General features: G+C 70.7%; 48 protein-coding genes and 9 pseudogenes (1 of these 57 running past the window's edge). 23 read left to right on the top strand and 34 right to left on the bottom strand.

Features of this window, described 5'->3' with window-relative positions:
• Positions 1-735, top strand: partial view of an alpha/beta fold hydrolase gene (locus ACIGO6_RS33535; protein WP_399882955.1) — the 3' portion only. It extends 147 nt beyond the left edge of the window; 735 of the gene's 882 nt are visible here — the last part of the coding sequence; the start codon falls outside the window, past its left edge; its stop codon occupies positions 733-735.
• Between the two features lie 288 nt (positions 736-1,023).
• Positions 1,024-1,401 carry a hypothetical protein gene (locus ACIGO6_RS33530; protein WP_399882953.1) on the top strand — a complete coding sequence of 126 codons (378 nt, stop codon included), beginning with the start codon at positions 1,024-1,026 and terminating at the stop codon, positions 1,399-1,401.
• 460 nt (positions 1,402-1,861) lie between these two features.
• On the opposite strand, the gene ACIGO6_RS33525 is transcribed toward ACIGO6_RS33530, so the two are convergent.
• From ACIGO6_RS33525 to ACIGO6_RS33510, 4 genes are all read right to left on the bottom strand, one after another.
• Positions 1,862-2,887, bottom strand: a complete 1,026-nt coding sequence (locus tag ACIGO6_RS33525) for an SGNH/GDSL hydrolase family protein (protein ID WP_399882951.1) — start codon at positions 2,885-2,887, stop codon at positions 1,862-1,864.
• Between the two features lie 441 nt (positions 2,888-3,328).
• Positions 3,329-3,703, bottom strand: a complete 375-nt coding sequence (locus ACIGO6_RS33520) for a hypothetical protein (protein WP_399882949.1) — start codon at positions 3,701-3,703, stop codon at positions 3,329-3,331.
• 76 nt (positions 3,704-3,779) lie between these two features.
• Positions 3,780-4,055, bottom strand: a complete 276-nt coding sequence (locus ACIGO6_RS33515) for a hypothetical protein (protein ID WP_399882947.1) — start codon at positions 4,053-4,055, stop codon at positions 3,780-3,782.
• Positions 4,056-4,284: 229 nt separating this feature from the next.
• Positions 4,285-4,650 carry a DoxX family protein gene (locus ACIGO6_RS33510; RefSeq protein WP_399882945.1) on the bottom strand — a complete coding sequence of 122 codons (366 nt, stop codon included), beginning with the start codon at positions 4,648-4,650 and terminating at the stop codon, positions 4,285-4,287.
• Between the two features lie 60 nt (positions 4,651-4,710).
• On the opposite strand from ACIGO6_RS33510, the gene ACIGO6_RS33505 reads away from it, so the two are divergent.
• Complete coding sequence (locus tag ACIGO6_RS33505; protein WP_399882943.1) at positions 4,711-5,592, top strand: LysR family transcriptional regulator; 882 nt, start codon at positions 4,711-4,713, stop codon at positions 5,590-5,592.
• A gap of 529 nt (positions 5,593-6,121) precedes the next feature.
• Here ACIGO6_RS33505 and ACIGO6_RS33500 read toward each other — a convergent pair.
• The 4 genes and pseudogenes from ACIGO6_RS33500 to ACIGO6_RS33485 all read right to left on the bottom strand — a co-directional run bounded on the left by ACIGO6_RS33500 (position 6,122) and on the right by ACIGO6_RS33485 (position 11,345).
• Entirely contained in the window at positions 6,122-7,231 is a 1,110-nt protein-coding gene (locus ACIGO6_RS33500) for an acyl-CoA dehydrogenase (protein WP_399882941.1), read from the bottom strand.
• A 222-nt stretch (positions 7,232-7,453) separates the two neighbouring features.
• Entirely contained in the window at positions 7,454-9,034 is a 1,581-nt protein-coding gene (locus ACIGO6_RS33495) for a hypothetical protein (protein WP_399882939.1), read from the bottom strand.
• A 354-nt stretch (positions 9,035-9,388) separates the two neighbouring features.
• Positions 9,389-10,131 (bottom strand): annotated as a pseudogene (locus ACIGO6_RS33490) (transposase).
• Positions 10,132-10,145: 14 nt separating this feature from the next.
• Positions 10,146-11,345 (bottom strand): MFS transporter, encoded by a 1,200-nt coding sequence (locus ACIGO6_RS33485; protein WP_399882937.1) that lies wholly within the window; start codon positions 11,343-11,345, stop codon positions 10,146-10,148.
• 54 nt (positions 11,346-11,399) lie between these two features.
• Here ACIGO6_RS33485 and ACIGO6_RS33480 point away from each other — a divergent pair, with 54 nt between their 5' ends.
• Positions 11,400-12,143: an AraC family transcriptional regulator gene (locus ACIGO6_RS33480; RefSeq protein WP_399882935.1), complete on the top strand. Its 744-nt coding sequence runs from the start codon at positions 11,400-11,402 to the stop codon at positions 12,141-12,143.
• 183 nt (positions 12,144-12,326) lie between these two features.
• Here the strand turns inward: ACIGO6_RS33480 and ACIGO6_RS33475 are convergent, their stop codons facing one another.
• Both ACIGO6_RS33475 and ACIGO6_RS33470 read right to left on the bottom strand, forming a co-directional pair.
• Positions 12,327-12,488, bottom strand: coding sequence for a hypothetical protein (locus tag ACIGO6_RS33475; RefSeq protein WP_399882933.1), 162 nt, complete (start codon positions 12,486-12,488; stop codon positions 12,327-12,329).
• 334 nt (positions 12,489-12,822) lie between these two features.
• On the bottom strand, positions 12,823-13,512 hold the full coding sequence (locus ACIGO6_RS33470; RefSeq protein WP_399882931.1) for a transcriptional regulator: 690 nt from the start codon (positions 13,510-13,512) through the stop codon (positions 12,823-12,825).
• Between the two features lie 155 nt (positions 13,513-13,667).
• Between ACIGO6_RS33470 and ACIGO6_RS33465 the strand changes: the two are divergent.
• Positions 13,668-13,814: pseudogene (locus tag ACIGO6_RS33465) on the top strand (transposase); the annotation flags it as partial.
• Between the two features lie 75 nt (positions 13,815-13,889).
• On the opposite strand, the gene ACIGO6_RS33460 reads toward ACIGO6_RS33465, so the two are convergent.
• The 3 genes from ACIGO6_RS33460 to ACIGO6_RS33450 form a co-directional block, all read right to left on the bottom strand.
• Positions 13,890-15,410 carry an APC family permease gene (locus ACIGO6_RS33460; RefSeq protein ID WP_399882929.1) on the bottom strand — a complete coding sequence of 507 codons (1,521 nt, stop codon included), beginning with the start codon at positions 15,408-15,410 and terminating at the stop codon, positions 13,890-13,892.
• A 128-nt stretch (positions 15,411-15,538) separates the two neighbouring features.
• Entirely contained in the window at positions 15,539-16,891 is a 1,353-nt protein-coding gene (locus ACIGO6_RS33455) for an aspartate aminotransferase family protein (RefSeq protein ID WP_399882927.1), read from the bottom strand.
• An 81-nt stretch (positions 16,892-16,972) separates the two neighbouring features.
• The gene (locus ACIGO6_RS33450) at positions 16,973-18,445 is read right to left on the bottom strand and encodes an aldehyde dehydrogenase (RefSeq protein WP_399882925.1); all 1,473 of its coding nucleotides are present in this window, start codon (positions 18,443-18,445) and stop codon (positions 16,973-16,975) included.
• Between the two features lie 244 nt (positions 18,446-18,689).
• On the opposite strand from ACIGO6_RS33450, the gene ACIGO6_RS33445 reads away from it, so the two are divergent.
• Positions 18,690-19,307: a TetR/AcrR family transcriptional regulator gene (locus ACIGO6_RS33445; RefSeq protein WP_399882923.1), complete on the top strand. Its 618-nt coding sequence runs from the start codon at positions 18,690-18,692 to the stop codon at positions 19,305-19,307.
• Positions 19,308-19,355: 48 nt separating this feature from the next.
• Here the strand turns inward: ACIGO6_RS33445 and ACIGO6_RS33440 are convergent, their stop codons facing one another.
• From ACIGO6_RS33440 to ACIGO6_RS33385, 12 genes and pseudogenes are all read right to left on the bottom strand, one after another.
• Positions 19,356-20,282 carry a LysR family transcriptional regulator gene (locus ACIGO6_RS33440; protein ID WP_399882921.1) on the bottom strand — a complete coding sequence of 309 codons (927 nt, stop codon included), beginning with the start codon at positions 20,280-20,282 and terminating at the stop codon, positions 19,356-19,358.
• Positions 20,283-20,337: 55 nt separating this feature from the next.
• Positions 20,338-21,699, bottom strand: coding sequence for an MFS transporter (locus ACIGO6_RS33435; protein WP_399882919.1), 1,362 nt, complete (start codon positions 21,697-21,699; stop codon positions 20,338-20,340).
• A gap of 64 nt (positions 21,700-21,763) precedes the next feature.
• The gene (locus ACIGO6_RS33430) at positions 21,764-23,206 is read right to left on the bottom strand and encodes an aspartate ammonia-lyase (protein WP_399882917.1); all 1,443 of its coding nucleotides are present in this window, start codon (positions 23,204-23,206) and stop codon (positions 21,764-21,766) included.
• 256 nt (positions 23,207-23,462) lie between these two features.
• Positions 23,463-24,608, bottom strand: a complete 1,146-nt coding sequence (locus ACIGO6_RS33425; protein WP_399882916.1) for a M20 family metallopeptidase — start codon at positions 24,606-24,608, stop codon at positions 23,463-23,465.
• The gene (locus ACIGO6_RS33420) at positions 24,608-25,282 is read right to left on the bottom strand and encodes a DUF1028 domain-containing protein (protein ID WP_399882914.1); all 675 of its coding nucleotides are present in this window, start codon (positions 25,280-25,282) and stop codon (positions 24,608-24,610) included. The genes ACIGO6_RS33425 and ACIGO6_RS33420 overlap by 1 nt, the downstream gene beginning before the upstream one ends.
• Complete coding sequence (locus ACIGO6_RS33415; protein WP_399882912.1) at positions 25,279-25,749, bottom strand: RidA family protein; 471 nt, start codon at positions 25,747-25,749, stop codon at positions 25,279-25,281. The genes ACIGO6_RS33420 and ACIGO6_RS33415 overlap by 4 nt, the downstream gene beginning before the upstream one ends.
• A 10-nt stretch (positions 25,750-25,759) precedes the next feature.
• Positions 25,760-27,046, bottom strand: a complete 1,287-nt coding sequence (locus tag ACIGO6_RS33410) for a flavin-containing monooxygenase (RefSeq protein WP_399882910.1) — start codon at positions 27,044-27,046, stop codon at positions 25,760-25,762.
• A gap of 634 nt (positions 27,047-27,680) precedes the next feature.
• Entirely contained in the window at positions 27,681-27,962 is a 282-nt protein-coding gene (locus tag ACIGO6_RS33405) for a transposase (RefSeq protein WP_399882908.1), read from the bottom strand.
• 364 nt (positions 27,963-28,326) lie between these two features.
• Positions 28,327-28,830: an N-acetyltransferase gene (locus ACIGO6_RS33400; protein WP_399882906.1), complete on the bottom strand. Its 504-nt coding sequence runs from the start codon at positions 28,828-28,830 to the stop codon at positions 28,327-28,329.
• A gap of 457 nt (positions 28,831-29,287) precedes the next feature.
• Entirely contained in the window at positions 29,288-29,701 is a 414-nt protein-coding gene (locus ACIGO6_RS33395) for a hypothetical protein (protein ID WP_399882904.1), read from the bottom strand.
• A 171-nt stretch (positions 29,702-29,872) separates the two neighbouring features.
• Positions 29,873-30,079, bottom strand: coding sequence for a hypothetical protein (locus ACIGO6_RS33390; protein ID WP_399882902.1), 207 nt, complete (start codon positions 30,077-30,079; stop codon positions 29,873-29,875).
• 80 nt (positions 30,080-30,159) lie between these two features.
• Positions 30,160-30,402, bottom strand: a pseudogene (locus tag ACIGO6_RS33385) (transposase); the annotation flags it as partial.
• 269 nt (positions 30,403-30,671) lie between these two features.
• Here ACIGO6_RS33385 and ACIGO6_RS33380 point away from each other — a divergent pair.
• Both ACIGO6_RS33380 and ACIGO6_RS33375 read left to right on the top strand, forming a co-directional pair.
• Entirely contained in the window at positions 30,672-30,881 is a 210-nt protein-coding gene (locus ACIGO6_RS33380) for a transposase (RefSeq protein WP_399882900.1), read from the top strand.
• A 331-nt stretch (positions 30,882-31,212) separates the two neighbouring features.
• The gene (locus tag ACIGO6_RS33375; protein WP_399882898.1) at positions 31,213-34,224 is read left to right on the top strand and encodes a carbohydrate binding domain-containing protein; all 3,012 of its coding nucleotides are present in this window, start codon (positions 31,213-31,215) and stop codon (positions 34,222-34,224) included.
• A 465-nt stretch (positions 34,225-34,689) separates the two neighbouring features.
• Here ACIGO6_RS33375 and ACIGO6_RS33370 read toward each other — a convergent pair whose 3' ends face one another.
• Positions 34,690-35,229, bottom strand: a complete 540-nt coding sequence (locus tag ACIGO6_RS33370) for a GNAT family N-acetyltransferase (protein ID WP_399883148.1) — start codon at positions 35,227-35,229, stop codon at positions 34,690-34,692.
• Between the two features lie 480 nt (positions 35,230-35,709).
• Positions 35,710-36,198 carry a MerR family transcriptional regulator gene (locus ACIGO6_RS33365; RefSeq protein ID WP_399882896.1) on the bottom strand — a complete coding sequence of 163 codons (489 nt, stop codon included), beginning with the start codon at positions 36,196-36,198 and terminating at the stop codon, positions 35,710-35,712.
• Positions 36,199-36,357: 159 nt separating this feature from the next.
• On the opposite strand from ACIGO6_RS33365, the gene ACIGO6_RS33360 reads away from it, so the two are divergent.
• Positions 36,358-37,431 (top strand): alkene reductase, encoded by a 1,074-nt coding sequence (locus tag ACIGO6_RS33360; RefSeq protein ID WP_399882894.1) that lies wholly within the window; start codon positions 36,358-36,360, stop codon positions 37,429-37,431.
• A 250-nt stretch (positions 37,432-37,681) separates the two neighbouring features.
• A pseudogene (locus ACIGO6_RS33355) lies at positions 37,682-38,260 on the top strand (IS256 family transposase); the annotation flags it as partial.
• 15 nt (positions 38,261-38,275) lie between these two features.
• On the opposite strand, the gene ACIGO6_RS33350 reads toward ACIGO6_RS33355, so the two are convergent.
• Positions 38,276-39,115, bottom strand: coding sequence for a DUF899 family protein (locus ACIGO6_RS33350; protein ID WP_399882892.1), 840 nt, complete (start codon positions 39,113-39,115; stop codon positions 38,276-38,278).
• A gap of 277 nt (positions 39,116-39,392) precedes the next feature.
• On the opposite strand from ACIGO6_RS33350, the pseudogene ACIGO6_RS33345 reads away from it, so the two are divergent.
• Positions 39,393-39,510, top strand: a pseudogene (locus ACIGO6_RS33345) (winged helix-turn-helix transcriptional regulator); the annotation flags it as partial.
• 162 nt (positions 39,511-39,672) lie between these two features.
• On the opposite strand, the gene ACIGO6_RS33340 reads toward ACIGO6_RS33345, so the two are convergent.
• On the bottom strand, positions 39,673-39,951 hold the full coding sequence (locus tag ACIGO6_RS33340) for a hypothetical protein (protein ID WP_399882890.1): 279 nt from the start codon (positions 39,949-39,951) through the stop codon (positions 39,673-39,675).
• Positions 39,952-40,452: 501 nt separating this feature from the next.
• Between ACIGO6_RS33340 and ACIGO6_RS33335 the strand changes: the two genes are divergently transcribed.
• Together ACIGO6_RS33335 and ACIGO6_RS33330 are read left to right on the top strand one after the other, a co-directional pair.
• Positions 40,453-40,635, top strand: coding sequence for a hypothetical protein (locus tag ACIGO6_RS33335; protein WP_399882888.1), 183 nt, complete (start codon positions 40,453-40,455; stop codon positions 40,633-40,635).
• A gap of 23 nt (positions 40,636-40,658) precedes the next feature.
• Complete coding sequence (locus tag ACIGO6_RS33330) at positions 40,659-41,369, top strand: hypothetical protein (RefSeq protein ID WP_399882886.1); 711 nt, start codon at positions 40,659-40,661, stop codon at positions 41,367-41,369.
• A 69-nt stretch (positions 41,370-41,438) separates the two neighbouring features.
• On the opposite strand, the gene ACIGO6_RS33325 is transcribed toward ACIGO6_RS33330, so the two are convergent.
• On the bottom strand, positions 41,439-45,011 hold the full coding sequence (locus ACIGO6_RS33325; protein ID WP_399882884.1) for a WD40 repeat domain-containing serine/threonine protein kinase: 3,573 nt from the start codon (positions 45,009-45,011) through the stop codon (positions 41,439-41,441).
• A 341-nt stretch (positions 45,012-45,352) separates the two neighbouring features.
• On the opposite strand from ACIGO6_RS33325, the gene dnaK reads away from it, so the two are divergent.
• Entirely contained in the window at positions 45,353-47,200 is a 1,848-nt protein-coding gene (dnaK, locus tag ACIGO6_RS33320) for a molecular chaperone DnaK (protein WP_399882882.1), read from the top strand.
• The gene (gene grpE, locus ACIGO6_RS33315) at positions 47,197-47,817 is read left to right on the top strand and encodes a nucleotide exchange factor GrpE (RefSeq protein ID WP_399882880.1); all 621 of its coding nucleotides are present in this window, start codon (positions 47,197-47,199) and stop codon (positions 47,815-47,817) included. Before dnaK ends, grpE begins: the two co-directional genes overlap by 4 nt.
• 9 nt (positions 47,818-47,826) lie before the next feature.
• Here grpE and ACIGO6_RS33310 read toward each other — a convergent pair whose 3' ends face one another.
• Together ACIGO6_RS33310 and ACIGO6_RS33305 are read right to left on the bottom strand one after the other, a co-directional pair.
• Positions 47,827-47,997 (bottom strand): hypothetical protein, encoded by a 171-nt coding sequence (locus ACIGO6_RS33310; RefSeq protein ID WP_399882878.1) that lies wholly within the window; start codon positions 47,995-47,997, stop codon positions 47,827-47,829.
• A gap of 84 nt (positions 47,998-48,081) precedes the next feature.
• Positions 48,082-48,714, bottom strand: coding sequence for a type III effector protein (locus tag ACIGO6_RS33305; RefSeq protein WP_399882876.1), 633 nt, complete (start codon positions 48,712-48,714; stop codon positions 48,082-48,084).
• Positions 48,715-48,856: 142 nt separating this feature from the next.
• On the opposite strand from ACIGO6_RS33305, the pseudogene ACIGO6_RS33300 reads away from it, so the two are divergent.
• The 3 genes and pseudogenes from ACIGO6_RS33300 to ACIGO6_RS33290 form a co-directional block, all read left to right on the top strand.
• A pseudogene (locus ACIGO6_RS33300) lies at positions 48,857-48,934 on the top strand (Hsp20/alpha crystallin family protein); the annotation flags it as partial.
• 101 nt (positions 48,935-49,035) lie between these two features.
• A pseudogene (locus tag ACIGO6_RS33295) lies at positions 49,036-49,302 on the top strand (DUF2267 domain-containing protein); the annotation flags it as partial.
• 137 nt (positions 49,303-49,439) lie between these two features.
• The gene (locus tag ACIGO6_RS33290; RefSeq protein ID WP_399882874.1) at positions 49,440-50,009 is read left to right on the top strand and encodes a dienelactone hydrolase family protein; all 570 of its coding nucleotides are present in this window, start codon (positions 49,440-49,442) and stop codon (positions 50,007-50,009) included.
• A gap of 74 nt (positions 50,010-50,083) precedes the next feature.
• Here ACIGO6_RS33290 and ACIGO6_RS33285 read toward each other — a convergent pair whose 3' ends face one another.
• Positions 50,084-50,953 carry an alpha/beta fold hydrolase gene (locus ACIGO6_RS33285; RefSeq protein ID WP_399882872.1) on the bottom strand — a complete coding sequence of 290 codons (870 nt, stop codon included), beginning with the start codon at positions 50,951-50,953 and terminating at the stop codon, positions 50,084-50,086.
• A gap of 235 nt (positions 50,954-51,188) precedes the next feature.
• A pseudogene (locus tag ACIGO6_RS33280) lies at positions 51,189-51,833 on the bottom strand (alpha/beta hydrolase); the annotation flags it as partial.
• A gap of 278 nt (positions 51,834-52,111) precedes the next feature.
• Here ACIGO6_RS33280 and ACIGO6_RS33275 point away from each other — a divergent pair.
• From ACIGO6_RS33275 to ACIGO6_RS33255, 5 genes and pseudogenes are all read left to right on the top strand, one after another.
• Positions 52,112-52,534: pseudogene (locus ACIGO6_RS33275) on the top strand (sensor histidine kinase); the annotation flags it as partial.
• Positions 52,535-52,874: 340 nt separating this feature from the next.
• Positions 52,875-53,375, top strand: coding sequence for a cupin domain-containing protein (locus ACIGO6_RS33270; RefSeq protein WP_399882870.1), 501 nt, complete (start codon positions 52,875-52,877; stop codon positions 53,373-53,375).
• A gap of 532 nt (positions 53,376-53,907) precedes the next feature.
• Positions 53,908-54,690, top strand: coding sequence for an alpha/beta fold hydrolase (locus ACIGO6_RS33265; RefSeq protein ID WP_399882868.1), 783 nt, complete (start codon positions 53,908-53,910; stop codon positions 54,688-54,690).
• 385 nt (positions 54,691-55,075) lie between these two features.
• Positions 55,076-55,336, top strand: a complete 261-nt coding sequence (locus ACIGO6_RS33260; RefSeq protein ID WP_399882866.1) for a hypothetical protein — start codon at positions 55,076-55,078, stop codon at positions 55,334-55,336.
• 414 nt (positions 55,337-55,750) lie between these two features.
• Entirely contained in the window at positions 55,751-56,107 is a 357-nt protein-coding gene (locus ACIGO6_RS33255; RefSeq protein ID WP_399882864.1) for a hypothetical protein, read from the top strand.
• Positions 56,108-56,147 lie beyond the last annotated feature (40 nt).

Here is a 56,147-nt window from a genome sequence, read left to right as displayed (position 1 = left end):
GTACCGAAGCTGACGCCCCACCACACCGTCGTCGTGCCCGACCTGCGCGGTCTCGGCGACTCCGCCCGCCCCGCGGACGGCTACGACTCCGCGACGATGAGCGACGACATCGCCGAGCTGATGACCCGCCTCGGGCACGAGACCTACGCCGTGATCGGCGAGGACTGGGGAGCGGTGATCGGCTACCAGCTCGCCGCCCGCCACCGCGACCACGCCACCGCCCTGGTCTTCGCCGAGGCCCTCTTCCCCGGCTTCGGCTTCGAGGACCACACGGCCCTCACCCCCGAGAACGTCTCCAGCGGCATGCACCTGTGGCACCTGGGCTTCTACTTCCAGCCCGACGTCCCCGAGATGCTGATCGCCGGGCACGAACGCGAACTGATCACCTACATGATCAAGAACGAGCGCAGCCACCCCGACACCGCCACCTCCGACGCCATCGAGGAGTACGTGCGCTGCTACTCGATGCCCGGCGGCATCCGGGCGATGCTCGCCATCTACCGGGCGATGCTCACCGACGCCGAACAGAACCGGCAGGCCGCCCGGAAGAAGCTGGACATCCCGGTCCTGGCACTCGGCGGCTCCGCCTTCATCGGCGAGCGCAACGAGTCCCAGATGCGGCTCATGGCCCACGATGTCACCGGGCACGTCTTCGACGCGGGCCACGACCTCGCGGAGGAAGTACCCGACGAGATGGCCGAGACCGTCCTTCCGTTCCTGGCAGCGCATCTGTGACCAGGCTGCCACCGGATACGGCCGGCTGCTCTCGTCGACCGAGCAGCGCACACTCGTCCTGCTCACCGCCCGCCTGGGTGTCTCCTACCTCAGCACCGGCCTGGCCAAGAGCGACGCTGTGCTCATCGACCGGGGCCGCACCGCCCTCCAGCACATGGTCCGCGCCCCCCGCTGACACCACCGCCCCGGGCGCCGCACCACCGCCCGGAGCCCGCCGCCTTCCCGTCCCCACCACCACGTCCGGGGACGCGCGTGATATTTGCCCAAGGGACAGCCCCCCGTCAGCCCTTGCCTTCCTGTGCCAGGTCCGCCGCGCAGGACAGCGCCCCCTCGCACGGGTCCGGCCCGGAGCAAGCCGTCCGCCTGGACGACGGTATCGGCGGCATCCGCTCGCTCATGGCGGCCGCCTGCACCCAGGCCGGCGTCCCCGGCAAGGGGATCGACCGTGTCGTCGGGCACTACCTCGACGGCGAACTGCGGGGGAAGCCGTCGCACGGCCTGGCCAAGTGCGCCTTCGAGTCGCAGTTCTTCTCCCAGACCATCGGCACGCCCGGCACCAAGCGCGAGCGCGGCGCCATGGCGGTCGCGGACACGTCCGGTGCGAAGTCGGTCCGCTCAGCGCCGACTTCGCCCTCCGTCTCGTCACCCGCAAGGCGCGTCGCATGATGCCCGGTGAAGGTGCGGCCGCTTCCTCGTGATCAGCCCTCGTAGCACGGGGTTGCTGACCTGGCGGTTACGAGCTGCTTCAGGACTTGGCAGACCTCAGTTCGTCGGGGAGCTCAGGAGCGTTCCGTGTACCGTTGAACGATTCCTCGGATGGCAGGCCTATGCGGTCGTCGGAGATCCACCCCCGTATGTTGGTGCCCTCGATGCGGCCGTTACGCGGCGCGGTGCGGAGGATGGTCACACGGCCTGGGGGCGCGCGGTAACGTCGGCGAGCGCCTGCGGCCGCTGCTCTTCGGTAGTTGGGTGGCGCGGGGGCGGACGGCGGCAGTGACGGCGCGGACGTGGCTCGCGCCCTTGACCCTCCCGGCTGTGGGCGGGGTCCGCGAACGCCTGCGGCCGTCCCAGGGAACGGTCTCTGGGACGGCTGTGTGGCTGCGCCGCATGGAGTCCAGGCGGGCCGTCAGGGTTCTTGCAGTGCGGCGCGGATCGCGGTCTCGACCTGGGTGGCGGCGCCTGCGTGGCCTGCGGCGTTGGGGTGGACCATGGTGGCGTGCATGCCGTCGGGGCAGGGAAGGGACAACCCGTTGGGGAGGGGGATGTCGGTGGGCCAGAAGTCCTCGGCCTGGCCGCAGATGCCCTCGACCCACTTGGTGCCCGCCGGCTGGCAGGCGTCGTGGCCCGCGCTGGAGGTGTCGAGGTCGACGAAGCGGTCGCCGCGCTCGTCGGTGACGGACTCGATGATTTGGTTGAGGTTCGCGTGCACGCCCCACAGCCAGTCGATGTCGTCCTGGCTGATGGTGGCAAGGTCGCCTCGGGCGCAGTCTCCGGAGTTCTTGGGGAGAACGGAGGGGTAGCCGATCGTGATCACCTTGGTGTTGGGGGCGGCGGTGTGCACTGCCTCCAGCATCGCCTCGTACTCCGTGAGAACCCGGCTGTACCGCTCCCCGATCTCATACTCGTAGTGAGTCATGCAGGACCGGCCCAGCAGGCCGTCCACGACGCAGCGCGCGAGGATCTCAGCCAAGCCCAGGGTGTTCCCGCCGATGCCGATGGTGACCACGTCGGTGGTCTCGTCCAGCCCGGCCCGCTGGAGCTGGGGGGCTACCTCGGCCCAGCCGTCGGCCGGGGCGTCAACGGGGCTCAGTGGCTGCTGGCCGCTGTCGGTGATGTGCTCGATGGCCGCGCCGCCGCAGCTGACGTTGGTCAGCTCCACGCTGGGGCCGCCCGGGGTGGTGTTCAGCGCCCGCTGGACGAGGTCGGGGTAGGAGTTGGCGGTGCGGTCACAGCCGTCACGGTCCGACGAGCCCAGCGGCGGCTGCGGGTCGCCGACGAACAGCCCGGCGGTGTAGGAGTCCCCCAGCGCGGCCCACTCGTAGGGGTCTGCCGGCTGAGCCTGAGCGCCTGTCGGCAGCAGGGCGCCGGCCACCAGCGCGGCCAGGCCCATAGCCACCGACCGCACGCTCCACCCGGTCATTCGGCGTTTCATGGTCTTCCTTTCGGAACGTCGCACTACGGCACGCAACGCAGTCGTGCAATGCCGTTCCCTAGGCTGCCCACCGCCGAAGCCCTGCGCCTTCCCACGCGTCCGCACGGTGCGGTACCGGCCAATCCCCACACCGGTCGACGTCCGACCGCCGACCGCCCATACGTGTGAACCGCCCCCCGCCGCCCCGTCCCGGCCGGACAGAGCGGCCCACGACGTCCTTACCTTGTGAGAGGAGGCGAGCGGGTCGCCGGCCTTCCAGGCGGCCTCGGCGATCCAGGCCACGGCCTCGGGCACGCGAAGTTCTCCCGGCGTGCCGCCGCTTACGAGCGAGCCCGCAGTCGGCGAGTGCGGCTCGTCCGGAGGCGCGAACGCTTGAGGCAGTCACCCCCGAACAGCTCGCTCACCCGGCATGACGGTTCCTCGCCGACCCTGTCGCCCACCTCAATCTCCGGACCCAAGGCAGTCGGCCGTCTGGGACCTGATCTGCACTGGTACATCAGTGTCCAACTGCCTCGTCACGACCTGCCCGACGGTGTCGTAGGCGACGCCGGACGCGGTCGGTGCCGCGAACAGGCTGTCGGTGAGGATGGTTGCGGCGGCCAGGCAGAGCGCCAGCCCGGCATAGACCCGCCGGTGTCCCCGGTGTCCGTCCGATTCCGGGGTGCCTTCGAGCAGCGGGAAGCGGCGCTCTCCCGCAACAGCGTGGGCCAGAGCCCGCTGTCGGCGTCGGGCTCGCAGCCGCAGACAGCCTCCTGCGAACGCGACGGCGCAGGCGGAGAGGACGACCAGCCGGCCCGCCTTCGCCGGATGATCCACGCCGCCGGTACGGCCGCGACCGGAACGTACCGATACCAGAGCGGCAGGGCGGTCAGCAGGACGAGACCCGGACACCTCAACCAGTCCGTCCCGTCACCCGCCCCCTGTGCCAGGCCGCCGAGGCGGACGCCACCGTGACCAGGAAGGCCAGGAACCAGCCGCCCACTGCCGGGGCGAGAGCGGTCGGGACCGCCACCATCCGCCATCGTTCGGCGTCGGCCACACCCCAGGTGGCAACGCCGCTCCCGGACACGGACCGGGAGGCGACACCGTCCCCCGTCACGGACCAGGTGCCGACACCGTCTCCGGGCAGGATCCCGGTCGGCAGATGCTTGCCGTGATACGTCGTCACTGAACCGAACCACCGCCCCGCGCCCCTGTATGCCCATCCCCGCACGCCCCTACGCTTCCCTGTGCTCGCTCCCCCGTATATTCCCGGCCTGCCCCGGCGACGTTCCTCCGCCCTCTCCACTCGGCCACCCGCCACAACCCGGTCCTGACCCACCCGCCAGGCCCAGCAGAAAGGGTTGACTCACCCTGGAGGCCAGCTCGAATCGGGACGTTCCGGGTCGGTGCCGTCATCAGGCAGCCACGATCAAGGCCAACGAGGCGACGGCGGTGGCGAAGTAGAAACCGGGAAATGCGATGTTGTAGAGCACGCGGGCGCGCAGATGGAAGCCGAGCGCGCCCATGTAGAGCAGGACCAGACCGCAGGCCGCGGCAGCACCGAGGGCGCGCGGTGCCGCGTCGAAGAGGCCGAGGAGGAGGCCCGCCGCACCAGCCAGCTTGAGTACGGCCAGCCAGGGCAGCCAGGATCGGGGCACCCCCACCTGCGCCGAGTTGGCCAGCACGAAGCGCGCCCCGGCGAGGTCGGCTGCGGCCATACCGACGTTGATAGCGACGGTGAACAAGGTGACGACGAGGAATGCGAGCTGGGTACCGGTCATGCCTTCAGGGTCCGGGGACACCTCCGCACCGTCCAATACCTCCTTCTATAACCTGGTGGCATGGACGTGGACACGCGCCTGCTCCGGTACTTTGCCGCAGTGGCGGAGGAGGGCAGCCTGACCGGGGCGGCGCAAAAGCTGTTCGTCTCACAGCCCGCGCTGACCAAGCAGATCCGGCGATTGGAGGACGATCTCGGGGTACCGCTCTTCTCGCGTTCGCGGTCCGGGATGGCGCTGACCGAAGCCGGTCGAGAACTCGCCGCGCGGGTGCCCGCACTGCTGGACGGCTGGGAGGAGGCGGTACGGGCAACCGGGCGGGCGGCGCGTGTGCTGCGCGTGGGCTTCCTGGACGCGGGCGCCGTGGGTGCCGTCCACGAGGTCATCGCCGAGTTCCGCCAGGCGCAGCCGGAGTGGCGGGTGGAACTGCGCCAGTTCGACTGGTCGGACCCGAGTGCCGGCCTGTCTCGGGGCGAAGTGGATGCGGCAGTGGTGCGTTTGCCGTTTCCGGGTCAGGAGGGGCTGGACGTGCGAGAGTTGTTCACTGAGGAGCGTGGGGTGCTGCTGTCGGCTCGACATCCGCTGGCGAACAGCGGGACGGTGGAGTTCCGGGAGCTGTGGGACGAGCCCTTCGTCGCGGCCGGAGCCGAGACCGGAGCCTGGAGGAAGCACTGGCTGGCGGACGACGAGCGGGAAGGACACCCAGTCCGGGTCGGCGCCGTCACTAAACGGCCCGACGAGTGGCTCGGAGCGGTGGCTGCCGGTTGCGTAGCGCTGGCCCCGGCGTCGACCGCCCGTTTCTACTCCCACCCGGACGTGGTGTTCCGTCCAGTCCGCGGGGTCTCACCGAGCCGGGTAGGGCTGGCCCGACCAAAGGGCCGGACACGCGAGGCGGCGCTGGATGAGCTGCTGGAGGCCATCGCGCGGCGGTTGAGCCGGATCTGACCACCGGGCCGACAGACCGCCGGCACACTGCCCGGCCGGATCGGCGCAAATCCCGGCGGCCGTCGCGTTGAAGGGCTGTGACACGGGCGACCTCGCGTATTCGGGACTCGCGTATACCTCAGGTTCTGACGGCTCGTGGTGACTGTGAGTGGTCACCGGGGCATAGTGACCCCAGTGCCTGCGCCGAACGCAGGCATCCACTCCGGGGAAACGTCCCGGCGCGTCCGGTGGAAGCTGGCGCCACCGGCCCGCGGCCTCGTTGGCGATCCACCTCGGCCTGCACCACCAGCCGCGGGCCGGCCGGGCCCGGCCGGCCCGCTCCCCTGCGCAGCACGACCACCGATCGCGGCAACGGCCGCGTCGCGGCCCACCCCTGCGCCGGGTGCACCGATCACATGCGGCCGGGAGCCGTTGGCGTGGTCTTCTCCGCTCACGCGCGCCCGCAGGTGACGCCTGCGACAAGGTGGAGCTCCCGGCCCTGGTGCATTCCGACGGACCGCGCGGGCGGGGCGCTGTCGGATGTCTGGGATCAGGCGATGGTGAGCGGCCCGTCGACCAGGTACGCCGCCAGTGGGCCGGTCATCTGCAACCGTGTCGGCGGCTGCAGGTCCAGTCCGTGGGCACAGGTGGCGAGGTAGCCGACCTCATCGGTGGCCAGGGAGCTGAGGTCGCCGATCAGTTCCACCGCGCGCGGGGTCACCCGGGAGATGGTGTCCTGCACGAAGTACCGGACATACAGCGAATCGGCGAGTGTCGACTCGTCCGGGCCGCTCTCGTCGATCCGGCGGGCGATGCTTTCCGCGGCCGACATCGCGCCCTCGACGTCCACCAGCAGCCGGACCCGCTCGGACTCGGGCACCCGGTCATCGAGCAGTACCCGCTCGACCAGTGCGCTGGCGGCCCCGAGGTAGCCACCCGTCAGCAGCAGCTGGAACCAGGCGAAGCCCGCGGTCAGTAGTGCGTCCAGCTGCCCGTCGAGGTCCGAGGCCCGCACCAGCAGCTCCGGCGCCAACAGCACGTCGTCGAGGGTGACGTGCTCGCTCTCCGCCCCGCTGACGCTCACGCCCTCGCTGTCCGCGGGCACCAGCGCCACTGCCAGTTCCTCGCCCGGGCCCTCCACACGGGGGGCCATGACACTGACGATGAGCAGGTCCATCGACCGGGCCAGACCGCCCGCGCGCGTCACCCCGCCGATCCGCACCCCGTCGTCGTCCACCGCGGCGGTCATCGAGGGGGAGAGGATTCCCGCACCGGGGCGCTCCTCGGCGAAGCCGAAGGCCATGAGCCGGTTGTCGGCGGCCACGCCCTCGACAAGCATCCATCCCAGGCCACCGTCGTTGGTGGCGGCCGCCTGAGCGACCAGGGTGGCCATCGAGAGGTGGTGCACGGCGGTGGCCACGGCCAGCGACGGTGACCTGCTGCCCAGTGCGCGCTGCACCCGCAGGGCGTCCAGGGCGGTGGCTCCCAGTCCCCGGGAGCTCTCCGGCACCAGCAGACCGGGGCCGCCGCTGTCGCGGAAGAGCCGGACGCCGGGACTACTGGCGCCCTCCAGCTCCGTGAAGGGCACTGTTCGCAGACTCTCGTCCAGCCCCGGCAGCAGCTTCTCCACAGTGGCGCGTTCCCGCTCCAGAAATCGCATGTCCTCCCCTGTCTTCCCCCACATCGCCCCGGGGCCGGGCGGGCCCTGGACGGCGATGTACTCGGCTCCACCCTCGCGGCGCCGATTTCTGCTGGTAGTCGAGCTGCGTCACGGCGTACGGATCCGCTCGCCGTGGTCTGCCGGCCTGACCTCCTGCAGCCCCCGGCCGATGACCGCCCCGCCGGCTCGTGGGCCCGGCGGGGTGGCCGTCGCATCTGGCCGTCAGCTGTCCGAGCGGAACGCGCCGTGGACGCGCAGGTTGTCATTGATCGCCACAAGGTCGTCGTTGGTGTGCATGATCCACTTGTCGGTACCGTTGCGGACCGACAGGTGCCCGTTGGCGTTCACCTTCCCTGAGAACGCGGACTCCCCGTTGACGTGGAGACCGCCACCGACGACGGTCTTCCCCGCGGCGTGCAGCTCGCCCCCGGCATCCACCCTGCCGGTGACCGAGAGGTCTCCCTTTACCTCGGCCCGGCGGGTGACCAGGTCGTTCAGGTCTGCCTTGCCGGCCGCGGCGGTTCCCCACTGGCGGTTTCCGCCGCCCTGGAACACGTTCAGCCCGGCGGGTGGGAAGTCGATCCACCCGGCACTGCTGTCGCGGCCCTGCACCCACTTGGTGTTGATGCCGTTCAGGTCCGCCGTGTCACCGGCGACGGTTCCCCACGCCTGCCCCCCGTCCTTGCGTACGTTCACTCCGGACTGCGGGAATTCAATCCATCCCTTACCGGCGTCGCGGTCTCCCACCCACGGAGTGTTCACGCCGCCCGCAGCGCTGACCTTGTCGGCCGTGACGGTCCCCAGGTCGCTTCCCCCGCCATGGCCGACCTTGATCCCGTCGAACGGGAACTGGATCCATCCAGCGCCGTCGCCGCGGCCTCGCACCCAAGCGGCGGTCACGGCCTCGACATCGGCCTTGGCGGCCGAGACGGTGCCGGGCGCGTCGGTCTGGTCGTGGATCTCTGCGCCTTGCGCGGTGAAGACGATGCGCCCCTTGCCCCTGGTGCCCTCCACCCACGGGCTGCGCACCCCGGTCGTGGCGGTCACGCTCTCGAACTCGGGGCTGCGCAGGTGGACGGTGGTGGTGAGGAAGTACCCCGGCTGCTGCTGGCTCGAGGAGGTGGCCACCAGCGTGTAGGTGGCATCGCGCTTCGGCTCCTCGCCCGCCGCCGGCGACCACTCCCAGCCGGCCCCCTTCCTCTGCGGGACGGTTCCTGAGAGGCCGTCCGGACCCTGGATCCGGTAGGTGAGGGAGTCGGGCCCCTCCCACTGCAGGACGACGTCCGCGCCCGCGGCCACCAGGGACTCCTTCGGCCGGAAGTTGCGCGGCACCTTGGGTGCCCGCTTCATCACGTACAAGGGCACCGAGCGCTCCCGGATGTCCCCGTGGTCCGACGCCATCTCGCTCACCAGCAGCTCGACCACCCCCTGCTTGGCGGAGACAGGGAAGCCCTCCAGCAGCAGGACCAGGGATGCACCCGGGGGGAACAGCCCGCCGTAGCCGTCGGCGGACACGGTGAGGACGCCCGCCTTGCCGTCCCACTCGATCCCCGGCGTGCCCCCGTGCGCGGCCCGGTAGGTGCGCTCCAACCGCGCGTTGATCGCCGCGGCGTCGGACGTCAGATCAAAGGCATTGTTCCCGCAGGGCACATCGACCTTGATCTCCCACCAGGCTATGTGGGATGCGGTCCGGTTGGAGACCACGATGTACACCTCCCCCGCAGACTCCCCGCCCGTCCCCGTCCCGGACACCTGGAACGAAGCGGGGTCGTTGAGGACCTCGTAGTGCAGCAGATCAGGCATCGCTGAAACCCCCCAGTTTCTGCTGTAAGGGCGCTCGCCCCCACAGGCGCAGTCCCCTGGCCCACAGCACTGTCCCACCGGACCGCCCAAGAACCCTGATACGCCGTAACCGGCGCGAACCATACCGGAACTGGCCGAAACAGGGATTATTGACTTTCCGGGTGCGAGACCGGCAGAGGGAAGGCCGGTTGCGAGCATCCGCCGACTCCAAACCCCGCACAGTAGGCGAACTCCAGCACGATCAATCCCGCCGGGAACTCCTGTACGTCGGTCGGCTGCTCACACCCATACTCGGTGTGCCGCCAGTTGATGGCCTGCCCCCGGCGACCTGTGCTATCGGTCTCGGCGGGGCGCCTAGGCGTTGTCCGACAAAGGGCCTTGAGCAGGTTCGCGGAGCCAGAGGATGCGCGAGGCGAGCTGGACTCCGGCTTTGCAGCGGTTGGCCAGTTTGTCGAAGCGGGTGGCGATCGGGCGGAACTGTTTGAGGCGAGCGAAGCAGCGCTCGACCACGTTGCGGTCCTTGTAGAGCTCGCGGTCGAAGGTTGGTGGCCCGCTGCCTGCCTGTCCGCGCCGTCCACGGTTGGCCTTCTGGTCTGTGCGTCCCGGGATCACAGCCCGGATACCCTGCCCGCGCAGGGCCTGACGGATGGCGCGGGACGAGTACGCCTTGTCCGCGATGACCACGTGGGGTCGGCACCCGGGGCGTCCGACGCCGGTTCGGGGCACTCTCAAGGTGTCCATGATGGTGTCGAAGACGGTGGAGTCGTTGACGTTGCCGGCTGCGTCCTCGTGTCCCTGGACATGTTCGAGCAGCTCGCCCAGGTGCCGTCCGCCTCCCAGCGGGCGAAGCGCTCGAAGACGGTCTGCCATGGACCGTAGCGTTCGGGCACGTCCCGCCAGGGCGTGCCGGTCCGCAGGCGCTACAGCACGCCGTTGATGACCGGCCGGTGGTTCCGCCACGGCCGTCCCCGCCCGTCAGCTCTCGGCAGCAGGGGCGCTGTCCGCTCCCACTCCGTTTCCGTCAGCTCGCCCCGGCGGACGGCAGGATCCGTGCTCGGACACGTCCTCGTCCGTCCGGTGGGCCTGTGTGTGGTCACTGGTCCGTGCGGGCCTACGCGTCTTGTTGTGCGGACACGGACACGGGCGCGGGCGCGGGTGTGGCGGTCCGCGTGCCGGGGGCGGTGGGTTCGGGCAGGGCGCGGAAGAGGAGACAGCTCAGAGCGGGCATGGCGATCAGGGGGGTGAGGGCGGTCTGGAGAGTGGTGGAGTCGGCCAGGTACCCCAGCAGGGGACTGATGAGGCCACCGATGCTGACAGTGAGGCCGAGGGTGACGCCGCTGGCGGTCCCGATTCGGGAGGGCAGGTAGTCCTGGCCGAGGGTGACCTGGAGGGAGAAGGGGACGTACAGGCCGGCGGAGGTGAGGGCCACGAAGAGGAACATGGCCGGGCCTGGTGCGTAGATCACGCCGGTGACGGCAGCGATGGAGAGCAGATAGGACCAGCGCGAGACGCGGACGCGGTCGTAGCGGACGGCCAGGGTCCCGCCCAGGACCGAGCCGACGGCGCCGCCCAGGAACAGCAGGAACAGGGCGACGGTCCCCGCGCTGGTGCTGCCTTGCATGCGCTGCTGGGCATAGAGGGAGATGAAGGTGCTCAGGCCGGTGAAGACGATGGAGCGGAAGACGACCGCCAGGGACAGCTTCACGAACGAGGCCACGTCGTCCGCGCTGCGGGGCGTTTGTGTCTTGGCCGTGCCGGTCCGGGGCCGGGCGAGCATCCTCAAGACGGGCACGCACAGGGCGGCGCCGGCGAGGGCGGGCAGGACGAGGACGGGTGTCCAGTGGAGGGAGCCGCGTCCGATCGCGGCCGACACCATGAGCGGGGCGAGCGCGAAGCCGATGTTGCCGCCGAGGGAGAACCAGCCCATCGCGCTGTGACTGCCTTCGCTGGCCTGCCGGGCCACGCGGGCGGATTCCGGGTGGTAGGCGGCCACGCCGATCCCGGAGACGGCAACGAAGAACAGGGTGAGCCCGTAGGAGCCGCTCAGGCCGCTCAGCGCGATGCCCACCCCGCCCAACAGGGTGCTGACCGGCAGCAGCCACGGCATAGCCCACCGGTCGGTGAGCGCACCGAACAACGGCTGGGCCACCGACGACAGCAGGGACGCCGCCAGCACGATGCCGGAGGCAACCGCGTAGGTGTAGTCCCGTTCGGCCACGAAGAACGGGATCAGCGCCGCGACGGCGCCCTGGTAGATGTCGACGCAGGCGTGCCCCACGGCCAGCAGCAAGATCGATGTATTCCTTCGCACGCCCCCATGCTGGGAGAAGCACCCGATGTCGCGCTTTCGATAGATTGACAGGTGATGCAGAAAATCCGCCACACCCCTGTCGCACCGACCCGGACCCAGCGCCTGGCTTCCGGCGGCGAGATCGACGCGCACCGCCACGACGACCATCAGATCGCCTACGCCAGCCGCGGCACCATCGCGGTAACCACCGACGCCGGCTCCTGGATCGCCCCTGCTACCCGGGCGCTCTGGATCCCCGCCGGCACCGTCCACCAGCACCAGGCCCACGGCGAACTCGACCTCCACCTCGTCGGCCTGCCCACCACCGACAACCCTCTCGGCCTGGACACACCCGCCGTCCTCGCCGTCAGCCCCCTCCTGCGCGAACTCATCGTCGCCTACACCCGCGACCCCGACGACGACAGCCCGCCCCACCGACGCCTGCGAGCCGTCATGCTTGACCAGCTCACCCTCTCCCCCGAACGGCCCCTCCACCTGCCGACCCCCACCGACCCCCTGCTCCGCGAGCTGCGCGACATCCTGCGCACCGACCCGGCCGACAACCGCTCCCTCGATGACCTCGGACACCAGATCGGCGCCAGCGCCCGCACCCTCTCCCGCCGCCTCCGCGACGACCTCGGTCTCACCTACCCCCAGTGGCGCACCCAGATCAGGCTCCACCACGCCCTGATCCTCCTGGCCGACGACACCCCCGTCACCGCCGTCGCCCACCGCTGCGGCTGGTCCTCCGCCAGCACCTTCATCAACGTCTTCCGCCGCACCTTCGGCCACACCCCCGGCACCCGCCCCACCACCTGACCACACGACCCGGTCAGCGCACGAGCCGTCAAGATCCTTTGTCAGACAGCCCCAGGCCCGACTCCCGCCACGTCCGCTCCCCCAGCATCTCGGACAGCCGTCGCTCCAGGCGCCAAGTCTGAGTGACGAGCCGGGTATTGCGGAGGTGTGGGTTGGCAAGGTCGGCCTGGAGCGAGGCGAGGTTCACCAGAGGGCCCGCTCCGGGGGCCGAGGCGGCGGGCTGCCGTTCGCGGCGTGGATGAGGGCGAGCAGATCGCGGTGACGGTGGAGGAAGGTGCGGTCGACCCTGACTTCCCGGGCGATGCCGCTCACGCTGATCGCCGTGCCGTTCCGGGTGGCCTGCATGATGGCGCTTTCACGCGCTTGCCGCGTCGTTCACCGTCGGCGCGGCGGCCGTCGGCCACGTTCGACTTCCAGACGGCTGGAAGAGCTCTTCTCATCCGTTGCAGGGACGGCATCTGCCACCGCCGTGGAGTGCCAAAGCAGCGCGGGCACACGCCAGCCGGGGTGTTTGAAAGTACCGGCATGCGCTGGGCCCGCGCCCAGCAGGACGTCCGGCCTGGAGCCTCGTAGGCTGGTGTGGGATCTCACGGTTGGTGGCCTGAACCAGGCTCCTGACCTCGCGCATCACAGAGGGAGTGGCGGGAGACGAGACCTACACGTGCTGCCGGGTGGGCGCTCAGGGCCGGTATCTGGCGTCTTGGTCGTTGCTGGGTTCGCCCTCCGGTTGGTGGTTGTCGTCGAGTGTGGCTGCCCAGCTGGCGAGCAGTTTGAGGCCGTCAGCCGACGGGGTGCCGGGTCCGGCACTCATGGCGGTGAGGGTCAGACCCGGGTCGGTCGGTACGGGCAGGGCTTCGAAGGCGAGGGTGAGATCGCCGACGGCGGGGTGGCGGAAGCGTTTGAGACCAGTGTGGTGCAGGCGCACGTTGTGTGCGGCCCACAACGAACGGAAGTCCTCACTACGGGTGGAGAGTTCACCGATCAGGTCGCTGAGATCGCGGTTGTACGGGTCCTGTCCGGCCTCGGTGCGCAGGAGGGCCACGGCTGCGGCCCTTTGGTGGTCCAGTTCGGTCATGTACTGCTCGGCGCCGGGGTTGAGGAACTGGTAGCGGGCCATGTTGACCGGCCGGGCGGGGTCCTGGAACAGCGGCCAGTACAGAGCCTTGCCGAGACGGTTGGTCGCGAGGATGTCGAGCCGGCCGTTGCGGATGAAGGCGGGCGCGTCGGTCATCGCGTCGAGGAGCTGTTGCAGGCCGGGCCGGATGAGCTGTGCCGTGCGGCGGCGTGCGGGCCGACGGGTGGTGCTGGCGGTGCGGGCCAGGTCCATGCGGTGGGCACGCTCGGATTCGTCGAGCTGCAGCGCACGCACAGCAGCCGACGTCCTGCACGTCTCAGCCTTCCGCGAGGACGGCGTCCCCTACGGCACTCCGACCTGGATCTGGTCCGTCGTCGCGGGCGGTGACCTCTTGCCCCGATCCACGGGCGGCGGACATGCAAGTTCGGCCCGCTTCGAGGCCGAACTGAGCTCGCATCCTGCGACGAGACTTCACCGGCCGCGTGAACCAGGCGATCACGCACGGACACTTCTGGTCCCGGTCGTACGTCGCGGCATCGTGCGGCGGTGCGCCGCTGTCGGTCGTCCGGCAGTACATCGAACAGCAAAAACGCCCGGCCCGACGGCCGGGCGCGGGCCGAGGATGCGCTGACCCCGCCCTGAAGGACGGGGCTTGCACGCAAGGTCACCGGTCAGGACAGTGCCTTTCGCTGTGGTCCGGTCTCCGCGCGGGTCGGTGCGGCGCCCTCGCGGCGGGCGACGGTCATACCGATGGCCCCGACGAGCAGGAGTGCGGCGACGGTGCCGAGGGTGAAGGCTTCGAACGAGAGGCGGGAGACGCCCCAGATGTCGTGGAAGACGTAGTCGATGCCGAAGAGTCCTTCCAGGACGCCGGGGAAGAGCGCTGACCAGGAGCCGATCAGAATCCATGCGTACACCAGCGCCGCGCAGACCAGGAATCCCGGGTTGCCGAAGGGTACGCGGTAGGGCCGCGGGGCGTCGGGGCGGCGCAGCCGGAGCAGCACCAGCGCGGGGACGACCACCAGGTAGGACAGCAGCAGGGTGGTGACGGCCACGGTGAGCACGACCGCGAAGACGGCACCCGCGTCACCGTCGGCGAGTTGCATGGCGGCCAGCATGAACACGGTGGCCACCGCACCGGAGAGCAGGTTGGTCCGCACGGGTGTGCCGAGCCGGGGGTGGAAGGCGCCGAGGGATCGGGTGAAGAAGGCGCCGTCGGCGGCGGCCATGGCCTGCATGCGGTCGCTGACGATCATCCAGGCGCTGCCCTGGGTGAGGAGGGCGAAGACGAACATGACAGCGGTGAGCGTCAGCAGGGGGCCGGCCGCGCCGCCGTAGATGCCGAAGACGAGGCGGGCGCCCTCCATGAATCCGCCGATGCCGGTGACTCTCTGCGGGGGTACGACGGCCAGGAGCGCGAGGACCGGCAGCAGGTAGCAGCAGGCGGCGACGGTCGCGGAACGGCCCAGGGCGGCGGGTACGTCGCGCTGGGGGTCGTGCATCTCCTCGCCGGCGGCGTTCGGGGCCTCGAAGCCGACGTAGGCGAACAGCAGGATCGGGACGAGGGCGAGGAAGCCGGCCGTGGTCGGAGTGAACCGGGTGTCGGTGAGCCCCTGGAATCCGTGCTCGATCCCGTAGAGCACCGCGGTGAGGGTGAAGAGCGCGAGGCAGAGCACCTTCACCAGGGCGCCGGCCGTGGTGATCCACTTCCCTCGGCGCAGGGAGACGACGGCCGTGAGGATGGCGGTCCAGACGAACAGGAGCTTGAACGCGTAGTCGGCGAAGGTGCCGGAGCCGAGGCCGAAGACGAAGCCGTCCCAGGTCTCGGCGGCGAGGAAGACCAGGGAGCCGCCGAGCCAGATCGGGTTGGTGACCCAGTAGAACAGCGTCGTGAGCGCGGCCGCCGGCCGGCCGAGGGCGAGTTTCACCCACACGTACGGGCCGCCCTCCTGGGGGAACGCGGCGCCGGTCTCGGCGAACAGCAGGGCGTAGGGGACGAGGAAGAACAGGGCGATGGCCGCCGTCCAGGTGGCGGCCTCGCCGCCGCCGGTCGCGATCTGGCCGACGGTGTCGAAGGAGATGACCGCGGCGACGGCCATGGCGGTGATGTCGAAACGCTTCAGGCTGCGCTGCAGGCCGGTGGTGGCGGTGTCCGACGTGCGCGGGTCGGAGGAGGTGAGGTTGGAGGACACGGGCAGTTCCTAGGGCGGGGAGAGGGGACTGCGACGGAGTGCGTGCGGACGCGGTGACGGCGTGGGGTCCGTGTCGGGTGGTGCGATGCGGGGAGGCCCGGTGGTGCGGCGGGCCTCCCGGGCGGGTGTCAGGCGGGGCGGATCTCGCCGGTGGGTTCGGTGCGTTCCAGGACGCCGCGCAGGGCGGAGGCCGCTTCCTTGGCCTCGGCCTCGGTCATGATCAGCGGCGGGGACAGCACCAGGCTGTGTGCGGAGTCGCGGACGATGACGCCGGTCTCGCGGCGGATGACGTCGTGCGGCATCCGGTCGGGCTTCAGGGGCAGGGGTGCGCGGGTGGTGCGGTCGGCGACGAGTTCGACGGCGAGCATCATGCCGACGGAGCGGATCTCGCCGACGATCGGCAGTTCGCCCAGCTGCGTCTCGAGTTCGGCGTGGAGGAAGGCGCCGAGGCTGGTGGCGCGGGCGAGCAGGCCCTCCTTGTCGATGATGTCCAGGTTGGCCAGGGCGACCGCGGTGGCGACCGGGTGACCGTTGTAGGTGTAGCCCATGGGGAAGCCGTGGTCGCGCAGCAGGACCTCGGCGACGTGGTCGCCGACCATGAGGGCGCCGAGCGGCACGTAGCCGGAGGTGATGCCCTTGGCGGTGACGATGATGTCGGGGGTGACGCCGAAGTACTGGGCGACGAACCACTCCCCCACGCGGCCGTAGGCGGTGACGACCTCGTCGAAGATCAGCAGGATGCCGTGCCGGTCGAGGACGTCGCGCACCCGGGGCCAGTAGTCGGCGGGCGGGACGAGCATGCCGCCGACGCCCATGATGGGCTCGCCGATCATCGCGGCGATGTTCTCCGGGCCGATCTCCGCGATGCGCTCCTCCAGCTCCCGGATGAGGAAGTCGGTGGGGTCCTCGCCGCCGTAGAGCTCGGTGCGGTACGGCCACGGCGGGGTGAGGTGGGAGACGTGCGGCATCATCGGGGCGAAGCCCTCGTGGTAGAGGGGGAAGCCGGTGGCCGAGCCGCCGCCGTAGCCGATGCCGTGGTAGGCCTTGCTGCGCGCCAGGATCCAGGTCCTGCTGCTCTCGCCGCGGCGGTGGTGGTAGTAGCGGGCCATCTTGATGGCCGCCTCGTTGCCCTCCGAACCGCCGGAGGTGAAGTACACGTGGTTCAGCGGGTCGGGGGCCAGGGAGGCCAGCCGGGCGGCCAGCGCGATCGCTCGGTCGTTGGAGAACTCCCAGAAGCTGGTGAAGTACTCCAGCTTCTTCATCTGCTCGTGGGCGACGTCGGCCAGGTCCGTGCGGCCGTGGCCGACCTGGGCGAGCCACAGGCCGCCGGTGGCGTCGAGGTAGCTGCGGCCCTCGGAATCGGTCAGGCGGCAGCCCGATCCCTCGGTCATCACGACGCGTTCGGTGGCGCTGCCGGGCAGGTAGGGGTGGATGACGTGCGCTCGGTCCAGACGGGTGAGGTCCGCGGCGTCGAGGGTCATGGGTGGTACGTCCTTTGCTCGTGACGGTGACGGTGACGGTGGCGGGTGCGGTGCCGGCCGGGTGATCGGCCGTCGGCCCGGTCAGTCGTAGGCGATCCAGGTGGTCTTCAGGCCGGTGTACTTGTCGAAGGAGTGCAGGGAGAGGTCGCGGCCGTGGCCGGACTGCTTGAAGCCGCCGAAGGGGGTGAAGGGGCTGAGCGCGTCGACGGTGTTGACGGAGACGGTGCCCGCCCGGAGGGCGTCGGCGACGCGGTGGGCACGGCTCAGGTCCCGCGTCCACACGGAGGCGGCCAGACCGTAGGCGGAGTCGTTCGCCAGGCGGACCGCCTCCGCCTCGTCGTGGAAGGGCAGCACCGTCAGTACGGGGCCGAACAGTTCTTCGCGTACGAGCGGGGCATCGGGGGCCAGGCCGGTGACGACGGTCGGGTCGAGGTAGGCGCCGTCGCGGTCGGGACGGGTGCCGCCGCACACGAGGGTGCCGCCCGAGGACCGCACCGCGTGCAGGACGCGTTCCACCTGCGCCTCGTCGACCAGCGGGCCGAGACGGGTGGCGGGGTCGAGCGGGTCGCCGGGCAGCCAGGTGCGGGCGTGCTCGGCGACCCTGGCCGTGAACTCCTCCGCGACGGACCCCTCGACCAGCAGGCGGGTGTTGGCGGAGCACACCTGCCCGGCGTTGTAGGCGAAGCCCCAGGCGGCACGTTCCGCGGCGGCCTCCAGGTCGGCGTCGGCGAAGACCAGGTTCGGGCTCTTGCCGCCGGCCTCGGGCCACACCTGCTTCATGTTCGACTCGGCCGAGTAGGCGAGGAAACGCCTGGCCACGGCGGTGGATCCGGTGAACACCAGGGTGTCGACGTCCGGGTGGAGCCCGAGTGTCCGGCCGGTCACCTCGCCGGGGCCGGGGACGACGTTCAGTACGCCGTCGGGAAGTCCTGCCTGCGCGGCGAGTTCGGCCAGCAGCAGCGCCGACAGCGGTGACTGCTCGGCCGGCTTGAGCACGACACTGTTGCCGGCCGCCAGGGCGGGCGCCAGTTTCCAGCTCGCGATGTCGAGCGGGAAGTTCCAGGGCACCACCGCGCCGACGACGCCCAGCGGAGCGCGGCGCACCAGGGCGAGATTGCCGGGCGGGGCCGGGGCGACCTCGTCGTAGAGCTTGTCGACGGCCTCGGCGTACCAGGCGAAGACACCCGCGGCGCCGGGCACGTCGGTGCCGTACGACTCGGCGACGGGCTTGCCCATGTCGAGGGTGTCGCACAGGGCGAGCTCCTCGCCGTGGGCCTCGACGAGACGGGCCAGCTCCAGCAGGACGCGTTTGCGTTCCGCGGGGGCGGTGCGCGACCACCGGCCGTCCTCGAAGGAGGCGCGGGCCGCGGACACGGCACGGTCGACGTCGGCGGCGGAGCCGACGGCCACCTCGGCGGTGGTCTTGCCGGTGGCGGGATTCACGGTGGGGAGCCACTGGTCGTCGGAAGGGTCGGTCCACGCCCCGTCGATGAAGAGGCGCGTGCGTGGCACGAGTTCGGCGGCACGCTGCCGCCAGTGCGAGTACGTCGTCATGCTGCGGCCTTCGATTGCGTTGTGGGAGCCGGGCGAATCGACGCCCGTCCGGGTCTCGGGTGACCGGGGGCCAGTCGATGGGTGCTGCCCGCAGAAGCCGGGCAGGACGGAGCGAGACAGCTCCACGAGAGAGGTATGCACGAGTTCTTTGAGCTGAGATTCAAACAATTGGTGAACCGGCCGTCAATGCTCCGGGCGTGAACTTCTTGCAGAAGATGGTCCGAGTAACAGAGAATTAACCGCCATGGGCAAAGTCGGTAGACCACGCAACCAGACGGCGCGCAGGGAGGCCCTCGTCTCCGCCGCAGGCCGGGCCATCGCGCAGCGCGGGCTGGAGGGCCTGCGCATCAAGGACATCGCGGATGCGGCCGGCGTCTCCCAGGGCTCGGTGCTGTACTACTACCCGGAGCTCGACGACCTCGTGCTGGAGGTGCACCGAGGAGCGGTGGAGAGCTTCCTGGCCTCCCGGCAGCAGGCGTACGACCGGGCGGCCGCGGGGGATCCCGCGGCCAGGCTGCGTGCGCTCCTCGACAGCGGTCTGCCCGGCACCACCGAGGACCCGGTCCACGGGCTGCTCTACGAGCTGCACCGGCGCGCCGGCCGCAGTCCCGGCCATGCCGAACTGATGACCTCCCTGTTCGCCCGGGAGGTGGCGCTCTACACGACCGCCCTGGAGGTCGGCGCCGCGACGGGTGTGTTCACCCTCGCCGCGTCCGCGCACGATCTGGCGCACGGGCTGGTGGCCCTGGAGGACGGCTACGGCCTGCACATCGTCAGCCACAACGCGGCTCTGCGCGTCGACAAGGCCCGCGAGCTGGTCCTGACGCATGCGCGGGCGGTGACGGGCTGCGCCCGTCTGTAGCGCTGGACGGCCACGACCGGGGTGCCGTGCCGGTGAGCGGCTGCCGGCTCAGACCTTGGCGGACCGGGCGGCGATCTCCCGCAGTACGTCCATCACCGCTCGGGCGCGGGCGGTCTGGGTCATGCCCGCCACGGAGACGATCTTGACTTCGAGCGGGGGGCTTCCGTCCCGCAGCGGGAGCTCCGCGACCTCGCCGCCGCCGTAGGTCTGGCTGGTCGCCGGCCGCTGGTTGAGCACGGAGTATCCGAGCCCTCGGGCCACCAGGGAGCGTACGGTCTCGTAGCTCCGGGTGCGGTAGCGGACATCGGGCGCGGTGCCGGTGGCGGCCACCAGCGAGTGGAAGTAGTCGCGGCTGTGGGGAAGGTCCAGCAGGACGAGCGGTTCCGTGGACAGCTCGGCGAGCTCCACACTGCCTTGACCGGCCAGCGGGTGATCGGCCGCGACGATGACGTAGGCCGGGGCGCGGGCGATCGTCTCGCTGTGCAGTTCCGGTTCGGCCGACAGGCCTAGGCCGTAGGTGAGGGCGAAGTCGATGCGTCCCGACACCAGGGCGTGGACGAGTTGGTCCGTCTCGGCCTCCATCACGTCGATCTCGACGCCGGGAAAGCGTCTGGTGCACTCGCTGAACAAGGGCGGCAGGTAGTACGGGGCCAGGGTCACGAAGCAGCCGACGGCCACCGGCCCGGAGAGCGTCTCACCGTCTCCCCGGGCCTCCCGTTCCACATCGCGGGCGCGGGCCAGCAGATCCCGCGCCTGCTGCCGGAGTCTCTCCCCCGCGGGTGTCAGGGTCAGCCCCCGGCCCCGTCGGCGGATGAACAACTGCACCCGCAGGTCCCGCTCCAGGTTGTAGATGGCCGCGGACACGGCGGACTGCGCGATGTGCAGCTCCAGCGACGCCTCCGTCATCGAGCCGCGTTCGGCGGCGACCAGGAAGTAACGGAGCTGAACGAGGGTGAAACCCACCGGTGACGTCATGCGAGACCCTTGTGCCAGGTGAACCGTGTCCGTGGCTGACCCTATGCGGCGGCCCCTACCCCCGTTCGGAGGGGGCGCCGGAGACGTCCTCGGGGCGCAACAGCGCGGAACCGGCGGTCTCCTTCAGAGACAGGGCGGCAATCAGGCCGCCCACGGCGAACACCATCAGGTACGGGCCGGGCACCAGCGTGCTTCCCGTCGCGGAGATGAGCACGGTCATCAGGTAGGGCACGGTGCCGGCGAACAGCGCCGCGGTGATGTTGTAGGCGACGGAGAGTCCGCTCTGACGCGTGCGGGTGGGGAAGATCTCCGCCGACCAGACCGCGTAGGTGCCGAGGATCGCCGCCAGGATCACGCCGAGCAGCAGACCGGCGATCCAGGTTCCGACGAGTCCGGTGCGCATCAGGAGGAAGGCCGGGGTGGAGACGACCAGCAGGGCCGCCGTCGCCCCGACGAACACCGGCTTCCGTCCCACACGGTCGGAGAGCGTGCCGAACAGCGGCACGAGCACCAGGCCCAGCAGGGAGATGACGGTGGACAGCAGGGCCGCGCTGCCGGCCGAGTGCCCCAGGTGGTCGGTCTCGTAGGTGACGAGGTAGGTCAGTACCGCGTAGAAGGGGACGTGCATGGCGGCCATCAGGCCCGCCGCCTGGAGCAGTTGCCGCCTGTGGGACCGGAGCAGCTCCCGGGCGGGGCTGCTCGGGACGGTGCCGCCTGCTTCGAGGGCCCGGTACTCCGGGGTGTCCTCGATCTTGTTGCGGATGACGAAGCCGATCACGCCCAGTGGCGCGGAGACGAGGAAGGGGATGCGCCAGCCCCAGGAAGTGAGCTGGTCGTCGTCGAGTCCGGCGGACAGCAGCAGGAAGACGAACGAGCCGGCGAGGAAGCCGAGCAGGGAGCCGACCTCGAGCCAGCTGACGCCGAATCCCCGGCGGCGCCGGGGCGCGCTCTCGGCGAGAAAGCTGGCCGCGCTGCCGAACTCGCCGCCGGCGGCGAAGCCCTGGATCAGGCGCAGGACCACCAGGAGTACCGGGGCGGCGATCCCGATCGAGGCGTAGCCGGGGAGCAGGCCGATCGTCAGGGTCGCACCGGACATCATGAAGATGACCAGGGACAGGGTGCGCTTGCGGCCGATCCGGTCGCCGAGGGGTCCGAACACCAGGGCGCCGATCGGGCGGATACCGAAGGACACGGCGAACACGCCGAACACGGCGAGCAGTCCGGTCGTGCTGTCCTCGGCCGGGAAGAACACGGTGGCGACGGTACCGGCGAGATAGGCATAGGCAGCCCAGTCGAACCAGTGCACGAACACGCCGACGGCTCCCGCGGCAACGCTCCTGCGCAGTGCGACGACGTCGGTGGCCACCTCGTCCCCGGCCCGGGTCGTCGTCGTGGCGCCACTGTTACTGGTAGGCATACGCGCCTCCTTGGGGGATGAGTGGAGTAGCCGGAGCGGTGCGGGTGCCGCCGGCGCCGTGCCCTCAGAGCGCGGGCAGGCCGGTCAGGGAAGCGGGGCTGGTGAACTCGCGGAGTTCCGCCTCGGTCAGCAGCTCGCGCTCTCGGATCAGGTCGAGCGCGGGCCTGCCGGTGTGGTGTGCCTCCAGCGCGATGGCGCAGGCGGTCTCGTAGCCGAGCGCGGGGCTGAGCGCGGTGACCAGTCCGGTGGAGGCGGCGACGGTCTCCGCGAGCCTGCGCCGGTCGGCGGTGACGCCCCGCACACAGTGCTGGGTGAGGACTCCGATCCCCGCGGTGAGATGGTCGAGGCCGGCGCTCAGGCTCCGGTAGATCACCGGCTCGAAGGCGTTCAGCTGGAGCTGGCCGCCCTCTGCGGCGAGGGTGACGGTCACATCGTTGCCGATGATCTCGAACGCGATCTGGTTGACCGCCTCGGGGATCACCGGGTTGACCTTGCCGGGCATGATGGACGATCCCGCCTGCCGTGCGGGAAGGGCGATGTCGCCGAGCCCGGCCTGAGGTCCCGAGGACAGCAGGCGCAGGTCGTTGCAGATCTTGGACAGTTTCACGGCGATGCGCTTGAGCACGCCGGACAGCTGGACGAAGACGCCGACGTCCTGAGTCGCCTCGATCAGGTCGGGCGAGGACTGAAGCGTCGATATCCCCGTCAGCCGGCGCAGGTGCTCCACCGCGCGCTCCCGGTAGCCCGGGCGGGAGTTGAGGCCGGTGCCGATCGCCGTGCCGCCGAGGTTGAGTTCGTGCAGCAGCAGCCTGGCCTCGGCGAGCCGCTGCTGGTCCTCGGCGATGGTGGCAGCGAACGCCCCGAACTCCTGGCCCAGCATCATGGGTACGGCGTCCTGCAGCTGGGTGCGGCCCATCTTCAGCACGTCGGCGAACTCCGCGGCCTTGGCCTCGAAGGCCTCCCGCAGTCCGGCCAGTGCGGCGAGCAGTTCGGCGATGTGCGCGTCCAACGCCAGCTTCACCGCGGTGGGGTAGACGTCGTTGGTGCTCTGCCCGAAGTTGACGTGGTCGAGGGGGTGCAGGACGGCGTACTCCCCGCGGGAGCACCCGAGGAGTTCCAGGGCTCGGTTCGCGATCACCTCGTTGGCGTTCATGTTGGTCGACGTGCCCGCGCCGCCCTGGATGAGGTCGACCACGAACTGGTCGTGCAGCACGCCGTCACGGATCTCGGCACAGGCGCCGGCGATCGTTGAGGCGAGTGTGCCGTCCAGGGCGCCGACCTCAGCGTTGGCGCAGGCCGCGGCCTGCTTCACCGCCGCCAGGGCGTCGATCAGGTGCGGCCTGGCGGCCAGGGTCTCACCGGTGAGGGGGAAGTTGGCCACCGCCCGGACGGTGTGCGCCCCGTAGTAGGCGTCCGCGGGCACGTCGACGTCGCCGAGCATGTCGTGCTCGGTCCGGTACCTGCTGTCCGCCGGGGCGGTGTGCTGGGGGCCTGGGGTCACAGGCATCGGTGTCCTCCGGGGCGTCGGGGGGCGAGGGGGCCGGCGGACGACGTGCCGAGACGGGTGGTGGCAGCGGCGGGCGCGCGGGTCCCCGATGTCGTGACCGTCGGACCTGTGGTCGCAGGACTGGTGCCGGTCGGAGGACTGGTGTCCGTGTACGCCGGGTCGAGGTCGCCGGCCGTCACCGGGTGCCGGCCGGGGCAGGGCCGCACAGAGTCGACGTCCGGCGGCGCGGTGGTGGTCACAGCGGCACTCGCCCCCGTCACGCCGCCGCTCCCCCGGCCGGCGCACCGCGGTCGACACCCGTCCAGGCCAGCGCGATCGCCCCGTCGAGCAGGGCCCGCTGTGCCGCGGCGCCCACGCAGTACGCGGCGAACTCGCGCTGGTGGTTGACGGCGGGCAGGGAACCTATGCCGATGTAGGGGTGGATGGCCGGTACCACCTGCGAGACGTTGCCCATGTCGGTGGAGGCGCGGTTCATCCGGGCGGCCTGCCCGGGCGGCGCGAACTCCCGCCCCAGGGCGAGGGCGTTCGCACGGTAGTGCCCGAGGGCGGTCTCGTCCGTGCGGAACTCCGCGTACGGCTCGCTCTCCGGCTCGATCACCAGGTCGCAGCCGGTCGCGAGGGCGCCCGCCTCGAAGGCCCGCATCACGCGCGGCTCCAGCTCGGCCAGTTCGGCGAGCGTCTCCGCACGGACGTACCAGCGTCCGGTCGACCGCTCCGGAATGGCGTTGGGAGCGTCCCCGGCGTGAGTCACCACCCCGTGCACCCGCGTTGAGGCCGGCAACTGCTGACGCAGCAGCCCGATCGCGACCTGGGCCACGGTGAAGGCGTCGGCCGCGTTGATCCCGGCCTCCGGGTAGGCCGCGGCGTGCGCGGACTTCCCGGTGTAGGAAATCTTGGAGTGGCTGACGGCGAACGGGCGGGCCTCGGCAACGTCGACCGGCGCCGGGTGCACCATCATCGCGAGATCCACCCCGGCGAAGGCGCCGCGGTCGAGCATCTCGATCTTGCCGCCACCGCCCTCCTCGGCCGGGGTGCCGTAGACCTCCACGGTGAGCCCGGCCTCGTCGGCGACGGCGGCCAGGCCGAGGGCGGCACCGACCGAGCTCGCCGCGATGAGGTTGTGCCCGCACGCGTGGCCGAGGCCGGGCAGTGCGTCGTACTCGGCGCACAACGCGATCCGGACGGGCCCGCTGCCGAACCGGGCGAGGAAGGCGGTGTCCAGGCCCAGGTAGGACGAGGTGACGTCGAATCCTGCGCGGTCCAGCAGTTCCGGTACGGCGGCGGCGGCCCGGTGTTCCTCCCAGGCGGTCTCCGGGTCGGCGTGCAGCCGCTCGGAGAGGCCGATCAGTTCCCCGGCACGACGGTCGACGGCCTGCCGGGCCGCCTCTTTCAGCGCGCCCATCACAGGTCTCCCGGGACGCCGTACGAGGGGGAGGTGGCGGGGTCGAGTCCGCGCCGCACGTAGTCGTCCCGTTGCGGCAGCCAGACGTCGAGGAGGTCGCCGAGCCGGTCCACGGGGTCCTCGGCCCAGTCCACCCGCAGGTCGGTCACCCGCCAGCCGACGTCCGCGACGACCGCCAGGCCCGCGGAGTACTCCGGCCCCTCCTCGCCGCCGGCCGCGACGGCGGCCTTCATGGCGGTGAGCAGACGCTCCTCCAGCTCGCCCGTTGCTGCGGCGTACGCGTCGAGGAGAACGCCGGGGATGTGCTCGCCGGACAGCATGTTGCCGGCCGCCACCGCGCCGTCCGCGGTGGCCGAGGCGTGCTTGCCCAACGTCCGCGAGCCGCTGTGGGCGAACCCGGGCCCGGAACGGCCCAGCACGGTCAGCTGGCGGTACGCGATGGTCTCGGCGTTCCGCGCCGCGCCGGTGACGTCGGCCAGGGCGCGTTCCGCGTCGCCGTGGTCCGCCAGCGCCTCCAACAGGCTCGTGCCGAGCGTGGGGTCGGTGATGTTCTGCGAGGTCGCCGCGCCGACCCCGGGCCGCAGATGGGAGACCCGGGCGGCGACCGCCGGACTCGACGAGCCGGCCGCGATGCCGAACCGTTCGCCGTCGCGGACCACCAGGGAGAACGTCATGCCCGGTCCTCCTCGGGGATCACGGCGACGGCGTCGATCTCGCACAGCCATTCCGGTCGGGCCAGAGCCGACACCACCAGGCCGGTGGAGATCGGGTGGACGCCCTTGGTCCAGCGGCCCACGGTGCGGTACACCGCCTCCCGGTAACGCGGGTCGATCAGATAGATGGTCAGCTTGACCAGGTGTTCCATCCGGCTGCCGGCCTCTTCGAGCAGCATCTTGATGTTCGCCATGGCCTGCTCGGCCTGCGCCTCGGCGTCGCCGATGCCCACGGACTCGCTGGTGTCGAGGTCCTGGCCGATCTGGCCCCGGACGTACACCGTGTCGCCGGCGACGACGGCCTGGCAGAGGTCGTTGTCGAGGTTCTGCTCGGGATAGGTGTCGCGCGTGTTGAACGGCCGGATACGGGTGTGCCCGCCGGCGACGATCGGGGCCTTGGCCTGACGGCCCTCGCTCGTGGGGGTCATCGTCTTGTCCTCAGTTCTTGCGGGTCGCCGGCGCGGCGCCGGTGTGGTCGGTGGTGCCGTACGCGAGGTAGTTCCGCCGGGTCGCGATGTGGTCGGCGACGTACCGGGCGTCGTGCCAGACACCCCAGATGAAGCTCGACCCGCGGCGGGACAGCCAGGGCAGGCCGAGGAAGTAGACGCCGGGCTCGCAGGACACTCCTCGACGCTGGTTCGGCCGGCCCTTCTCGTCGAACGCGTCGACCTCGAGCCAGCTGTAGTCGGTGGCGAAGCCGGTCGCCCAGACGATCGACGTGACGCCGGCCTCTGCCAGGTCGAGCTCCAGCAGGGGGTCGGTCACGCATTCCGGGTCCGGCCCGATGACGTGGGCTTCCGGCTCCTCGGGGAGGTCGAGCCCGTTGCGCTCGACGTATTCGTCGGCCGCCCGGAGGAGCGCGAGGTACTTGGTGTCACCGAGCGCGATGTTCGTCGCGAGATCCGGCGCGAAGCGCAGGACGCCGTCGTCGTAGGACGCGGTCATGCCGACGAGCTCGATGCCGGTGCCGGCCAGGGCACGGAAGTCCACGGTGTGGCCGCCGCGTGCGCCGCTGACCGCGATGGTGACGTGTTCGGCGCCCTGGGGAGGCGTCTCCGCGTCCCAGAGCCCGAGCACACCGAGCCACCAGCAGAAGTCACGTCCGCGGTACTCGCGCGGAGGACGGTCGTGCGGGCCGACGGAGAGGAAGACCCGACGACCCGACCGGCGCAGCTCGTCTGCGATCTGGACCCCCGAGGAGCCCGCCCCGACCACGAGGACCGCGCCCTCGGGCAGTTGCTCCGGCTTGCGGTACCCGCTTGAGTGAATCTGCACGGGAACGGCACCGTCCGGGACGACGGGCGGGATCACGGGCCGCTGGAACGGCCCGGTCGCGGCCACGACGAAGCGGGCGTCGACGGGGCCGTCCGACGTCTCGACCCTGAAGCCCGGCCGGCCGGCGCGCTTACGTACCGAGGTCACCTCGACACCGCACCGGACCGGGGCACCGATCTTCTCGGCGTACGTGACGAAGTAGTCCGCGACCTGCTCCTTCGAGGCGAAGTCGTCGGGAGCGACGTCGGAGAACTCCAGCCCCGGGAACCGGTCGTGCCAGGCGGGCCCGTTCGCGACCAGGGAATCCCACCGCTCCGAGCGCCACCGCTCAGCGATACGGTGCCGCTCCAGAACGATGTGCGGTACGCCGTGGGCTCCCAGGTGTTCGCTCACCGCCAGGCCCGCCTGGCCCGCCCCGACGACGACGACTTCAGTTTCTTCACTCGGCACTTCAGCCTCCACTCAGGCGGTAGTCCATCCCGGTGTCGCGTTGACTGTGCTACCGCACGAGACATCCTTGAGCGCGCCTCGAACTCTGTCCAACAGATGTATCCGTTCTAGGCAATCTGATTTATTGATGCAGACGCACTCCGTCAGCGAGGGGTGCGCGATGGCGTCGGTGCCGGGAATGCTGGAGGAGCGGGAGACAGCGGCCCGTGTGCGGGTGGAAGGGCTACGGGAGGAAGTCGCCCGGTTGGCTGAGGTGTTGGAGGCCGCCGGGATCGAGCTGGACCGGCGGGTGATCGCGCGGGGAGAGCTGGTCGAGGTTCGGGCAGCCTCGGCCGCCGAGACCACCGCCGCGACCGAGGCCGAGGAGAAAGCGGTGCTGTCGCTCGCGCCGGTGCCGGGCTCGACGGTGCCGACCTGGCGGGAAGGGCTGCCGGTGACGGTTCTGGCGCCGGACTACCAGCCATTCTGGGCGTGCGGGAACGGCAGCGATCCACGGGTCACGGACCGCTTCGGGCCAAGGAGAACGCGGTGGAGCCGGGCCTTGACGCGACGCCGGCGAAGGTCGAGGTGCTGCGGTCGAAAGCCCGGCGCCTGGCGGAGCGTGGATGGCTCCTCCTGGAGGCGCCGGGGGCGTTCAGTGCCGTCCCGCCGACCGTGGCCGTCCCAGACGCCGGCTCATCCGCGTGACCCTCGACCACCGGATCATCGACTCGCTGGTGGCGGGCAGGGTCTCGTAGTCCCGGGCCAGACGGCGGGAGTTCATCAACCACGCGAACGTGCGCTCTGCCACCCACCGCCTCGGCAGCACCACGATCCCTGCCATGTCATCGGTGCGCTTGACGATCTCCGAGGTCAGGGCGGGTTTGTCCCGGCACCAGCCGACGAGGGGGCCGGTGTGGCCGCCGTCGGCCCACACGAGGGTGATGCAGACGGCGCAGCCGCATCAGCAGGCCCGCCGCGGCGTCCCGGTCGCCGATGTTCGCAGCCATGACCGCGACGGCCAGGAGTAGGCCGAGGGCATCGCCCGCCACGAGATCCCGCCCGCGACCGCGTTGCCGTACACGTGCGCGAGGCAATCGCACGACACGGCGGGCGAATTGGAGTCACCATGCTCGGGAACGTACAAGAAAGACAACAGGGCCTCCGGGAACCACTCGGAATGGGATCGCACCCCCGAGCTACCTAGAGGCCCTGCTTTCACGCGCGGAAACCGCCGCAGTCACCCGATCGAGACTCCCGTTCGATCGACCGCCTTCGAAAACGGTACGGGCAACAACCACTTACGTGCCGGGACGCTCCGGCAGGGCGAGCCAGTCCGCCCAGGAGATCTCGCGGCCGAGGAAGCGCGGCTGCTCGAACGGCCAGTCGGCGGCGATCCACTGCGGCACCAGCGCGTCGAGGGCCTGCTCGACCTTGCTGCCCACCAGCTCGTCCACCACCCACCAGGAGATCTCGCCGTCCGCGCCGGCCCTCTCCGGTGGGTCGATGTAGACACAGCCGAGCAGAGCTGTCTCCGCGGCGTCGAACAGCGCGTAGTTGAAGGACTGGTGTGCGGCGATCTCCTTCTCGTGCCGCAACAGGTCGGCCTGGTCGGCCTCGTAGGTCATGGTGGCCGCGGGCCAGCCCCAGGCCGGGCCGAAGATGGTCCACAGCCGCTCGCGCGAACCCATCACAGCCGGATAGTCGAGCGGGGTGTCCGCCTCCCGGATCGGCCGCAGGTGATGGCCACCGCCCGGCAGCGGTACCAGGACGGGGTGGACGAAGTCATCGGGAAGCCAGCTCATGGAGCCCGACCGTAGCAGCGCGCGGCCGTCCGCTCCCCTCAATTTCTCCCGTCTACCGCCAGGCCCTGCTCTACGCCGCCCGGGCCCTGGCCGATGACCTCCGCGCACAGATCGGTGACCTGCAGGCCCGGTTGCGGGAGACCGAGACGCACCTGGACCACCTCGCGATCACCCGCAAGACCGTCACCGGCCTCGCGACCGGCTCCCGGCCGTCGCGCCGGAGCTGCCCGAGCACCCGGACTACCCCCGCATCCTCGCCGTCTTCGACCACGCGACCGGGCCGCTACGGGCCAAGGACGTCTGCGACCCTCGGCCACGAACTGCTGCCGAAGAACATCGAACGTACCCGCGCCGAGCTGAAACGCCTGGTTGAACTCGGGACCCTCACCGAGGCCGACACCGGCAACTTCGCCAGAAACAATAGCCGACAGAACCTCCACCACCTTACGAACCGCCACTAAGAGGGCGATTCGCCCCGGCCGGGCGTCTCAAGACGGTTGAAGCCAGCGAGGCGGGGCGAGATGGCGAAGGAGAAGGATTCGCCGTCGGGGGTCTTGATGGCCGCCACGATGTCGTGGTCCGGTGCACCGAAAATCTCGAAGTGCTGCACGGTGCAGTGCTCCATCACCTCACGGATGTACGGATCCGACAGCCGCCAGTGGGCGCGGATGGCATCGGAGTCCCGGTAGAGCTGGAAGCTGTGCGCCAACATCCGCTCCTCGTCGATGAAGACGTCCACCATAAGCTGGGGGCCGTGCTCTTGAGCGAATGCCACCGCCTGCGCGATGGCGCGCCGGAAGCCGTCGAGGTGGCCGTCGCTGATGCGCATGGTGTTGCGGAAGAGGATGGTGCTGCTGTTTGTGGTCTTCATGCGCCGAGTGTTGTACCTAAACCAAGGTTGAGGTCAAGGGTGCAGCTCAGCCGGGGCCATCGGCGACGATGCCGAGGTTGTTGATGAAGTCCTGGCGGACCGCTTCGCGCTCTTCTCCGGCGCGGAGGACCGAACAGCACCTCTCACTCAAGTCCAACGATGAACCGGACATCAACTCGCAACGGCCCTCTCAAAGCCGGGCGTGGGCGACGTCTGCGGCATCGCATGCCTTCCTGATCTGCGCCACCATCCGGGCCGGAATCCGGATGATCCGGTGGCGTCCTTGACCGTGCCGATCAGCGGGGTGACCGCGAGCCCGGCGGTGTTGGCGAAGGCGTTGAAGAAGGCGACGCCCGCTGCCGCCGCGACCCCGATCATGAACGCCGTCGCGCTCCCCTCCCCCACATCGCCAGGACCGCGGACCACGCGACGCCGGTGGACAGCGCCAGCAGCAGGAATCCATCAGCGATGGTGGGAAGGCCGCGGCAGGCCCGGTCGACGCCGGACTCGGCGAAGGCCCGGCAGTCGTTACGGCTACCAGGCAGCGGCTCACCGATGGCCTCCACCAGCCGACTGTTGGCGTCGATGACCACCTGCAGGTTCGTCGAGTACCAGTAGTTCTTGCTCGAGGCAGCCACGTTGCGATCCCAGGTGGGCACCAGCGTGCCGTCGACGATGTACACGGTGTCTTCGCGTTTGCGTCACCGTCCTCGGGCCGCCCAAACGCGGTATGTCAGCCAGGTCGGCGATCCGGTGCTCGACAAACCGCTTCCACCACCGGCCCACCGCATGCGGCGTCGAACCCACCTGTCCGGCCACGTCCTTGTGGGAGGCTCCGCCGACGCAGGCCAGGATGATCCGGCACCCGGTTGACAACCACCACCGACAGCGCCCGGACCGTGGGCTTTCCTCCGCCAGAACTCCGTGACCGCAACTCCGCGTCCGTGCCGAGCAACAGACACCCGAAGGGATGGCCCGCTATGCCGTCCGCTCCGGAGTGGAAGGCACCATCAACGAGCTCGCTCACGGCCACGGCATGCGCCGCCGCCGCTACCAGGGACAGCAGAAGGCCCACCTACAGCACGTGTTCACAGCCATCGCCGCGAACATCGAGCGCCTCAGCCAACAACCCCGACAGAGTCGGGCTAGGGGTGTCCCGACCTGGGGACGGGCTGCGTAGACCCAGCCCGGCGACGTGTTGCAAGCCCGCTGCAACGGGATACGGACCGGGAGCGTAGCCAGCTGTGTTGCGACACCGAGAACTCCCGCGCCCCGCATCCGAGTTGTCCGCCACCTGATACGGATGCCTCAGTTCCTGCCGAGCCTCTTTACGTCCCAGCCATGCGTCTGCAAGCATCGCGTCGCAAGTCATTGCAGCAAGGTTTCAACAGAAATTTCAATTGATCTTCCCCGAACGGTAGGTCTGGCATCGACTGAGCAGATCCCCGTCTCTTTGACCTGCGGGGATCGCCATTGAGCCGTGATCCACCCCCTGCACCTGGAGATCACGCATGAGAAAACGCATTCCCCGTCGTCAGCCGCTGAGACGCGCTGTGGCAGCTGCTACGGCCGCAGCAGGCACACTCGGCCTCCTCACAGTACTGCCCGCCAGGTCCGCTTCAGGGACGGATGCAGCTCCGGTGGCCGCTGCCGAGTCCACGGCAACCGTCTTCTACTACACGAAGACGAAGAACTGGTCTGCCTACAACCTGCACTACGCTCCGGACGGAGGTTCTTGGACCACCGTCCCCGGGGTGGCGATGGAGCAGGCCTGTACGGACTGGGTCAAGAAGACCGTGACGCTGGGAACAGCCGGCGGTCTGCAAGCCACGTTCAACGACGGCAAGGGCACCTGGGACAACAACGCAGGCAAGAACTACGACCTGGGCACCGGCAACATCACGGTCAAGGACGGGGTCGTGGCCCACAGCGATCCGTGTGCCGGCGGCACGGACCCCGACCCGAGCCCCAGTCCCACCCAGGGCAACAACAGCGCCACGGTGTACTACTCCACAGCGAGCGTGGGCTGGACCACCACGAATCTGCACTACCAGCCGGCTGGCGGCGCTTGGACCGCAGTGCCCGGCATCGGCATGGACGCTGCCTGCTCGGGCTGGGTGAAGAAGACGGTCGACCTCGGCACCGCGACGTCGATGCAGGCCGTGTTCAACAACGGCAACGGCGTGTGGGACAACAACAACGGCAACAACTACACGATCACGGCCGGAGTGAGCACCGTGAAGGAGCGGGTCGTGGCGAAGAACGCCGCTGACCCCTGTGCGGGTGAAGTGCCGGACACCCAGGCTCCCACTGTTCCCGCCAAGGTGACGGCCAAAGCCGACGGCGTGGCCGTCATCCTGACCTGGGAACCGTCCACCGACAACAAGGAAGTCACCAAGTACCAGGTCACCCGCACCGGAGGGACCAAGGGCACCGTCGTCACCGACGTGAGTTCTACGGTGCTGTCGGTAGCGGATCTGGAGGAGAGGACCGCTTACACCTTCACCATTCGCGCAGCTGACGCGGCTGGTAACCTCTCCGCACCGTCAGAGTCGGCTACCGTAACCACCGGTGACAAGCCTCCCGCGCCCGCTCCCGGGAAGCCAATGGGCACTGACCCGCGCAAGGACCCGATCTACTTCGTCCTCACCGCACGCTTCAACGACGGAGACGCCTCCAACAACCGAGGCGGCAGCCAACACCAGAGGTCGGGCAATGCCGCCAACAACGATCCGATGTTCCGTGGCGACTTCAAAGGCCTGATCAACAAGCTCGACTACATCAAGGCCCTGGGTATGTCGGCCATCTGGATCACCCCCGTGGTCCTCAACCGGTCCGACTACGACTACCACGGCTACCACGGCTGGGACTTCTACAAGGTCGACCGCCGCTTGGAGTCCGCCGGCGCGTCCTACCAGGACCTGATCAACGCGGCCCACGCCAAGGGCATGAAGATCTACCAGGACGTCGTCTACAACCACTCCTCCCGCTGGGGAGCAAAGGGCCTGTTCACTCCCAAGCACTTCGGCGTGCGCGATTCCCAGTGGAGCTGGTACTTCGACGAGCCGAACTCCTCCTTCGAGTACGACGGCCTGTCCGTCGAGCCGAAGTCCGGCAAGTCGTACTACAACGGCGACCTGTGGTCGACCGCCGAGCCGACCGGCAACACCTGCCTGAACTGGGGCAAACCCACGCAGTACTCCTCGCCTGAGGGATACCGCATCTACAACTGCCAGTGGCCCAATGCCACCTCCGGCATGTGGCCCAAGGACATCTACCACACCTGCTGGCTGGGCAACTGGGAAGGCGAGGACTCCCGTTCCTGCTGGCTGCACGACGACCTGGCCGACTTCAATACCGAAAGCCCCAAGGTCCAGAACTATTTGATCGGCGCCTACAACAAGTACATCGACATGGGCGTCGACGGCTTCCGCATCGATACCGCTGTGCACATCCCGCGCACGACCTGGAACCGCCGCTTCCTGCCGGCGATCCAGGAACGCGTCACCCAGCAACACGGCGCCGAGGCCGCGAAGAACTTCCTCGTATTCGGCGAGGTCGGCGCCTTCGTCAACGACAAGTGGAACCGCGGCTCGGTCAACCACTCCGCGCAGTTCTTCACCTGGAAGGAGCGCAAGGAGTACGACGCCGACGACGCCAAGGCCGCGCTGGAGATGTACGAGTACGAGAACGCCGCCGGCCCTGCTGCACAGCCGACGTCCACGAACGCGTTCCTCGAGGGCAACAACTACCACACGCCCGACCACAGCCGCTTCTCCGGCATGAACATCATCGACATGCGCATGCACATGAACTTCGGTGACGCGACCAACGCCTTCAACAACGGCAAGGACTCCGACGACTCCACGAACGACGCCACCTACAACGTCGTCTACGTCGACAGTCACGACTACGGCCCCAACAAGAGCAGCGAGCGCTACTCCGGAGGCACCGACGCCTGGGCCGAGAACATGTCCCTGATGTGGACCTTCCGCGGCATCCCCACGCTCTACTACGGATCCGAGATCGAGTTCCAGAAGGGCAAGAGGATCGACTGTGGTCCGACCTGTCCGCTGGCGAGCACAGGCCGCGCCTACTACGGCGACCACCTCCAGGGCGACGTGAAGGCATCGGAATTCAGCAAGGTCGACTCCGCCACAGGCACTGTCGCCGGCACGCTCTCCCAGCCACTGGTCAAGCACGTGCAACGGCTCAATGAGATCCGCCGCGCAGTCCCCGCCCTCCAGATGGGTCAGTACTCCACCCAGGGCATCAACGGCCAGATGGCTTACAAGCGCCGCTACACGGCAGGCGGAACCGACAGCTTCGCCCTGGTCACCGTCACCCACGCCGCCACCTTCACCGGCATCCCCAACGGCATCTACAGGGACGCCGTCACCGGCGACACCAAGGTCGTCTCCGACGGCACGCTCTCCGTGGCTGCTCCGGGCAAGGGCAACCTGCGCGTCTACGCCCTCAACGGACCCGGCAAGATCGGCGACACTGGGCCGTACCTGAAGTAGTCACCGCCCCACCAGCACACCCAGCCCATCCAACCAGGAGCTCCGGCCAGCGGCCACACCGCTCGCCGGGGCTCCGGCCAGCCTGCAGGCTCGGCCAAACTCGCCTTCCTGCCGTCGTCCCTTAACTATTTCCGGACAAGGCGCCAACGCCCCTGCGGGTCACGCTGCGTTGAGTGTGGCGACGCGCTGGGCAGGCTCTTGTAGTTCCCGTACATCAGCCCGTCACGATCGTCGCCCTGCTCACCAACCAGGAAGCCGCCCGCCATACGATCACCAACCGCGTCACCGACTTCGTCCCGCTCAGAGGCCTCCAGTGAGCTTCGGCTGACCGTAACCGATCACCGGGCCCGCCGACCTGACGGTCGGCGAACCCACGACGTGGCTTCGTCCACGAGTTCGAGTGCGCTGGGCGCTCCGTCCTAGCGGTGCCGGCCGCACTGGGGCTCCGCGCCGTCGAGCACGAGCTCAAGCGGACGGCGTGACCGGGGACCGCAAGCCGAGCCACTGCTCGGCGTCCCAGGCATGGAACCGCTCTACTTCGGTGTACCCCAGCTTCGCCGCTAGGCGCATGGAGCCGACGTTGGCAGTCTGGGTGGCAAGCACCACCGGCTCGCCGGGAAGGACGCCGTCGAACCAGTCGAGTGCCGCCGCGCACGCCTCGGCGGCATACCCGAATCCCCACGCCCGCGGCAGGAACAGGTAGCCGAGTTCTGCCTTCCCTGCGGCAGCCGGGCGATGGTGCTCCGGTGCTCTCCTGAGCAGGATCTGGCCGATCATCGCCCCGTCGAGATCAACGACGAAACTCCCGGGCCACTGCTCGGGCACTGTGGGCGTCTCGCGCTCAAGCTCGTCACGCGGGCGAGGGCCGCCAAGGTATGTGTGCACCTCTGGCGAGGCGAGCAGTTCGATGAACGCCGCACGGTCCCGGGCCTCGGATTCTCGGAGCACGAGCCGCTCGGTCCTGATCGGGGCAGGCGGCCAGGTGACGGGTCCGAGTTCAGTCATGCCGACCAACAAATCAGCAGGCTCGGCAATGATCAAGGCTCGCGGACCGATCAAGTCAACGGCCCGGTTCCCACACTCACCACCGGGCCCATGCAGGCCCAACCGATCCATCCGTCAGTCAGTCGGTCAGTCACCAGGCGGTCCCCATCACCAACGACGAAGACGAGCTGGCAGTGGACCAGGACAGGGTGGCCGAGGTGAATCTCATCTGCGACTTCATGACCGCTGCCGTGCAGAAGGACAGTCTTCAGTGCGGTGGCACTGAGGGAGAGATCGACGGTGAGAACGCGCAGTGACCGTGCAGTGAGTGCCTACGCTCCACCCGGCTCTCGCCGTAGTAGTCATCCCCTGGAGAGGGCCGCCTGACCGGCCGCATTCGGTGGCGCTGTATGGGGCCACGCCACGGTCAGGGCGTTCGCCTTCACTCCAGAACTCCTCAGCGGCCTGCGGCATCGGGTTCCTGTCTCTCACCGATGACGGTCAGAGTGAAGGCGAGGAGGCCTGGGACGAAGGCTCCGCCGCCGCGCCGGCCTCCACGGAGGCGGCCCCAGAAGAAGGCGGCGCGGAGTCACGAGCCAGCGCCGATTCGTCCGCGACGGGGACCGGCTGCAACAGGGACTCGCGGTGGGCCCGGGCCACGGCCACCATCCTGTCGAGGGTGTCCCTGGCCCGCAGGAGATCGTCGATCTGCGCCGTGATCCGCTCGCGTTCGCGGGCCATCCGCTCCAGCGTGGCGTCGGAGTTGTGCGTGCTCGGGGTATCGCGGCACGGCATGAGTTCGGCGATGGTGCCGCTGGAGAGACTGGCCGCGTACAGCACCTGGATGAAGTGGACGCGGTCCACGTCGCCTTCCGTGTACTGCCGTTGCCCGCTCGGCGTGCGGGTGCTGGTGAGCAGACCCCGCTGCTCGTAGTAGCGCAAGGACCGCACACTTACTCCGGCGCGTGCCGCGAGTTCCCCGATCCGCATGACTGCCTCCCGCAGTGGTCCACAGCACCGCGGGCCCTGTGGTGCACCCCACACAGATCCGCGGTGTTCTCCCGGTTGCCTCTGACACCGGTGTCAGCTTTTAGCGTACCCATGCGCGCTTCGACAGCCGGAGCGCACATGTACGCGAGGAGAACCGACATGCCCTCCCTGTTGAGCAGTTACCACCTCGGCGAGCTCACGCTGCCCAACCGGATCGTCATGGCTCCCATGAGCCGTGTCCGGGCCGCCGCCGGCGGTCTGGCCACCGACTCGATGGCCACCTACTACGCGCAGCGCGCCACAGCCGGCCTGATTGTCACGGAGGGAGTCCAGCCCAGCCGCGTCGGACAGTCCAACCCGGGCACACCCGGCCTGCACACCGACGAGCAGACCGGTTCCTGGCGGCAGGTGACCGACGCGGTCCACGCCAACGGCGGCCGCATCTTCGCCCAGATCATGCACGGCGGCCGGGTATCGCACCACGAGACCACAGGCCTCCAGCCGGTCGGCCCGTCGGCCGTGCCCGGCGAGGGCAGCGTGTTCACCCCGAGCGGCCCACAGCCGATGCCCGTGCCGCGGGCCCTGAAGACCGACGAGGTCCCCGAGCACGCCCTGTCCTACGCACACGCGGCCCGCCGCGCCGTCGACGCGGGCTTCGACGGGGTGGAACTGCACGGCGCCAACGGCTATCTGATCTCCCAGTTCCTGTCGTCCAACGCCAATCTGCGCGACGACCGTTACGGCGGCTCGATCGCCAACCGGATCCGTTTCGCCGTCGAGGCGGCCGCCGCCACCGTCGAGGCCGTGGGCGCCGCCCGTACCGGAATCCGCCTGTCGCCCGGCGGCGGCATCTGGGGAGTGACCGAAAACGACGCGGCCGAACTCAACACCGCTCTGCTGACGGAGCTGACCCGCCTCGACCTCGCCTACGTGCACCTGGCGGCCACCACCGACGAGGAAGTCCTCCTCCAACTGCGCAAGACCTGGCCCGGCACCCTCATCGTCAGCCCGACCATGCCCGGCGGTCCCCAGCAGACCGGGCCGGCGGAGGCCGACCACTGGCTGGGCCTGGGCGCCGACCTGATCGCCTTTGGCCGCAGCTTCCTCGCCAACCCCGACCTGGTCGAACGCCTGCGCTCGAACCTGCCCCTCGCGCCCAGTGACGAGAACACCTTTTACCAGGGCGGCGACGCCGGGTACATCACCTACCCGACGTACCAGCACACATCCTGACCCTCGCGCAGCAGGCAGCGGAAGGTCGACTTCACGCAACAACCGCGACGCGCTGCGCGGACTCCGTAGGGAAGCCTGCTGGACCATGGCCGGCGAGGCAGGCCCCGTGCGATGCGGACGCCGACGAAACGGATGGGGCACCACAGGGGCCGGCGGCAGGCCGAGCAGGCGCAGCATCCCGAAAATGGTCCGCAGAAGCTGTCCACGGAGGCGTGCCTGCACCGCTGCGGGCCCGCCTGTGCGACAACGCCGCCGTCTGGTGGTCCGTAACGGTCACCGCCGGGAGCGGACCGTGGCCCCGGTGGCGGGGCCGGCCGTGGTGAAGGCGCCCCGCGTGAACGACAAGCGCCTGGATGAGGCGACGGGTGAGCGTCAGCGGTTCTCGTCGAAGATCCTGGCGCCCTGGTGCCGGAAGTCCCCGAAGGTCAGCGCGGTGCTGCCACGAGGCCGACGAAGCCGTGGATCGACGATCACGCCGCCTTCCAGGCCCGCGATCTGCTGGTCGCGCTGGCCGAAGGGCTGCGCGAGTCGACCGAGTCGTGGGCGGATCTGCTGCGGGATTGCCGTCGGCGCGGCATGCGCGACCCCGAGCTTGTGGTTGGCGACGGCGCGATGGGCCTGTGGCGGGCGCCGGCCGAGGTTCCGGACCAAGGTCACCCGCGGCGCCGGCACCCCCGCCGCGGCGCTGGCAATGGTGTTCAAGTCGACCGAGTCTGCTGAAGAGCGGTGGCGTGCGATCACCGGCGCTCACCTGGTGAGCCTGGCCCGCGCGGGCGCCGGGTTCGAAAACGGGGCCCTGGTCGAACGCGAGGAGGCCGCTGCTGCCTGATCACGCGACACGCGATCAGTGGCAGTGATCGGGCCCAGTCGCCGGGCCGGTGCCGGTGGCGCCCAGGTCGTCGGAGCGGTCGGCGTCGACGCGCGGCCACTGTGCTGTGGGACGTCCACCCGGCCACTCCCACAGCGGCGGCCAGTCGGGAGCCCCGCCCAGGGTCCGCGTGGCCTGCCCGAGGCGCGGCCAGCCTGCCGGGGAGTCCTCCCAGCCCTCCTGACGCCCGAACACCGTAAGATCCATGAGCGCGTAGCTGTAGTCCACCGCCTCAGCCCCGCGACGCTTGGTCCAGAACGTCTCGAAGACACGGTCGTCGTCGCGCAGGTAGCACACCAGGTGGAACAAGCCGAGCTCCCGGCCGACAAGAAGTGACTCGAGCGAGGGCTGGGCGGAGTACCACGGCATCGCCCAGCCCATGAAGGCGCGGTAGCGCAGGCTCTCCTCGTACGACGTCTGCGCATCCCCGAAGCCGTAGGCCGTGTTCCGCCCCTGACAGAACACGGCGAAGGTGATGTCGCGGGAGTGCAGATAAGCCAGCTCGCCCACGTGGCTCATCACCCAGGTACAGCCTTCGCACTGCTCAGCGGCTGGCCGGCCGGGCCACCACATGAAGTAGTAGGCGATCATCTGACGTCGCCCTTCGAACGCGTCCAGGAGCGTCATGGGCCCGTCCGGTCCCAGCAACGGGCTGTCCGCGGCCACCTCGACCATCGGGAGCCTGCGGCGCGCTGCGGCGATCGCGTCGCCTTCACGGGTGTGGGCCTTCTCCCTCGCCCGCAGTCCCTCCAACTGCTGCTCGAAGGTCGCGCGGTCGACGACCGGCGGTTGCGCCTTGCTCGGGTTCTCGGACATCAGCGGCTCCTGGGATCGCTCCGTTGCGACCACGGGTCACTCCTGGGCAACGTAGTCGCAGGTGGTCGCCGTCATGTGCAATCCGACCTGGTTCCATCGTCTCCGAACATGCCGGCGACCGCTGGGTGGGCCGGCGTACCCATGCCCCCTGGTCCCGAGGTTCGGGCTGGCACGGAGTTCGAAGAGTCGAAACTCGTCGAGCGGTCCGAGAATCACGTTGTGCATCAAGCCTCGGACAGGCCACTGCGTGAAAGCGTGAGGACAGGTCTTCGACATCCCGCGGGTCGAGTACACGCTCACCGAGCCGGGCCGGGCGCTGCGCACCACGGTCGACGCCCTGTGCGGCTGGCCCCACCCGTACGTCGGCCACGTTCGAGGACGCGCGCCGCCGGTTCGGCGAGGGGTGCGCGCTACCACGCCCTCACTGTGCGCCCGCGCCCGAAGGGGCCGCCACCTCCGAAGAGGTGGCGGCCCCCTCCCCCGCTTCGCCTTCGTCGGCGCGAGGTCCGTTGAGGAAACGCGCCGGGTGCCAGGCGCTGGGTCGGGCCGGACGAGTGTCAGCCCTTCTGCAGCCACAGCTTGTAGGTGCTGCCGCTCCAGCGGCAGTCCCAGCTGTAGACGTTCGAGTAGTTGTCCCAGTACCACGAGCCGCGCGTGTCGCAGGGGTCCAGCCGGTTGAAGGTCTCGCCCGTGTTCGTCCAGTAGAGCTGGACCGAGGTCGGCGCCGCTGCCGGCGACTCTGCCGCCGGGGCGGCGGCCGCGGCGGGAAGCGCGGTGGCTCCGAGCGCCAAGGCCGCGCCGAGCATCGCAGTCCCCAAGGCATTGCGCATGCGCATCTTTGACTCCTTCTCCAGGCAACGTGTGATCGGTACGTGCAGTCGGCACGGCCTTCGTGGTGTGGCGGGGTCTCGTCTGCCGTACGACGACCCGCCCGGCCGGCCAGCCAAGACACTGCTGGTCGCTGACGGGCGAAGGCAACGGTGATCATCTGTCCCGGACAGACACGAGCTGTCCGGACACCTCAGACGCTTGTCCGAGTCACGTCCCGGACAGTCCCGGCATGGCGGAAGCCACTGTTGTCCCGCCTGAGGATTCGATCACGCGCGGCGATCTCACAGGGCGCGTGTTCCGTGCCCTGTCAGCGTCCCTTTCCCCACCGCCGGGAACGGGACCGCCGGCTGCGCCGGGAGCGCCGCGCGGCGGGCGGCTGCGTGGTGGGGCGGTCGGGGGAGGCGGCGGGGCCTTTTGGCGCGGGCCAGGACGGTGGCGTTCGGGATCAGCGGCGCGCAGGTCTCGCAGACCTCTTCGACGCTCCGGACGCGGCGCATGACGGGGCCGTGCCGCAGGGGCAGCAGTACGGCGCCGGCGCCGTGCGTCTTGGTGCCGGGGTGGCCTTCCAGCCGAGCTGCCTGGCCGCCTTGCGCATCGCGGCCCGGATCGGCTCCACCCTCACAGCTCCACGGCTCCTCGTCGCCGAGGATGACCTGGTAGGAGCCGCCGTACCTGCCGGCACCCTGTGACGGCCACGGCCTATGGTGGCGGAATGTTTCCGCCTGCCGACCGGACGGCCCTGGACCTGCTGGACGCCCGTCTCGAGGCGTTGTGGCGCACGTGGGACGAGTCGGACGCCTCACTTCCGGCGGAGCCGTCCGGTCTCGCAGCGGAAGGAGAGGGCGAGCTCGTCAACTGGGCCCGCGGCCGGCTCCGGAGCATCCCGCGCGAGCCGAAGGATGCCTTCTGCCGTGAAGTCGGCGGCCTGCTCCTGGAATTCCGCGCCCGTCGCAGCCCGTGGAACGCGGCGGCGCTGCGGCTGCTGTACGACCCGTACACCTTCGTCGCCACCGGCCCGCGGCGGCACGGGGACTGGACGCACGACGTCCACGCCGTGCTGCACCGGGCGGTCACTGATCCCCGCGGCTGGCTCCGGCTGGACTCTGACCGCGCCAGTCCCGCCCGCCAGGCCGTGCCCGCATACCCCTTCGACCCGCCGGACCCGGCCGACATGCCCGCCTGCCTGTACCCACTGGAGGCCCGGGCGGCAGTCGCCGCGCTGGCCGTCATGGCGGAGGAATGGCAGTCGGAGCCGGCCCCCGTCCGCTCCCGCACGAACCGGGACGCCCTGCTGGAGGGCACCGGATCTCACCCTTTCCACACCTCCGCGTACATCGACGGTCTCTACCTCTTCGAGGACCTGGGCGTGATCGCGGTGAACGACGAAGAGGTAGGCGTCTTCTGGTCCTTCGGGGCCTACTGACAACCATCACAGAGAAGGCGGTCGGGATACGGGTCTGCTCCTGGCAGTGCACGGTGCAGCGCTGCTGGCTCAACGGCCGGGGCTGAGGGACCAGTCCAGTTCCCAGAGGCGCAGGCGCTCGTCGCGGTCCGCGGTGAGGACGAAGTTGGCGTCCGGGTCCAGCGTCAGCGCCGTGACGGATTTCTTGTGGCCTTCCAGGGTGTGCAGGAGACGCCCCGTCGCCACCTCCCACAGCCGCACGTCCGGTTCCACTCCCGCCGAGGCGAGGTGGCGGCCGTCGGCGCTGAGCGCAAGGTGGCTCAGCATGCCCTTGTACGGCTCGAAGGCGCGCACGAGGTCGCCGGTCGCCGTGTCCCACACCTGGATACGGGTCCGCAGCCCGCTCCCCGGCACCGTCCGGCCGCCCTCGGTGGCCCAGGCGGATGCCTCGGCTGCCACGACGAACGTGCCGTCGGGGCTCAGGCACACGGGTGTGCTGTGGGGCGACCCGATCTGGATGGCCTGCACGCAGCGGGCCGCGTGCAGGTCCCACACCCGGATCACCCGGTCGTTGGCCATGGAGGCGGCGTGCTTCCCGTCCGGCCCGAGGGACAGCCTGCCGACTATGACGTTGTCGATCGGGATCGACTGCAGCCGGCGGCCCGAGGCGATCTCCCACAGGCACATCGATCCGGCGACGCGGTCGACGACGAGGGCGAGCCGGGCGTCGACGCTGAGGGTGATCGGGTAGCTGCGGCCGAGCCGCAGCGTGCCCGTGTGCTCGCCCGACTCGAGAGACCACGTGGTGATCATGTCGCTCTCGACGGCGACCAGCGTCTTGTCGTCCGGGCTCACGCGCAGGGCGTGGACCCCGCCCTTCCCGCGATCCAGGATGCGCTCGCGTCGTCCGTCGAGCAGGTTCCAGATCTGGATGCGGCCGTCGACATCGCTGTACGCGCCCAGGCGGGCGTCCCGGGTCAGGGCCGTGCTGCGGCTGTTGATGACGTCGCGGTACTCGCCGGGGCGGGCGTCCAGCGTCCTGGCCGGCCAGGCGGCCCGTACAGCGGTCCGCACCGTGCGCCCCGCGAGTGCCCGCAGGGCCGCGAGGATCCGGGGGTCGCGTTCGCTGCCGGGCAGGGCGCGGGCACGGCCCAACAGGGCGAGTGCGTCCGCCGTCCGGTCGGCGGCCACCGCGTCGGCCGCCTCGGCGAGCAGCCGTCTCACCTGCTGGTCGGTCCGGTCGAGTTCGCCGTGCCCGCGGGGCCGGCTCAGCCGGGTGGGGGCGGTGAAGGCCGCCGGGAGCCGCCACAGCCGGGTCGAGCCGTCGAGGGCGGCGGAGAACGCATGCCGACCGTCCTGGGCGTGCCGCACCGTGCCCACCGCCGCCTCGTGCCCGCGGAACGTGCGCAGGCAGTGGCCGCCGCGCAGGTCCCAGTACAGGATGGCTCCGTCGTAGCCGCCGATCAGCAGGGAGCGCCCGTCCGCGCTCAGCTCGGCCGATGTGGCGTGGAAGTCGGTCGGCAGCCGCAGGGTGTGCCGGCACTCGCCGTCGGGGAGACTCCAGATCCGGACGACCTTGTCCTGTCCCACGATGGCCGCCGCGTCGCCCCGGGGTGCGAGCCAGAGGTCGGCCACCCGGCCCTCGTAGTCGTCCCGGCGCCACACGCACGCCCCTGTCGTCAGGTCCCACAGCTGTACGACGGCGTTCTCGGTACCGTTGCCGCTGAGTACCTGGCGCCCGTCGGAGCTGATGTCGACCCGCTGGCCGCCGGAGTGGCCGTCCAGGGTCGCCAGCCGGCGGCCGGCGGGCAGGTTCCAGACCTGTATCCGGCCGTCGGCCTCGGCCCACACGGCTACGCTGCCGTCCGCGTTCAACCGGACCGGGGAGGTGGCGGTGTTGAGTATCGGGCTGTCCGGGTGGGCCAGGGTTCGGGTCACGAAGGGGCGGCCCGCCAGCCGGTTCAGCTCGTTCTGCCGGTCGAATGCGCGTTCCTTGGCGGGGCCGGTGCCGTCCCGCCACCGGGTGACGGGCACGGTGCGCACCAGGCGTTCCCCGGTCAGGTCCCAGAGCCGGACGCTGCCGTCCCAGCCGGTGGAGACGGCGTAGCGGCCGTCGGCGCTGATGTCGGCGGAGTCGATGCGGTCGGTGTGGCCGGGCAGTGCCAGTAGCCGGCGCCCGCTGTTCAGGTCCCACAGCTGCACCGTGCGGTCCTGGCCCGCGGCGAGCCCGAAGCGCAGATCCGGAGTGATGCGCAGCCGGTGTTCCGGGGAGGCCGACCGGTGCGGGAAGGTCTGCCACGGCACGTGCCGTTCGGCGACGGTGCGGGCGTCGGGCAGACGGAGCGCCTGGGCGGGCTGCTCGCCGTCGTCCGTGAGGAACTCGTTCGCCGAGCCGAGGTCGCCACGCTCCAGGTGGACAAGGCCCGCGAGGTGATCGATCTCCGCCAGGACGGCTTGCTCGCCGCGCAGCGCCTCCAGTTCGGCGAGCAGTCCTTCGTCGGTGACGGCGCCACGGCGCCATCGCAGCAGTCCGGCGTTGTACGTGGCCTGCGGGTGACGGGGGTCGGCGGCCAGTGCCTCGGCAAGGGCCTGGTCTGCCTCCTTCGTCCGTCCCAGGTCGAGCAGGGACAGGGCTCGGTTGTTGAGCTCGTCGGCACGCAGGTCGGCCTCGGCCGGGGCGGTGCGGGGATACGTCCGGCCGGTGACCTCCCCGTAGAGGTCGGCGATGTGCCCGGCGACGTCGTCCATCGACCCCGGCCGGCGGGCGGGATCGAGGCGCAGGCAGCGGGCGAGCAGATCGGCGAGCTCCTCCGGGAGTTCCGGGACTCCGGCCCGGTCCGGGCCGTCCTGCCGGAGCACCTGCAGCGCTGCGCCGGCCGCGGCGCCGCTCATCCAGCTGACGCCGCCGTTGAACATCTCCAGCACCGTCACCGCGAAACTGAACACGTCACTGCGGCGCCCCACGCGCTGTCCGGATCCCTGCTCCGGCGAGGCGTATGCAGGCGTCATGCCGATGCCGGTGGCGAGGAGGGTTCCGGCCGGCCCGGTAAGTAGCGTTGTCCCCGGGCTGGTTGGGGTGCCGGCGGGAGCTCCGGGCTCCGTCGCCGGCAGGGACTTGGCGCGCGCGAGCCCGAAGTCGGTGACCTTGGCGACGATGCCGGCGTGCTGCTGTTCCAGAAGGACGTTGGCGGGCTTGACGTCCTGGTGCACCAGGCCGCAGCTGTGCGCGTGCTCCAGACCCCAGGCGATCTGCACCGCCAGATCCATCATCCTGGCCGCGGCGGGCGCCGGTCCGCCCTCGTACAGCCGCCCGTCGTCGATCCATTCGCGCAGGCTGCCGCCGGTGATGTACTCGGCGAAGATCCGCGGAACCCCGTCGATCGTGCGGACGTAGTGACAGCCGCAGACGTGCGGGTGCAGCCCGAGCGATACCCAGTTCTCCGCCTCGGCCACGAACCGCAGCCGCGCCGTCCGGTCGCGGAACAACTCCGCCCGCGGGCTCTTGACCGCGAGATCGGTGCCCCAGCCGAGGTGCCGCACCCGGTGCACGAGCCCCATCCCGCCGTCCCCGTGCACCCGCAGCACCTCGTAGCGCCCGTCGACGACATCACCGACCCGCCAGCCGCCCGCCGCGTCCCCGTCGGTCCCACCGAATCCCGCCATGCCTGTCTTTCCTCCCCCGTCATCTTCTTCGCTGCCCCTCGTCCAGGCGCCGGCTGGGCCCAGCCCACCGCGCGTCACTGTACGCAGCGTGGTGGTGCCCGGCGCCTTGCCTGAGGACCACTTGCCGAGAGGTCAGCCGACGCCGGTGAATTCGGCGTGCAGCGCAGGGAAGAGACGGCTGTACGGAATCTGTCCGGCTGACCGGGTTCCGGCGGCCGGGCCGGACCGTCCGGGCCGTCCGCGCTGTCCGGGTCGTCCGCCTTCTGGTCAATGCTTGACTCTATGTGACTCAAGTTTTATGCAGGAGTGGTGAACAGGTGATGCGCCGAGAGGAGACTGCGATGGCACGCGCAGTGGGCATCGACTTGGGGACGACGAATTCCGTGGTCAGCGTCCTGGAGGGCGGCGAGCCGACGGTGGTGGCGAACACCGAGGGTGCGAGGACCACGCCGTCGGTGGTGGCGTTCGCCAAGAACGGCGAGGTGCTGGTCGGCGAGGTCGCCAAGCGCCAGGCGGTGACGAACGTGGAGCGCACCGCCCGGTCCGTCAAGCGGCACATGGGCGAGAGCGGGTGGCGCTTCCCCGGATCCGGTGACATCGACGGCAAGCGGTACGCGGCCCAGGAGATCTCGGCGCGCGTGCTGCAGAAGCTGAAACGGGACGCCGAGGCGTACCTGGGCGAGGACGTCACCGACGCGGTGGTCACCGTCCCGGCGTACTTCAACGACGCGCAGCGCACCGCCACCAAGGAGGCGGGGCAGATCGCGGGTCTGAACGTGCTGCGGATCATCAACGAGCCGACATCCGCCGCGCTCGCCTACGGTCTCGACAAGGGCAGCGAGCAGACGATCCTCGTCTTCGACCTCGGTGGCGGCACCTTCGACGTGTCGCTGCTGGAGATCGGCGAGGGTGTGGTGGAGGTGAAGGCGACCAACGGTGACACCCGCCTCGGTGGGGACGACTGGGACGAGCGGGTCGTCGACCACCTGGTGAAGCAGTTCCACAACGGCTACGGCGTGGATCTGTCGAAGGACAAGATGGCCGTGCAGCGCCTGCGCGAGGCCGCCGAGCGCGCCAAGATCGAACTGTCGTCCGCCACCGAGACGACGGTCAACCTGCCGTACATCACGGCCTCCGCCGAGGGCCCGCTGCACCTGGACGAGAAGCTCACCCGCGCCCAGTTCGAGCAGCTGACCTCGGACCTGCTGGAGCGGTGCAAGACGCCCTTCCACAACGCCGTCCAGGACGCCGGGATCAAGGTCGCCGGCATCGATCACGTCATTCTGGTCGGCGGTTCGACCCGGATGCCCGCGGTCACGGACCTGGTGAAGGAACTGACGGGCAAGGAGCCGCACAAGGGCGTCAACCCGGACGAGGTCGTCGCCATCGGCGCCGCCCTGCAGGCCGGTGTCCTCAAGGGCGAGGTCAAGGACGTCCTGCTGCTCGACGTCACCCCGCTGTCCCTCGGCATCGAGACCAAGGGCGGCATCATGACCAGGCTGATCGAGCGGAACACGACGATCCCGACCAAGCGCTCGGAGATCTTCACCACCGCCGAGGACAACCAGCCCTCCGTGCAGATCCAGGTCTACCAGGGCGAGCGCGAGATCGCGGCGTACAACAAGAAGCTCGGGATGTTCGAGCTGACCGGTCTGCCCCCGGCGCCCCGCGGCGTCCCGCAGATCGAGGTCGCCTTCGACATCGACGCCAACGGCATCATGCACGTCACGGCGAAGGACCTCGGCACGGGCAAGGAGCAGAAGATGACCGTCACCGGCGGCTCCTCGCTGCCCAGGCAGGACATCGACCGCATGGTCCACGACGCGGAGCAGTACGCGGACGAGGACCGCCGCCGCAAGGAAGCCGCCGAGACCCGCAACCAGGCCGAGAGCCTCGTCTACCAGACCGAGAAACTCCTGCGGGACAACCGCGACGCCGTCCCCGAGGACGCCCGCTCGGAGACCGAGGCCGCGCTGGCAGAGGTCAAGGAGGCACTCAAGGGCGAGGACACCGCGGCGATCAGGTCGGCCGTGGAGAAGGCCACTGCCGCCGCCCAGAAGATTGGCAGCGCCCTGTACGCGAACGCCGGACGGGCCGGGAAGGGGGAAGGGGGAGGCGCCGGCACGGCCGACGACGATGTGGTGGACGCGGAGATCGTCGACGACGAGGCGAAGGGAGGCACCGGATGAACCGGAACCCCTGCACCCCGGACAAGCCGGAGCCGAGGCCGCCGGTCGTCGTCCAGGACCGGCGCAGGTGTGACCCGGTCACCCTCCGGAGCCGCCGGACGGCGCAGCCGGCCGGTGCCGCGCCGGACGGGTCCGCCCAGGCGCCGGAAACCGCCGTGGAAACCGCCGCGCTGCGGCGCGCGGAAGCCGAAGCGGCCAGGCTGCGCAAGGAGCATGCGGAACGCACCGCCGATCTGCAGCGACTGCAGGCCGAGTACGCCAACTACCGCAAACGCGTGCGCCGGGACCGGCTGGCCGTCCGGGAGATCGCCGTGGCCAACGTCCTGGCCGGCCTGTTGCCCGTCCTCGACGTCCTCGAGCAGGAGCGCGAGCACACCGGGTCCGGCCCGGTGGCCGAGATACTCGGGGAACGGCTCGCCGCGCTCGGCCTGCAAACCGTCGGGGAACCCGGGGAGCCCTTCGACCCCGCGCTCCACGAGGCCGTCACCTACCAGGCCACGGACCGGGCGTCACGCCCCGTCTGTACCGGAGTACTCCGGCGCGGCTACCGCGTCGGCGAGCAGCTGCTGCGCCCTGCCCAGGTGTCCGTCACCGGCCCGCCCGACAGCCGGGCATAGACACGCAGATCACGTCCTGGCACTGGCCGGGGGCGGTGGTACTCGCCGCACGCCGAACGGGGCGGGGATGTGCTCGTACGAGACCTGCGGGCAGACCAGGCAGACGTGGTCGGGGAACGGTCGCCGCAGCCGGCCCACACTCTGCTCGGGCGACCAGCGCAGCGCCGGCCTGGTCCCCACCGGCACACGCGACCGGGTCGGTTGGGCGGGCCCGGGCCGGCAGTCTCCGCTCGCCCTGCGCACGGCTGGGGACGGCGGGCGGGTTCAGGGGGGTGTGAGGCGGTCGAGTTGTGCGACGAGGTCGGGGTGAGTGGTGGTCAGGTGGGGGCGGGCGGCGGTCAGGGGGGCGACGAGGTCGGCGGGGTCGTCGTGGGCGAGGGCCGTGTGGAGGTCGCCGAGGGGGCGGTGGGCCGCGGTGGGCAGGTCGGTGAGGGCGGTGATCTGGCCGGCGATGCGGCGCAGGTCGGCCGCGTTGCGGCGGGCCCAGGTGGCGGTGGTGCGGTCGGCGGCCCGGGCCTGCCGGGTGGCTTGGACGCGCTGCTCGCCGGTGGTCCCGGCCGGGCCGGGCCGGCCGCGCAGGTAGCGGCGCTCGGCGGCCTGGCGGCTGGCGACGCCCAGGGGGGCGGCGAGGTCGGCCCAGCTGGCGCCCGCGTCCCGGGCCGTTTCGATCAGGCCGGTCTCCCATCCGGCGAGCTGCTCGCGCACCTGCCGCAGCAGCGACAGGGAGGCCAGGGCCTGTTCCGCGCCGGGACCGGGGGTGCCGGGGGCGCTCGGGGTCTCGTGTCGGGCTGCGCGCAAGGCGTCGTCTATGGCGTTGAGGGCCGCCGCGGCGGCAAGGAACGACGCCGGGCTGCGGGCGTCGGTGCTGGGCGAAGACGGCTGGTCGGCCGGGGCCACGGACACCTCCCTCGGCTGTGGTCATCGGGTTGTCATCGTGTGGACGACTTCGGGTTTGTCGTCCATTGGACGACAATGGTACAACGGATTCCGCGGGGCGCACGGGCAGCAACGGCCCGAACCTTCCTGGAGGTGTTCTCCGATGCTGACGCGCACCGACCCCTTCCGTGAGCTGGACGGGCCGGCGCAGCAGCTGATGGGCCCGGGCACCTGGTCTCGGCGTCGATCCGCCCGCAAGGAGCTCTCCGGCTGAGCCGGGCCGGGCAAGGGGCTGGACAGCGCGGCGGAGGACGGGTGCCCGATCATGGTGCGACGGCGACGCGCGCCCGGCCGACGGCACGCATGCCGGAAGGCTTCGCCCTGATCCTGCTCAACCCGCTGCAGAGCGCCGAGCCGCCGTCACCCGAGCGATTCGTGCGGGCCACCGCGGCGTGGATCGACCGGGCCACCGAACAGACCGCGGCGTGGGACGTCGGCGCCGTCCTGTCCAGCGCCGCCGACGCGGCCGGCGAGGACCTCCTCGAGCAGATCCTGCTCCAACTCCCCGCGGGCTGCAACCTCCTCTTCGGCCGCCCCCAGCCCATCTGACCGGCCATCACGGCCTGGGTCTCCTGCAGCCGCCGGATGGCCGGCCGGGTGAACGGGTGGACGGGTATTGTTCGGCACCTCTCGGTCAGCCTAAAGTTCCGGATCATTCGCCGCCCGCAAGGCAATGAGGTCTGGACATGACAGAGGTCGTACTGTTCCATCACGCGCAGGGGCTGACTCCGGGAGTCGCCGCTTTCGCCGGCGAACTCCGCGCGGCCGGCCACACCGTCCACACGCCCGATCTCTTCGACGGGCGCACGTTCGGCTCCCTCGAGGAGGGCATGCGCTACGTCGAGCAGACCGGCTTCGGCGAGATCACCGAGCGCGGTGTGCGTGCGGCCCGGCACCTGCCGCAGGACGCCGTTTACGCCGGCCTCTCACTCGGTGTGCTGCCCGCCCAGAAGCTGGCGCAGACGCGGGCGGGCGCGCGGGGCGCGCTCCTGTTCCACGCCTGCGTCCCCGTCACGGAGTTCGGTGCGCCGTGGCCCGCGGGTGTGCCGGTGCAGGTGCACGCGAAGGAAGCCGATCCGTTCTTCGCCGAGGACATCGGCGCTGCCCGTGCCCTCGTCTCCGGCTGCGCCGACGCGGAGTTGTTCCTGTACCCCGGAGACCAGCACCTGTTCACGGACCGTTCGCTGCCGTCCCACGACCCGGACGCCGCCGGACTCCTGACCCAGCGGACGATCGAGTTCCTCGGCTCGCGCTAGGTCGTCACGGCGGCTCCCTGGTGCCCGCGGCCAGGGGCACCCGGGGCGGGGAGACCACCCGGTCGGCGGCCGGGTTACGAGGCGCCGTCGAGGACCTGGCGCAGTCGGTGCGCGAACTCGTCCGGCTTTCCCGGATATCCGTACGCGTCGTCGCAGAAACCGCTGTGATGGCTCGGGAACACGGTCACCCGCTGTCCGAGCAGTTCGGCGGTCGCGACGGAGGTGCGTCCGGTCTGTACGTTCCCGGACTCCTCGCCCACAGCGATCACGACGCGGGTCGGGGCAGCGGCGATCGCGTCGGCGTCCGGCCGGTAGCCGCTGACCGCCCAAGACCGGTCGGACAGCAGCGGATCGTCACGTGAGCCGTCGTCCTGCGTGGGCATCCCGAACGCGGCGGGATCGGCCTGCGGCTGTGCGAAGTACGCGTCGGTGAACTCTCCCTCCCACGAGGCCATGGCCACGAACGCCGCCATCCCGGCCCCCCATCCCCGCTTCTCGTAGGCCTCCCGGACTTCGGCCCGCGCCCGCACGGCCGCCGGGCCGTCCGGCGTGAGGGTGATGAGCGGCGGCTCGTGCGCGACCAGAGTGGTCACATCCGCGGGATACTTCGCCACGACCGCGAGCGCGGTGACCGCTCCGCCGCTGCTGGCGAACATCTCGACCGGCCCGGCCCCGAGCGCCTCGATGAGGGCGTGCACGTCGTCGGCCTGGGTCTGCGGCGTGTGGTCGGCCCGCCCGTCCTTACGGGTGCTGCGACCGAGCCCGCGCGGGTCATACGTGACCACGGTCCGCTCGGGGAAGCGCGCGGCGAGCGCGGCGAAGCCGGCGGCGTCCATGGGCTGCCCGATCATGAACAGCGGCGGGCGTCCGTCCGTGGTCGGCAGCGGCCCGCGGACGTCGTGGACGAGGTCCGCGCCGGGTGTCTCGAGTGTGTGGGTCTCCATACCTGTGCAGACCGGCCCCGCCCCGGAAATTCATCGGCGCGGCGGCCGGCGGACCGGGCACGTCCGTACCCGGCCGGGTACTTTTCGCGCGCACCGCCGGGCACCCCGCATGCGTGGGCCGCCGGCGGTGCGTACCCCGAAGGCGCGAGTGATCGCGCAGAGCCTCAGGCGCCGGGCAGGTCCGGGAACTGATGCCGCTCCCTTGGCCGGGGTCCCGGGCAGAGGGTGGTTCTTAGGAGAGTTCCGGCTCGCCCAGCGCCGCCCGGATCCGGTCCATGTCGCGGGCCGTGTTCGCGGTGGTGGTGTGCGGCAGTATCCAGGCCGTCCGTGAGGTGGCGCACTGCTCGGCGACAGCCCGCGCGTTCGGTGCCTCCCGGGCGACGTAGGCGGCGGTGTGCGCGTACGGCGGGACGTTGCCGCGTGCCTGCTGCTGCGGCGTCAGGTCGCAGGTCACCGGCGTACTGCGGCCGACACCGCGCGGGTCGAAGCCGATCACGTCGTAGGAGTCCAGCACCTGCTGCGGCAGTCCGGAGGCGGCGAGGACGGCCGGGTAGCCCAGTCCCGTGATGCCGGGGCCGCCCGGGCTGGTGAGCAGCACGCCGCGGCGCCGGGAGGGTTCCTTGCTCGCCAGCCGGGACATCGCGATCTCGATCTGCCGGCCCTCCGGATCCCGGTAGTCCAGCGGGACGTCGAGTGTCGCGCACTCCAGGCGGGGCACGGCCGGCGCCTCTGCGGGGACGGTGGCCGGTGCCGGGGCGGCCCCTTCCGTGCAGGGGCCCCACCGCACGGAGCCCGGCGTCACCGCCGCCGGCACTCCCGGGATCGCTGCCGCCGCCGCGACCGCGGTGGCGGTGAGGGCGAGGGCGAGGGGTCGGTGCATCCGATGTCCTCCTGAGGTGTGCAGGAAGGCGCCGCGCCGGTGCGCTGGAGCGGGCGGGCCGGGGGCGGCCTCCGCCGCGGACTCCCGCCGGGGCGGGCAGGGATCCGGTCGGCATCGGGCCGGCTCGAAAAGCCTCCCCGTGCGGCACCGCCCGGCACATCGGCCCGGCGGCTCGAGTCGTCTTCACCCGGAGTCGGGGCCGGGATGCGACTTTGGTCGAAGGACACATCGGTCTGCGGGCCGACTCACCGGCCGTGCGGTTTCGCGACCATGGCCGGGTGCAGACAGACGTGGCGCCACGGCTCGGTGGGTGGCAGCAGACCTGGCGGCTGGCGGCGGCCGCGGCGGTGGGCATTCCGACCTGGCTCTCTCTCGGCGTGCTGCTGCGGTGGCAGGAGGCCGGTCCGGGCTCCTGGTTCCTCATCGGCGATCCGCTGGTGGCGCTCGGTTGTCTGACGGCACTGCTGTGGCGGCGGCGGTTCCCGCTCGCCGTCGCGCTGACCGTCGCGATCGCCTCGCCCGCGTCGGCGCTCGTCACCGGCGCCGCGCTGTGGGCGCTGGCCTCGCTCTCCGCCCGTCGCCGTCCAGTGGAGATCGCGGTCGTCTCGTCGGTCTTCGTGGTCGCCTCCCAGTTCACCGTCGGGCTCTACCAGGTCGCGAGCCCGCCCGGCTCGCTGTGGTTCGAGCTCGCGTTCCCGGCGGCCGCCGTCCGGCGCCGCCTATAGGCCCAACACCCTAGGCAGGAACTCCACTTCGGCCGGGCCGCCGCGGCGTGACGGGCGCGGGCCACCAGCCGGGGGTGCATCCGGTGGGGGCCTGGTCGGGCCGGGCCCGCGGGGGCCGCCACCGGTTTACAAGTCCCTGCTCCCGCGCCGGCCGTTCCAGCCCGCGGCGTCCGGCGCGTCCGGCGTCCGGCGTCCGGCGTCCGGGAATTGGCCCACGAACATCCACGCGGATTGCACCATGCACGTGGTCAACTCACCGGCCAGGATGGTGTTCACGAGGACGCAGATGACGCCGAACCAGCAGGGAGCGCACACGATGAGCAGCAACATCCGTACCGGCTTCGCACCGGTGGTGACCCGGGCCGCGGAGGCAGAGACGACGAGTGACCCCAGCAGCACGATGACGCTGCTGGCGGACTCCGGGGCGACAGGCGGGCTGCTGACCAGCTACCGCTCGACGTTCGCCGAAGGGGCGGTGGGAGCGCCGGCGCACTTCCACACTCGGGCCGCGGAGATGTTCTACGTCATCGACGGATCCCTGCGCGTCCTGCTGGGGGAAGCGGTCACCGTGCTGAACGCGGGTGACTTCCTGCTCGTGCCGCCGCACACCCCGCACGCCTTCGCCGCCGCCCCGGGGTGCACGGCGGACGTGCTGTTCACCTTCACTCCGGGGATGGCCCGCTTCGACTACCTGAGGCTTCTGGGCCGGGTGATGCGCGGCGAGGCCGGCTTCGAGGAGATCAAGGAGTCCTCGGAGCGTTTCGACAACCACTACGTGGACAGCCCGGTGTGGAACGCCGCGCTGGCGGCGGGCTGAACCACACGCGGCCGGCCGTGGTCAGGACATACGGGAAGCAGCCGTCGCGGTGGGCGGCAGGACTCGACGGGCGCCTTTGGGAGACCCGCTCCGAGGGCCGCGATCGGGATGCGGTGGTCCTGACGAGGGGGAACGCCCGGGCGGCGGCCGCCGTGGGAGGCAGGCCGGGCCCGCCCTCCGCCGGGGTCGTCGCCGGCGTCCCGCTGCGGCTCGTGCCGGCAAAGGGGGCAGCGGGCCCGAGCGGTTGCCGGGCCCACGATCCCTGTGGTGGCCGGGCGGCGGGTTCGCGCGCGGCAACGCCTGCCCGGCACCAGCGCGGCGCAGCATCCCCGCACCCCCGCGGGGTGGCAGGAGCGGCGGGGCGGCTTGGGGTTCCGTTCCCGGACCGCTTCGGCCGCCTCGCCCCGGAGTACGGCGCTGACCGTGACGGCTGCGACGCCGTGATCACCGGCCCCGGCGGGCCGGCGTCGCGCCGCCGCGCGGACGGCCCGGTCAGCCTGTGCGCCCCACTGATCGCCCGTACGATCCCCATATGCCGGAAATTCAGCTCGTCAGCAGCCGCCGCGGCGCGGGACCGGCCCTGGTCGTGATCCGGCAGCTGGACCGGGAGGGCTGGGCTCCCGTCATCGATCTGCTGGCCCATGAACGCGAGGTCGTGGCCGTCGACCTGCCGGGGTTCGGCGACAGCCCACCGCTACCGGCCGGCACCACCCCCACCGTCCAGGAACTGGCCGCCGAGGTCGCCGCGTGGTTCTCCACGGCCGGCCTGACGCGACCTCCCACGGTCGGCAACTCACTCGGCGGGGCCGTCGCACTCGAACTCGCCCGGGCCGGCGCGGTCGAAAGCGCTGTCGCCCTGTCGCCGATCGGCCTGTGGAACGGCCCTGGGGCCGCCTATGCTCTCGGCTCCCTGCGGATCGCCCGCACGATGGCACAGGCCCTCGGCCCCCGCGCGGCGCGGGTAGCAGGCAGCCCGCTGGGCCGGACGCTCGCGTTCTGGCAACTCGCCGCGCGTCCCTGGCAGATGACGTCCCAGGCGGCCGACGGTGCCCTGCGGGGCCTGGCCCGCGCACCCGGCTTCGACGCCACCCGCCGGTCGGCCCGCACCTACCGGCTGACCGGCTTCACCCCCACCGTCCCCGTCACGGTCGCCTGGGGCACACGAGACCTCCTCACCCTCCGGTACCAGGCCCGCCGCGCGGCCCGGCTCCTACCCGGAGCCCGCCATGTCCGGCTGCACGGCTGCGGGCACTCACCCATGTCCGACGATCCAGGACAAATTGCCCGCCTCCTGCTCTCGGCGACCACTGGCTGAGGCGCTGGCGGTCGCCGCACTGCTGCGGAGGCGGACAAACCCCGGCTGCGGCCCCCGAGCCGCCCAAGCACACCCGCCGAACGCGTGCCACACGCCCGGCTGCCGGCTGTGCGACCGGCACTGCGTTCACCTCACAAGCCGCGCATGCGCCGCTATCCGCCCGTGGGCCATCCTGCTCGTGTCCTGCTTCCCGCCGTCTTTGCCGGGGCAGCGGACCGGTCGCGGTCCCAAGCCGCCGGCCATCGTTGCTGCCTGCGGCGCCCCACCAGATCTGAACGCCGTCGGCCGCCACACCCAAGTCACTCGGCGCGGCACCGGAGTCCGCGCGACACCGACGGACAGCGGGCTGGGTCGGGAGCAGCCGGACGGCGGTGGGCGTTGGGACATGACGAGGACGGGGAAGCGGCAGGTCCTGTACCGGCAGGGGACGGGTGGAGTGGCGGATGACGGCGAAGTGGGTCTGGTCTTCGCGGTCGCGGCGGGCGGCGGGCGGCGGGCGGCGGGCGGCGGGCGGCGGGCGGCGGGCGGCGGGCGGGCGATCGTCCGCGCGCGGGCCGCAAGCGGCAGCCTGCCAGAGCCGCGCCCGATACAGGCCCGCTCCTCCGGCGACGGCTCCTGGCCGGACGCCCTGGGCCTCTTCAGCTGAGAGCCGGACGTGCACGGCAGGGGGCAGCGGTCCGCCAGGGGCGCGGAGAACGGCGCAGGGCCGGCCGTCCCCGACCAGCTGCCCCGGGGAGGCGTTTCGCCTGGCCACCTGTCACCTGCGGCTCCTCGCCGGCCGACCCGCCCGAAGGTGTCCGGCGACGCCGAAGCGGTCCGGCCAGGGCTCATATTGGGATCGCCGTCAGCTGTCAAGTCCCGAACGTCAGCGGCGTGACCTGATGCACCGGCCAGGGCTTACTTGAAACACGGGCCCACGCAGAGCCGCCGGCCCGCCCGCATCGCAGACAACGGCCTCGGCGATGCGCCGTACGGGACAGGCACCCCGCCGGAGAAAGGCCCGTGAACGACAGGGCCGTTCGGCCAACCCCACGATCTTTCCTGCTGGAGGAGAATCCCCATGCACCGCACCTTTTCGCCGCAGCGCCTCGTGCTGGCCACCGCCTCGACCGCCCTGGCCGCGGGAGGTGTGCTGATACCCACCAGCGCGTCCGCCGCGCCGGCGACGCCGCACGCCGGCACCGTGACCGCGACTGCGGCCGACCACGGTGGCCACGGCAAGCACAAGAAGTACGACTACGGCAAACACAAGAAGGACAGCAAATACAGCAAGAACAACAAGGGCAGCAAGAACAATCGTTACGGTGGCGCCAAGAACGGCAACAACAACGGGTCCGTCACGATCATCATCATCGGGAACAACAACACGGTCAATGGAAACGGCACCGGCAACGGGAACGGCAATCTTTTGACCTGACTTCTGCGCGCGGAATTGAATTCACGGCCTGGCTGGACGG

Origin of the sequence: Streptomyces sp. NPDC053750 (genome assembly GCF_044544295.1) — a bacterium.
Classification (GTDB): domain Bacteria; phylum Actinomycetota; class Actinomycetes; order Streptomycetales; family Streptomycetaceae; genus Streptomyces.
This window is presented reverse-complemented; position numbering and strand designations above follow the sequence as displayed.

Excerpts from the sequence above, each read along its gene's own strand:
- ACIGO6_RS33525 (WP_399882951.1), bottom strand. The coding sequence starts at position 2,887 with ATGAAACGCCGAATGACCGGGTGGAGCGTGCGGTCGGTGGCTATGGGC.
- ACIGO6_RS33510 (WP_399882945.1), bottom strand. The coding sequence starts at position 4,650 with ATGACCGGTACCCAGCTCGCATTCCTCGTCGTCACCTTGTTCACCGTC.
- ACIGO6_RS33505 (WP_399882943.1), top strand. The coding sequence starts at position 4,711 with ATGGACGTGGACACGCGCCTGCTCCGGTACTTTGCCGCAGTGGCGGAG.
- ACIGO6_RS33500 (WP_399882941.1), bottom strand. The coding sequence starts at position 7,231 with ATGCGATTTCTGGAGCGGGAACGCGCCACTGTGGAGAAGCTGCTGCCG.
- ACIGO6_RS33495 (WP_399882939.1), bottom strand. The coding sequence starts at position 9,034 with ATGCCTGATCTGCTGCACTACGAGGTCCTCAACGACCCCGCTTCGTTC.
- ACIGO6_RS33480 (WP_399882935.1), top strand. The coding sequence starts at position 11,400 with ATGCAGAAAATCCGCCACACCCCTGTCGCACCGACCCGGACCCAGCGC.
- ACIGO6_RS33475 (WP_399882933.1), bottom strand. The coding sequence starts at position 12,488 with ATGCAGGCCACCCGGAACGGCACGGCGATCAGCGTGAGCGGCATCGCC.
- ACIGO6_RS33455 (WP_399882927.1), bottom strand. The coding sequence starts at position 16,891 with ATGACCCTCGACGCCGCGGACCTCACCCGTCTGGACCGAGCGCACGTC.
- ACIGO6_RS33450 (WP_399882925.1), bottom strand. The coding sequence starts at position 18,445 with ATGACGACGTACTCGCACTGGCGGCAGCGTGCCGCCGAACTCGTGCCA.
- ACIGO6_RS33445 (WP_399882923.1), top strand. The coding sequence starts at position 18,690 with ATGGGCAAAGTCGGTAGACCACGCAACCAGACGGCGCGCAGGGAGGCC.
- ACIGO6_RS33440 (WP_399882921.1), bottom strand. The coding sequence starts at position 20,282 with ATGACGTCACCGGTGGGTTTCACCCTCGTTCAGCTCCGTTACTTCCTG.
- ACIGO6_RS33435 (WP_399882919.1), bottom strand. The coding sequence starts at position 21,699 with ATGCCTACCAGTAACAGTGGCGCCACGACGACGACCCGGGCCGGGGAC.
- ACIGO6_RS33430 (WP_399882917.1), bottom strand. The coding sequence starts at position 23,206 with ATGCCTGTGACCCCAGGCCCCCAGCACACCGCCCCGGCGGACAGCAGG.
- ACIGO6_RS33425 (WP_399882916.1), bottom strand. The coding sequence starts at position 24,608 with ATGGGCGCGCTGAAAGAGGCGGCCCGGCAGGCCGTCGACCGTCGTGCC.
- ACIGO6_RS33420 (WP_399882914.1), bottom strand. The coding sequence starts at position 25,282 with ATGACGTTCTCCCTGGTGGTCCGCGACGGCGAACGGTTCGGCATCGCG.
- ACIGO6_RS33415 (WP_399882912.1), bottom strand. The coding sequence starts at position 25,749 with ATGACCCCCACGAGCGAGGGCCGTCAGGCCAAGGCCCCGATCGTCGCC.
- ACIGO6_RS33400 (WP_399882906.1), bottom strand. The coding sequence starts at position 28,830 with ATGAGCTGGCTTCCCGATGACTTCGTCCACCCCGTCCTGGTACCGCTG.
- ACIGO6_RS33395 (WP_399882904.1), bottom strand. The coding sequence starts at position 29,701 with ATGAAGACCACAAACAGCAGCACCATCCTCTTCCGCAACACCATGCGC.
- ACIGO6_RS33390 (WP_399882902.1), bottom strand. The coding sequence starts at position 30,079 with ATGATCGGGGTCGCGGCGGCAGCGGGCGTCGCCTTCTTCAACGCCTTC.
- ACIGO6_RS33380 (WP_399882900.1), top strand. The coding sequence starts at position 30,672 with ATGGCCCGCTATGCCGTCCGCTCCGGAGTGGAAGGCACCATCAACGAG.
- ACIGO6_RS33375 (WP_399882898.1), top strand. The coding sequence starts at position 31,213 with ATGAGAAAACGCATTCCCCGTCGTCAGCCGCTGAGACGCGCTGTGGCA.
- ACIGO6_RS33370 (WP_399883148.1), bottom strand. The coding sequence starts at position 35,229 with ATGACTGAACTCGGACCCGTCACCTGGCCGCCTGCCCCGATCAGGACC.
- ACIGO6_RS33365 (WP_399882896.1), bottom strand. The coding sequence starts at position 36,198 with ATGCGGATCGGGGAACTCGCGGCACGCGCCGGAGTAAGTGTGCGGTCC.
- ACIGO6_RS33360 (WP_399882894.1), top strand. The coding sequence starts at position 36,358 with ATGCCCTCCCTGTTGAGCAGTTACCACCTCGGCGAGCTCACGCTGCCC.
- ACIGO6_RS33350 (WP_399882892.1), bottom strand. The coding sequence starts at position 39,115 with ATGTCCGAGAACCCGAGCAAGGCGCAACCGCCGGTCGTCGACCGCGCG.
- ACIGO6_RS33340 (WP_399882890.1), bottom strand. The coding sequence starts at position 39,951 with ATGCGCATGCGCAATGCCTTGGGGACTGCGATGCTCGGCGCGGCCTTG.
- ACIGO6_RS33330 (WP_399882886.1), top strand. The coding sequence starts at position 40,659 with ATGTTTCCGCCTGCCGACCGGACGGCCCTGGACCTGCTGGACGCCCGT.
- ACIGO6_RS33325 (WP_399882884.1), bottom strand. The coding sequence starts at position 45,011 with ATGGCGGGATTCGGTGGGACCGACGGGGACGCGGCGGGCGGCTGGCGG.
- dnaK (WP_399882882.1), top strand. The coding sequence starts at position 45,353 with ATGGCACGCGCAGTGGGCATCGACTTGGGGACGACGAATTCCGTGGTC.
- grpE (WP_399882880.1), top strand. The coding sequence starts at position 47,197 with ATGAACCGGAACCCCTGCACCCCGGACAAGCCGGAGCCGAGGCCGCCG.
- ACIGO6_RS33290 (WP_399882874.1), top strand. The coding sequence starts at position 49,440 with ATGACAGAGGTCGTACTGTTCCATCACGCGCAGGGGCTGACTCCGGGA.
- ACIGO6_RS33285 (WP_399882872.1), bottom strand. The coding sequence starts at position 50,953 with ATGGAGACCCACACACTCGAGACACCCGGCGCGGACCTCGTCCACGAC.
- ACIGO6_RS33270 (WP_399882870.1), top strand. The coding sequence starts at position 52,875 with ATGAGCAGCAACATCCGTACCGGCTTCGCACCGGTGGTGACCCGGGCC.
- ACIGO6_RS33265 (WP_399882868.1), top strand. The coding sequence starts at position 53,908 with ATGCCGGAAATTCAGCTCGTCAGCAGCCGCCGCGGCGCGGGACCGGCC.
- ACIGO6_RS33260 (WP_399882866.1), top strand. The coding sequence starts at position 55,076 with ATGACGAGGACGGGGAAGCGGCAGGTCCTGTACCGGCAGGGGACGGGT.
- ACIGO6_RS33255 (WP_399882864.1), top strand. The coding sequence starts at position 55,751 with ATGCACCGCACCTTTTCGCCGCAGCGCCTCGTGCTGGCCACCGCCTCG.